The organism is Bradyrhizobium sp. USDA 4354, from assembly GCF_054060315.1.
The window spans coordinates 2,624,514-2,679,736 of sequence record NZ_JBSSDC010000001.1 but is presented as its reverse complement, the minus strand read 5'-3'; the positions used below and the strand labels follow the sequence as shown (position 1 = coordinate 2,679,736).

Here is a 55,223-nt window from a genome sequence, read left to right as displayed (position 1 = left end):
CCCTCGCAGTCGAGCGCCACGCCACGTCCAAGCTCGACGACGAGGACCTGCTGCAAATCCGCACCCTCGGCTTCCGCGGCGAGGCCCTGCCCTCGATCGGCTCGGTGGCGCGGCTCTCCATCACGACGCGACATGCCAGCGAGCCGCACGCCTGGGCGCTATCAGTCGAGGGCGGCGAGAAGTCCGAGATCATGCCGGCAGCGCTCGCGCATGGCACCCGCGTCGAGGTTGGCGATCTCTTCTATGCGACGCCGGCGCGGCTGAAATTTTTGAAGACCGACCGCACCGAGGCGGAAGCGATCCGCGAGGTGGTGCGGCGCCTCGCCATGGCACGGCCCGACATCGCCTTCACGCTCGCGGGCGAGGAGCGCGCACCGATGACCTGGGCGGCCGCCCTGCCCGGCGCCGCCGGACGGCTGACGCGGCTCGGCGATATTCTCGGCGCGGAATTCCGCAGCCACGCCATCGAGGTCCATGCCGAACGCGAGGGCGTCGTCGTCGCCGGCTATGCCGCGGCTCCCGCGCTGACCAAGGCCAACGCGCTCGGGCAGTATCTCTTCGTCAATGGCCGACCGGTGCGCGACAAGCTGATCTTGGGCGCCGTGCGCGCGGCCTATTCCGACTATCTGCCGCGCGACCGCCATCCGGTGCTGGCGCTGTTCGTCACGCTCGACCCGCGCGAGGTCGACGCCAACGTGCATCCGGCCAAGACCGAGGTACGCTTCCGCAATGCCGGGCTCGTGCGCGCGCTGATCGTGCACGGCTTGAAGGAGGCGCTGGCGCGCGAGGGCCGCCGCACCGCCGCCAACAGCGGCGAGAGCGCATTGTCCTCGTTCCGGCCTGTGTTCACGCCGCCGCGTCCGGCAAGCTGGGACTGGCGCGCCTCGCCATCCGCCCCGGTCACGCCGATGCCGTCCTTCGAACGCGCCGCCGCACCTGCTTTCGCCGAGCGTGCGCAGGCCGCCTTCGACGTCGGCGCGCCCAGCGCTGACGTGCGGATCGAGACGCAGCCGGTGGCGGACCTCGTCGACCGCCCGCTCGGCGCCGCGCGCACGCAGATCCACGAGACCTACATCGTCTCGCAGACCCGCGACGGCCTGATCATCGTCGACCAGCACGCCGCGCATGAGCGCATCGTCTATGAGCGGCTCAAGGCGTCTCTGGCTGCGAACGGCGTGCAACGGCAGATCCTCCTGATCCCCGAGATTGTCGAGATGGATGAGGCCACGGTGGAGCGCCTGCTCGAGCGGAGTGAGGAGCTTGCCTCCTTCGGCCTCGCGATCGAATCCTTCGGCCCCGGTGCGGTCGCGGTGCGCGAGACGCCGTCTCTGCTCGGCAAGACCAATGCCGGCGGCCTCTTGCGCGATCTTTCCGAGCACATGGCCGAGTGGGACGAGGCGCTTCCGCTCGAACGCCGCCTGATGCACGTCGCCGCCACCATGGCCTGCCACGGCTCGGTGCGCGCCGGCCGCCGCTTGCGGCCGGAAGAGATGAACGCCCTGCTCCGCGAGATGGAGGACACCCCGAACTCCGGCCAGTGCAATCACGGCCGGCCGACCTATGTCGAGCTGAAGCTATCCGATGTGGAGAAGCTGTTCGGGCGGCGGTGACGGTGCCGTAGGGTGGGCAAAGGCGCTCTTGCGCCGTGCCCACCATCTCTCCACGATTGCGATCGACATGGTGGGCACGGCGCGCGAAGAGCGCGCCTTTGCCCACCCTACGATTTCTTCAAAAACACGAACTCCGTATCGTCATACGCCCGCCGCTCCAATTCCTCGAAACCCTCTGGCGTCACGAACTGCGCGGCCTTCGCCTCTTCCACCACAAGCAGGGCCCTAGGCGTAAGCCATCCCCCATCGCGCAGACTCGCCAACGCTTTCTCCGCAAAGCCCTTGCCATAGGGCGGATCAAGGAACACCAGCGAGAACGGCTCGACGGGATGCGCCGGGCCGAGATCGGTGGCATCGCGGCGATAGACTTTTGTCACCCCGCCGAGGCCGAGCGACTCGACATTGTTGCGTAACAGCGCGCGCGCTTCCGCGCCGTTGTCGACGAACAGCGTGAACTTCGCGCCGCGTGACGAGGCTTCGATGCCGAGCGCGCCGGTGCCGGCGAAGAGATCGAGCACGCGCGCATCCGCAATCGGATCGTCATAGGCGTGCACGAGGATGTTGAACACGGACTCGCGCAACCGGTCCGCCGTGGGGCGGATGTCGCGCGAGGACGGTGAGGCCAGATTGCGCCCCTTCAACTTGCCGCCGACGACCCGCAAGCTCAGTCCTCCCGCGGCGTCAGGTCGCGCTTGCCGTGATAGCCCCGTTTGGGACGGCGTGGCGGGCCGTAGCCGTTCGCTTCCCTCTCGTTGCGCTCGCGCGCCTCCTCGCTGCCGGTGCGCTGCACCAGCACGCGACGGCCCTTGCGGTCGTTGATCACGGCGCGCTTGCTGGCGGGCTTGTTCTCGCGCGGCGCATCGTCATCGCCTGCAGAAGATTTCTGCGGCGCGTCGAACTGCGCGCCGGACTTCTCGATCACCTTGTCGCCGAGCTGCTCGCGCAGCACGCGCGAGCGGATCTCCTCGACCTGCCCTTCCGGAATCTCGCCGAGCTGGAACGGGCCGTAGGAGACGCGGATCAGCCGGTTCACCTCGAGGCCGAGATAGGCGCAGACATTGCGCACCTCGCGGTTCTTGCCTTCGCGGATCGCGAACACCAGCCAGACATTGGCGCCCTGGTCGCGCTCCAGCGTCGCCTCGATCGGACCGTATTTGACGCCCTCGACCTCGATACCGTTCTTGAGCTCGTCGAGCTGCGCCTGGGTGACGTCGCCATGGGCGCGGACGCGGTAGCGGCGCAGCCAGCCGGTGTCCGGCAGCTCGAGCGTGCGCGCGAGCCCGCCGTCATTGGTGAGCAGCAAGAGGCCCTCGGTGTTGAAGTCGAGCCGGCCGACGCTGATCAGCCGCGGCAGGCCTTCGGGCAGATTGTCGAACACGGTCGGACGGCCCTCGGGGTCGTCATGCGTCGTCATCAACCCACGCGGCTTGTGATAGAGGAACAGCCGCGTGCGCTCGCGCTCCGGCAACGGCTTGCCATCGACCAGGACGACATCGTTCTTGGTGATGTCGAGCGCGGGCGAGTTGATCACCCTTCCATTGACGGTGACGCGGCCCTGCGTGACCATCTCCTCGGCGTCGCGGCGCGAGGCGAGTCCGGCGCGGGCCAGCACCTTGGCGATGCGCTCGCCGGCCTTCTTCAGCTTCGGCGCGTCGTCGCGGCGCGGCCGGCCCTCGAAATCACGATCGCGCTCGCGATAGGCGCCGCGGCCGCCGAAGGCGGGACGCTTCTCGAAGATCCTGCTGTCGTCCTCGTTGTCGCGGCGCGGACGGTCGCGGAAGCGGCCCTCGCTGCGCGGATGCTCCTGCCAGTCCATGCGGCCTTCCGGCCGCTTCTCGCGCGAGCGATTGAAGCGCGGACGATCGTCACCGGGACGCTCCTCGCGCGGGCGCGAGAAACGCGGGCGATCATCACCTTCGTCCCGGCGCCGCGAGAACCGCGGACGGTCGTCGCCACGGCCACCGTCACGGCGATCGTCGCGCTGACGCCAAGGCTTCTCGTCGCTGCGATCGCGGCCGCCGAAATCCTTGGGCGGGCCTTTGCCAAAATCCTTGCGCGGCGGCCGATCGCCACGCGGACGGTCGTCGCGCTTCTGCCACGGCTTTGAATCGCCGCGCTCGCCTCGATCGCGCGGACGGTCCCTACGGTCGCCATCGCGCGAAAACTTCCGCTCGCCGTCGAACTTGCGCTCCGGACGTTCGCCACGCGGCGCATAGGGCCGCTTGTCGCCGAACTTCTTGTCGCCGAACCGGCCGGCGGGACGGGACTCGTCGCGATCTCTGCGCGGCGGACGATCATCACGGCCGTAGGACGGGCGATCACCGCGCGGCTTGAAGGGCCGCTTCTCGCCGTCACGCGAAGAGCGATCGGAGAACGGACGATCGCCGCGCGGCTTGAAGCTGCGTTCACCGCGCCCCTCACCGCTGCGGTCGTCGCGCTTGAAGCGGGGACGGTCACTGAAGTCGCGACGCGGGGCATCGCCCTCATCGCGACGACGGAACGGACGGCTGTCGCGATCGCCACGGGGCGGACGGCTGTCGCGGTCGCCCTTGCCTTCGAATCCGCGCTTGGCGAACTTCTTCTCGGGACCGCGCGGCTTGCCGCTGCGGCCCTTCGATGGCCCCTTGGCCGGGCCTCGCCGGCCGCGGGAATCGTTGTCTTTGTCGCTGTCGCGAGGCATGAATGATCTCACTTAAGGGGTAGCCAGAAAGCTGTGCGCGCTCGTTCCGAGCCGCATGCTCAGGCAAAATCGGTATCCACTCTTGCTGAAGGCGGAGCTAGTAGCAGGTTTCTGGCGATGATACGAGGCATCAAAGCCCCTTCTTTCATGGATTTGGCGCTTCTGGCGGCCGAAAATGCCGGAAAATCGGGCGAAGTTCCGATCGGATGCGTGGTGGTCCGCAATCACGAGGTCATCGCCACCGCCGGCAACCGGACCCTGACCGACCATGATCCGACCGCCCATGCCGAGATCATCGCGCTGCGCGAGGCGGCGAAGAAGATCGGCAGCGAGCGGCTCGTCGACTGCGACCTCTACGTGACGCTGGAGCCCTGCACCATGTGTGCGGGCGCGATCTCTTTTGCAAGGGTCCGCCGGCTCTATTACGGCGCCGCCGATCCCAAGGGCGGCGCGGTGGAATCAGGCGTGCGGTTCTTCGCCTCGCCGACCTGCCACCACGCGCCGGATGTCTATTCCGGCGTCGGCGAGAGCGAGGCGGCACGGCTGCTCAAGGCGTTCTTTCGCGAGCGGCGGTAGGTCCCTCCTCGTCATTGCGAGCGCAGCGAAGCAATCCAGAGTCTTTCCGCGAAGACAGATTGGATTGCTTCGCTGCGCTCGCAATGACGAGGTGGATCAAGCCGAGAAGAAGTCCAGCAATGCCTTCGCGGTCACATCAGGATTCTCCTCGGTGAGGAAGTGCCCCGAATCCACCGGCATGCCGTCGACGTTCGTCGCCCATTGCTTCCACGTGTCGAGCGGCGTGGCGGCGGCCTGGGCGACGCCGGCATTGCCCCACAGCGCCAGCATCGGGATCGTGATCTTCTTGCCGGCCTCGCAATCGGCCTTGTCGAGGTCGTAGTCGAAATAGGCGCCGGCGCGGTAATCCTCGCACATGGCGTGCACGCGAACGGGATCGCGGAACGGGGCGAGGTAGTGCTCGAGCGCGCGCGGATCGATCGCATCCAGCGTCTTCGATTTGGTCTGGCTCGCCATCTTGAAGCGCAGGAAGAACTCGCCATTGCCAGAGATCAGCGTCTCCGGCAGCGGATAGGGCTGCGCCAGGAAGGTCCAGTGATAGATCTTCAAGGCATAAGCGCGGTTCATCCGCTCCCAGTAATTATAGGTCGGCAGGATATCGAGCACGGCGAGCTTCGACAGCCGGCCGGGATGGTCGAGCGCGAGGCGATAGGAGACGCGGCCGCCGCGGTCGTGGCCGGCGAGCGCGAAATGCACATGGCCGAGGCGCTCCATCGCCTCGACCATGACTTTCGCCATCGCGCGCTTGCTGTAGGGGATGTGCAGCGCATCGCTCGCGGGCATGTCGGACCAGCCGTAGCCGGGCAGGTCGGCGATGATCAGCGTGAAGTGCTCGGCCAGCTCAGGTGCCACCTGGTGCCACATCACGTGCGTCTCGGAGAAGCCGTGCAGCAGCAGGAGCGGCGGGCCCTTGCCGCCGACGCGGGCGAAGATGCGGCCGAAGGAGGTGTCGATCCATTCGGCGGCAAAGCCCGGATAGAGGTCGGCGAGGTCGGACATCTTCTTGCATCCTTGTCTGGTCAGTCGTGGGGCCGGTCCGACACAACAAAAATGTCGAAAACAACCCCATGCACAGTAGCGGTATTATCGGCGGGGCGGCTAACCCCAACAGCCGATTGCACATTCTGAAGTGTCGATGTGGCGGCGCGGTGACACCAAACCTCGAGATTTTCGGACTGGTGGCTCTTGCGCGCCGTCCGGAAGCACGAACCTAAGTCTTGTCAGCTCCTGGCCTTCTCCGCCTCCACCGCCTGCCAGCCGATGTCGCGGCGGCAGAAGCCTTCGGGCCAGTCGATACGATCGACGGCCTGATAGGCGCGGCTCTGCGCTTCCGTTACGGTCGCGCCTAACGCGCAGACATTGAGCACGCGGCCGCCATTGGCGAGGATGGCGCCGTCCTTCGCCACCGTGCCGGCGTGGAAGATCTCGACGCTCTCGACCTTGGCGGCCTCCTCCAACCCCTGGATGCGCGTGCCCTTCTGGTAATCGCCGGGATAGCCCTTCGCGGCCATCACCACGGTGAGCGCGGACTCCGGATACCAGCGCAGATCAAAGTGCTTCAACTCCCCGTCGCAGGCGGCGATGAACGCCGGCACGATATCCGACATCATGCGCAGCATCAGCACCTGGCACTCGGGATCGCCGAAGCGGACGTTGAACTCGAACAGTTTCGGGCCCTGCGTCGTCAGCATGATCCCGGCATAGAGCACGCCGCGGAACGGCGTGCCGCGCTGCTTCATGCCGGCGACCGTCGGCAAAATGATCTTCGCCATGATCGCGTCGTGGATCCCTGGCGTGACCAGGGGCGTCGGCGAATAGGCGCCCATGCCGCCGGTGTTCGGGCCGACGTCGTGGTCGAACACACGCTTGTGGTCCTGGGCGGAGGCCAGCGGAATCGCGGTCTCGCCGTCGCACAGCGCAAAGAAGCTGATCTCGCGGCCGGGCAAAAATTCCTCGATCACGACCTCGGCGCCGGCTTCGCCGAAGGCGCCCTCGAACATCATGGCGATGGCATCCTCGGCCTCGCGCACGGTTTTCGCAACGACGACGCCCTTGCCGGCGGCAAGCCCATCGGCCTTGACCACGATCGGCGCGCCCTGGCTCTGCACATAGGCGCGCGCGTCCTTGGCGTTGGTGAAACGCTTGTAGGCGCCGGTCGGAATGCCGAACTCGGTGCACAGCGCTTTCGTAAAGCCCTTGGAGCTTTCGAGTTGGGCCGCCACCTTGCTCGGCCCGAACGCCTTGATGCCGGCGGCGGTGAGATCATCGACGATGCCGGCCGCCAGCGGCGTCTCCGGCCCGACCACCACCAGCTCGACCCGGTTCTTCCTGCAGAACTCGATCACCGCGGCATGGTCGGCGACATCGAGCGCCACGCATTCCGCCTCCCGCGCGATGCCGGCATTGCCGGGCGCGCACCAGAATTTGGTCACCAGGGGAGAGGCCGCGATCTTCCACGCCAGGGCATGTTCGCGGCCGCCGGAACCGAGCAGGAGAATGTGCATCGAAGGCTCAGAATGAGGGGTTTGCTGGGCGGGGAAGTCGCACGAATCGGGGTGGGTGTGAAGGGGGGTAGCGGCGAACTCCCCGGCGGCATTGTGGACTTCACACACCACGAGTTGCGCAGAGTCCGCAAATCAGTCTGACTAAGCGAGCCGTCGTCGGCACCTTTTCTGTGATTCGGCTAGACCAGCCGAAGGTCCAAATGCGCGCGCCCCGCTGGGAGGGGCGGACCTGCGGGCAGATTGCCCGCGCAACAGAAAGGAGATCGCCATGAGAAGAAATGGCACTAGTCGGAAGTTAGTTTTGTAAACGCGTATGACCGATTTCGCTTCGGTCGATGGGAAAGTGTCTGTTCCCATTACCCGTCGCACCCGGGTCAACTGTCTTTCGACTTTTGATGAGGGGAAACAACGGTTTCCTTAGCATCCGCCGATGACGGCAACTTGTTCTGGCCTTTAGCCAGATTCTTTGGCGTCGCGTTGAAAGTGGCTTCGGATTCGTCGGTCCCGCCTTCCCGGGCTCTCAATTTGGGACTTTTCCGCCATGGCTAAGATAGCGTTGGAAGGCCTCGACCCACTCCACATATTCATGCACGGACTCGGCTTCCATGTCGCTGAAAACACGCTCGGAAAGCATGTAGGCGGCCCGAACGTTCAATTGGCAACACAGATAGCAGAGCCAGTCATGGTTCTATCTGCTTTTACAGGCGCCTCTGCAACGGATGCTACGGCAGGCTCCTGTCGATTTACGAGGTTAAGGCCGGCACCGCGCCCGACGATGAACGCGCTGATGCCTTGGCGTCTGTGCTGTTGGGCCTTGTCAGCAAGGACGAGGTTGCCCAGGCCGAACGGTTGCTTAGGACAGCCGAGAAGCGGGCCGAATTGCTTTCGCCAGAAGCAATACGATTCATCTCGACTTCAGAGCATGTGTCGAGGCACTTGGCAGTTCAGCCTGAGCTGGAATGGTCGCCAGCCGTCATTGGCCTCTGCAAATCGGTAGAATTAGAGGCCGTCCGGCTCCTCCTACAACCACTGGCGGGGCAACTTGCCGGAGTCGATCTAGCGGTCGACCGAGCTGATAAGGACTACGGACGAGTCGCCGCATTCTGCGCCGAACCGACTCGACGCCCGCCAGAGCTGGGGGCGATCGTGCATTTTCTGAAGACGCTAGCGAACAGCAAGCAACGTCGGCAGCAGAGTGCCCTGCTGCAGGAATTTCTGAAAATGGTCTCGAACTGGTCCGGCTCACATTGGGTACTCGACGAGAACGGCCTCGCCAGCTTCCTTAACGTGCTGACGGTTGGCTACAGAAATCCCGCCGCACACACCACGGAGCTGGGGCAGCTCGACTACAACAAGTGTCGCGAACTTGTTATCGGTGCGGATGGCGGCCTATGGAAGCTGTTGGTGTCCACAGTCAGACATCGCAGCTGAAGGCGGATTTGTCGGCATCGCAGACGATCAAACCTGCTTCCCCGCAATGATCTCCTGCAACGTCGCCACATGCCGCGCGAACGCACCGCGCCCCGCAGCCGTCGCCGTCACCGTCGTCTGCGGCTTCTTGCCGACGAAGGCTTTATCGACCGAGACGTAGCCCGCCTTCGCCAACGTCTCGATATGGGCGCCGAGATTGCCGTCGGTGGCGCCGGTGAGCTTCTTCAGGCGGGCGAATTCGAGACCGGTGGCGGTCGGGAGTGCGTTCAGCGCCGCCATGATCTTCAGCCGCAGCGGCTGGTGGATGATGTCGTCGAGCTCGGCCATCAGATCGGTGTGCTTTAATGAACTCTATAGTACAGAGTACTCTTTCGATCAACCCGGGGATTGGCGCTTGCCTGCGAAAATCCTTAACGTCGGGCCTGACCCCAAAATGCCGAATCGTTTTTGAGATGCCGCCTGCGGAACAACTGCTCAACGCGCCCGAATTCACCGTCTCCGAACTGTCCCTGTCCCTGAAGCGGACGGTTGAGGACGCCTTTGGCCATGTCCGGGTTCGCGGCGAGATCTCCGGCTTTCGCGGGCCGCACTCCTCCGGCCATTGCTATTTCGCGCTCAAGGACGAGAGCGCCAAGATCGAGGCGGTGATCTGGAAGGGCGTGCACGGGCGCATGCGCTTCAAGCCCCAGGAGGGGCTCGAGGTCATCGCCACCGGCAAACTGACGACCTATCCGGGCTCCTCGAAATATCAGATCGTGATCGAGGCGCTGGAGCCGGCCGGCATCGGCGCGCTGATGGCGCTGATGGAGGAGCGCAAGAAGAAGCTCGCCGCGGAAGGGTTGTTCGACGAGGCACGCAAGCAATTGCTGCCGTGGCTGCCGGAGGTGATCGGCGTCGTAACCTCGCCGACCGGCGCCGTGATCCGCGACATCCTGCATCGGCTGGAGGACCGCTTTCCCCGCCGCGTGCTGGTGTGGCCGGTCAAGGTGCAGGGCGACGGCTCGGCCGAGCAGGTCGCGGCCGCGATCCGCGGCTTCAATGCGCTGCCGGAAGGCGGCCGGATTCCGCGGCCCGACGTCTTGATCGTCGCGCGCGGCGGCGGCTCGCTGGAGGATCTCTGGTCGTTCAATGAGGAGATCGTGGTGCGCGCCGCGGCCGAGAGCATGATCCCGCTGATCTCGGCGGTCGGGCACGAGACCGACATCACGCTGATCGATTTCGTCGCCGACAAGCGGGCGCCGACGCCGACGGCGGCAGCCGAGATGGCGGTGCCGGTGCGCAGCGAATTGTTCGTCGAGGTCGCCGATCTCGGGCGCCGCACCCGCGCCTATTGGCAGCGCGCCCAGGAAAGCCGCCGCAGCGAGCTGCGCGCCGCCGCGCGCGCGCTGCCGGCGGCCGGCGATCTGCTCGCGATCCCGCGGCAGCGGCTGGATTCGGCAGGTAGCGCCCTGCCCCGCTGCCTCAAGGCCAACACGCATGCGCATTTCCGCCGATTCACCGCCGCAAGCTCAAAGCTGACGCTGCGGGTACTGCACGGCCAGATATCGCAGGCCGATCACCGTCTCACCGTCTGCGGCGAGCGGCTTGGCCTCTCCGCGCGATCGCTGCTGCGGCAGCGACGCGACCGCTTTGCCGGGTTGGAGGTGCGCCTGCGTGCCTCGAAACTTTCGAATGCGCAGGCGCAGCGCAACGCGATTGCCCGCCAGCGCGAGCGCACGCATCGTCTGGCCGAGCGCGCGGGCCGCGCGCTCGTCACGCTGCTGCACCGGCTCGATGCGCGTGTCGAGAACAGCGGCAAGCTGCTCTCCGCGCTGTCCTATCGCAGCGTGCTCGCGCGCGGCTTTGCGCTGGTGCGCGATGAGGCCGGCCACCCCGTGCATGCGGCGGACGCGATCGGTCCCGGCGCACGCGTCGAGATCGAGTTCGCGGATGGCCGCGTCGGCGCAACGGCGGATGCGGATCGCCCGCCCCCTGCGGCAAAGCGCGCGGCGTCGCAAGCAAAGCCGGCCGCGCAGGACACAAAGCCGGCGCCGAAGCGCGTGGTCAAGCCGGTGGATCAGGGCAGCTTGTTCTGAGGCGTGAGCGCCACGCCTCACGCTCAGTGTCATTCCCCGCCTTGTGCGCAATTGCGCACTGGAGCGCGGAATCCAGTACGCCGCGGCTTCTCAGTGAACCACAGCCGTCTCGGCGTACTGGATCGCCCGGTCAAGCCGGGCGATGACATGAGTGTGTGGGGAGAGTGCAGCTCCCTCCCCGTCATTGCGAGGAGCTCTTGCGACGAAGCAATCCAGAATCCCTCAACGGAAAGATTCTGGATTGCTTCGCTGCGCTCGCAATGACGGAGCATGTGGAGACAGCACCACTCCTACCGGCAGGACAATCCCGCGTCGATGGTGGTCCAGAAGCCGCAATGTTCCGGCGCGAGCTGCGGGGCGCCGGCGCGGGCCTCGTATAGGAAGATCGCGACGGTGAAGACGATCAGGGCGGACGCGAAGAGCGTGAGGCGGTTGCGCATGTGAGATGCGTTTAATCGACATCGTGGTCGAATGATGGCGTGGGCACGCGCGGCGGCACCGCCATCACCGCGCCAGCCACTGCGCGACGTCCTTCTGCGAGGCCGCGCGCGCCTCGGCGTCCGTGCCCATATGATCGCGCTCGGGCGCGGCGGCGTCGCTGCTGCCGGTAGCTGCGCGCAGCGGAATATTGGCACGGTCGAAATCGTGATCGGCGCCGGGATAGACCACGATGCGCGCGAGCGCGCTGCGGCCGCGCGCGCCGTCCACCATCTGACGGCAGGCCGGCGGCGACGACACGTCGTCATCGGCGCCGATCAGCACAAGCGTCGGCACCCGCGTGCTCCACCCCAAACCCGCCGAGATCCGGCAATCCGGATAGAACGCGATCGCGGCGCGGAAATCCGGTCCCGCATCGCGCGCTGCGCTCTGCGGGCGCACGGCCCAGAGCAGCGCGCTCGCACCATTGGCCCAGCCGATCAGGCTGACGCGGTCGTGCGCCACCCAGGGCTGCTTCATCAGCCAGGCGCGTGAGGCCGCGATATCGGCGACGCGTTCGCGCCGCGCCTTGACATGCATGTCCCTGACGCGGCATTGCGGCCCAAGCTCGCGCGAGCCGTAGCTGTCGGGCAGCAGCACGGCATTACCAGCCTTGAGCAGGCGCTCGGCCCAATCGCGATAGCGCGGCAGCACCGGATCGGAATGGCCGCCGAGGCCGCCGCAGCCATGCAGCGCGATCACGGTCGGAAACGGGCCCGCGCCTTCGGGCTTGTAGAGCTGCGCATGGAGGACCCCGGACGCGAGCGGGATGTCGACCGGCTGCGGCGCCGGCGCGGCGTGCGCGGCCGACATCAGCAGCGTCAGGAACAGGGCGGTCAGTCGAAGGCGCATCGGACTCTGCCGCAGGAGGTGCCGGAACCAGCGATCCTTCACCTGAAGCACTATCACGCGGAAACGGCAGCAAAACATCACGAACCGGTGGGTTTAACGGGCGGACAAGCCACCCTATCTATGCTACATCCCGTCCAACAGATCGTGCCCTCCGAGGTTTTCCATGGAGAGGCCTGCCGCGGAGACTTTCGACCGTGCTGAACAAGTTCGGCCCCTCGGGCCATGGCGAAGCGCAAGTGCAGTATCTCGACGGCGATTTCCGCGTGATCTCGCCGGGGACCTTCGTGCGCTGCGCGATCACCGACACGCGAATCCCGCTTGACGAGCTGAAGTACTGGAGCGTGGACTTGCAGGAGGCCTACGCCACACCCGCCGCGGTGCTGCAGCGGCACTTTCCCGGAGCACTGAAGCCGCAGCCGTGAGGCCGCCCCCGCGCGCCTATTGTTGTTCTGCGCCATCTGCGCCATCCGTGCCCACGCAGGTCTTGATGAAGGCCTTCCTGGATTCGCCGACGACCTTCTGATCAATCGCCTGCTTCAGGCAATCCACCCGCGCCTGCGCCATGCAGAGCTGCAGCTGGTCGCGCTTGTCCTGTCCCTTCAGGTTTGCCGTCGTGGCAAGACACGTCACGCGCTTGGTCGCGGGAACCGGCACGGTGGCGGTCGGAGCGTCTGGCGGCGAGGGGGTCTGAGCAAGGGCGGGCAAAACCGGCAGACACAGGCTGGCGGCAATGATCGCGGACCGCAGTTTCATCGAACTCTCCTGGACGGAGATTGATCGATAAGAGCGTAGCCATGAATGCCGGCTGAATGTCAGCTGATATTTAAAATTGTCATGCTCCCGTTGGGGCGCATTTAAGTCGCCCTGCACCACATTGCGACCGGGAAAAAGTGGCACACCGGCAGGAAGCGCATGGACCCCCAACGATCTCGCACCCGTTCGTTCGCAGCACCATCGCGCCCAGACGGTCATGCTCGTCGGCGCGAACGAACGGTTGGCCTGCTTGAACGATTCGCCCGAGACCAGTCGGGCAGCTACGTCGTCATTTCGGCGCTGCTGATGCCGGTCCTGGTCGGCACCGCAGGCCTCGGAACCGAAGTGGGCTGGTGGTACTACAAGCATAAGAACATGCAGAGCGCGGCAGACTCTGGCGCGGTCAGCGCTGCGACCGCGGCGAGCGCAGGGACGGACCCCTCGTCCGAAGCCAAAGCGGTTACAGCAAACTACGGTTACCCCAATGGGGTGAACAACATCACGGTCGCCGTGAACCAGCCCCCGAAGAGCGGCAATCATGCATCGAATTCGCAGGCCATCGAAGTCATCGTGAGTCAGCCGCAGCAGCGGCTGCTGTCAGCCTTGTTCGGCTCGGATCCTGTACTCATCACCGCACGCTCAGTCGCCCTGCCCAATTCCGGCGCAGGCTGCGTCCTTGCGCTCAACTCGAGCGCCAGTCCGGCGGTCAACGTGAGCGGCGGCAACCAGCTCAACCTGATCAAGTGCAACCTCTATAGCAACTCAGGCGCAAGCCCATCGCTCAATGTTGCCGGCAGTGCGTCGGTCTCAGCAAATCAGGTCGGAGTCGTTGGCGACGTCTCCGGCACCAGCAGCATCACGGCGACCAATGGCGTTAAAACGCACATCATGCCGGTCGCCGATCCATACGCCAACGTCTCTCCCCCCGCGAAGCCGAGTTGCACCAACGCCAAGATAACGGTCAACGCCAATGGAAAGACAAACTCGATCGAGCCCGGCTGCTACATGGGCAGCATTACGGTCAATGCCGGCGCAATCCTGAACTTCAGTCCAGGCATCTACTACCTGGACGGGGCCAGCCTGAGCGTCGCGGGCAACGCCACGATCACGGGCAGCGGCGTGACTCTGGTATTTACCGGTTCGGGAAGCGACTGGGGCACCGCTTCGATCGGCAGCAACGCGACCGTCGATCTGACGGCCCCGACCAGCGGCGCCACGAAAGGCATCGTCATGTATGGCGACCGCAATATGCCGAGCGGGACTGCCTTCAATCTCACCGGTGGCAGCACCCAGAACTTCGGCGGTGCCATCTACCTGCCAAAGGCCAACCTCAGCTTCAGTGGCGGCAACGGCACGAGCACATCCTGCACCAAGATCGTCGCGGATACGCTGACGTTCAGCGGCACGTCGAACCTCCAGGTCAATTGTACCGCGCTCGGCACCGCGACGATAGGTTCGCAAACCGCGCAGCTCATCGAATGAGGTTTGGACCGATGCAAATCCTGAACTTCTCATCCAACCGCCGCCATCGATTGCTTTCTTCTCTAACGCGGCATGTGCGCGCTGCTGTCAGCGATCAACGGGGCGTCGCGGCCGCCGAATTCGGCATCTTGATCCCCCTGCTGTCTCTCATGGCCGTTTCTGTCACCGACATCGGGCTTGCACTCTATCGCAAGATGCAGGTCGAACACGCCGCACAAGCGGGAGCGCAATACGCAATTGCGCGCGGCTTTGACGCGAGCGGCATTTCGAACGCGGTCGCAAGCGCCACCAACGCCACGAACATCACCGCTTCACCTCCGCCGGTCCAGTTTTGCGGATGCCCAACGAGTACGGGAGTTAGCGCCGCCGCCTGCGGAACGGTCTGCACCGGCGGCGCGCAGGCCGGAACATATACGACAGTCTCGGCGCGAGCGACGTACTATACGCTGATCGATTATCAGATCGTGGCGGCCACATACAGTTATAGCGCGCAGTCGACCGCGAGGCTGCAGTGAAACTCAAGGGGTTATGGCAAGACAATCGGGGCGCGTCGGCGCTGGAATTTGCGCTGACCGCTCCCGCGTTCTTCCTGTTCATATTCGGCATCATCGAATGCGGACTGCTGTTTTGGACTCAGTTGGGAATCCAGCATGGGAGCGAAATGGCGGCGCGGTGCGCAACCGTCAACAACACGCTATGCCCGAACGGCAACGCTATAACGAGCTACGCTGCCCAGCAGGCCTACGGCCTTACGCTGCCTGCGGAGACGTTCACCTTTTCCACGGCGGCGTGTGGCAACCAGGTCAGTGCGAGTTATTCATTTGAGTTTCCGCAGATTCTCAATTTGTCCCCGCTGGCGCTGACCGCCCGGGCATGCTTCCCGAGTTGAGTGCGTGAACAAGCCGCGTAGCCGCTCCAACTGAAAAAAGCGATGTGCGCGCACGTAATTGCCGGTCTCGCAGCCGAAACGATCTCCGTGGCGCAGGTCCGCTTGCATTGAACATTCCTTGCACCCCTTGGTGAGTCACTTCGCGTTGTGGTTGGATTCTTTGTTGCGGTTCGGCGCCCTTAAGTTGTTTGACGAAGTCTTGGTGAAACAAAGGGCTGCTATAGTGCATGTTAGGTAATTGGCCCTGTTCTTTTTATCGCACAGACGATCAGGTCAACCAAACAGCCATCGAGCATTGGAATTGGCGCGGTCTGTGAACGGGCTCATATCGAAGAGCCATCTGACGGGCTACCGTCACCTTGAAAATTCGCGGTGGAATATCTGTAAATCGACAATCTAGCGATGGGGGTGATCATGCCCGCCATTTTCGACCTGCTCTATCGTGAATATTGCCGCGCCCGTCTCGCTGAAATGCGCAAGCAGCTTCTGATCGCAGCTGAGCGTTTCGAAACTCTCGAAGCGGATCATTATCCTGCGAAGCAGGGTGACGACGAGAGAACGGACGCACAGACCGGTCACGGCCTGCCGAATTGAAGCGGCGCCAAGACCGTACGAAGACCGAACGATCACTCCCGCGCAGCAGTGACCAAGCAATTGGCAACAGTTTGGGAGACAGCAATGAATACACCCGAATGCTACACCGTCGTCGTGGCCTGCATGTCGTGCCTCACCATCGTCGGATTGATGGCCGTCGGAGCGTGGTGAGCATGACCCGTCACCTCGTTGCAGACATGGTTCTGAATTTCTCATGAGCGCAGCCGCCGTAGGGTAGGCAAAGCGCAGGCGTTGCGCTTTGCCTACCCTACGAGATCATCGCGCGGAAAACCTTCGCTCGCGCGCCCTGTACAGATGATAGCTGATCAATTGCCGCAGCTTTGCCGGTTCATCGAATTCGAGCTGAACGGCGAACGGCACGATGCCATCAGGCACGCCTTCGCGGCCGCGCAGGCGTGCAAGGTCTTTCTCCGTCGTCACCAGCGTGAGCTGCTCGCGCTGTGCATCCGCGGCGAGCGCTGCGATCTCGTCTTGCGAAAACATGTGGTGGTCGGGGAAGGCGCGCGTGCGCGCGACCTCGATGCCGCTCGCACGCAGCGTGCGGAAGAAGCGGCCGGGGTCGCCGATGCCGGCGAAGGCGAACACCCGCTTGCCGAACAGCTGCGCGAGCGATGCAGCAACCGGCTTCAGGCGCGCGCGCAGCTCGGGCTTGTCGCGCTTGGCAAGCTCGGCCGCGACATCGTTGGCGGCACGGCCATCGCCGATCAGCACCAGCGCGTCGGTACGCGCGAGCTGCGCCTGCAGCGGCGCGCGCAGGGGGCCTGCGGGAAACACCTTGCCGTTGCCGAGGCCGCGCTCGCTGTCGATCACGATCAGCGAGGCGTCCTTGAACAGACCAGGATTCTGAAAGCCATCATCCATCAGGATGACGGTGGCGCCTTGCGACTTTGCCATCGCGACGCCGTCGAGGCGGTCGCGCGCGACCGCCACCGGGACGTCGCGCGCCATCATCAGGGGCTCGTCGCCGACGTCAGTTGCGGTGTGACGTGCACGGTCCACCATCACCGGGCCCTTCAGGCGCCCGCCATAGCCGCGGCTGAGCACCACCGGCGTCTCACCGAGCTCGCGCAACAGCCTGGTCAATGCCAGCACGGTCGGCGTCTTGCCGGCGCCGCCGACGTGGTAGTTGCCGACGCAGATCACGGGGATGCCGGCGTCCACGCCCGTGCCCAGCATGCGCCGTGCGGTGATGGCGCCGTAGAGCGCACCCAGAGGACAAAGGACATGCGAGAGCGGGGAACGTGGCCGGTACCAGAAGGCCGGCTCACGCATTGGCGGCCCCCATCTCGATCCGCAACTGCAACAGATACGGCTCGAGCGCGGTCATGGTGCGATCGAGCGCACCGCCAAGCTGCTCGACCACGCCTGACGCTGCACGTTGCATCTTGTCGCGCACCGTCGGCTCGGCCAGGAGCAGGCCGAGCTGCTTGACCAAGGCCTCCTGCGTGTCGGCCTGCCGCGCCCCGCCGCTCGCATCGAGCGCCGCATAGAGGTCGGTGAAATTGAACACGTGCGGACCATGGACGATCGCGGCGCCAAGCTTGATCGCTTCGATCGGATTCTGGCCGCCATGGTGGATCAGCGATCCGCCCATGAACACGATTCCCGAGAGCCGATAGAACAGGCCGAGCTCGCCCATGGTGTCGGCGACATAGACGTCGGTCGTCGCCGTCGGCAGCTCCTCGCGCGAGCGCAATGCCGGCTTCAGGCCCGAGGCCGTGACCAAGCCTGCGATCGAGGAGCCGCGATCCGGATGCCGCGGCACGATCACGGTGAGAAGCTGCGGGAAGAAGCCGACGAGGTTGCGATGCGCGGCGACCAGCATCTCGTCCTCGCCCGGATGGGTCGAGGCCGCGACGATAATGGGGCGCCCGCGCGTCATCGTCATCAGCCGTTCGAGCTTGGCGGGATCGGCCGGCGGCGCCGGCACGTCGAGCTTGAGATTGCCCGTGGTGACGACGTCGCGGCCGCCGAGCGCGGAGAAGCGCTCGGCATCAATCTTCGACTGCGCAAGGCAGATGTCGAACCGCGACAGCAGCGCCGAGATGGTGCGGTGCATGCGCCGCCAGCGCGGGAAGGAGCGCGGCGACATCCGCCCGTTGATCAGCACCATCGGCACCCGGCGCGCTGCGCCGGCGAGGATCAGGTTCGGCCACAGGTCGGATTCGATGAACAGCGCGAGCGATGGCTTCCAGTGATCGAGGAAGCGCGCGACATAGCGCGGCGAGTCATACGGCACGTATTGATGGATGACGTCGGGCGGAAAGCGCTTTGCCACCACAGCCGCCGAGGTGACGGTGCCCGAGGTGAGCAGGATGCGCAGGTTGAGATCGCGCAGGCGCTCGATCAGCGCCGCCGCGGCCAGCACCTCGCCGACGCTGGCGCCGTGGATCCAGACCAGCGGGCCGTGCGGCCGCACGTCGCGGGACAGGCCGCGCCGTTCGCCGACCCGCGCGGGATCCTCCTTGCCCTGCTTCAGCCGCCGCTTGATCAGCGCAGGCGCAAGCGGCACCAGGCCGGAGGCCAGGCGCCGATACATCCGCAACGTGATCGGCAGCGCAATGGGAAGCGATTTAGGCATCTTCCGGTCCCGGGCGGCCGAGTTGCGCATAGGCGCGCCGGGTCGCCTCGTTCAACGTGTCCTCCAGCTCCTGCCGCAACGCTTCCATCGTGGCGGCATCGGCATCCGGCGGAACGTGGATTTCCTTGATGCCGACCAACGCGCCCCGCCCGAACGGCAAATTGATGGTGGTGCGGTCCCAGTTCTTGAGCCGGACGAAGCGGCTGGTCGCCATCGCGAAAGGCATGATCGGCCGTCCCGATTCCCGTGCCAGCATGATGATGCCGAGCCCGGCCACGCGCGAGCGCTTGGGGACATCGGCGGTCAGCGCGACATTACAACCGTCCTGGAGCGTCCGCACCATTTCCTTGAAGGCGCCGACGCCACCTTTACGGTGAAACGCGCCGCCATGGTCGCCGGAACCTCTGATCGTGCCGATGCCGAGCCGCTCGGCGGCAATCGCATTGAACTCGCCGTCGCGATGCCGGGAGATCAGCACCCTGGCCTTGTACCAGTCCTTGTTCTTGATGAAGGGCGTGAGGAAATGCTGGCCGTGCCAGAAGGCGAAGATCGCGGGGATCTGCGGCTCGACGCGTTCATAGACGTCAGGCGGATCGAACGTGAAGGTGTTGGTCCGCCAGACCAGGCGCAGATATTCGGCCGCCAGGACCCCGACGGCACGCTGAACGAAGCTGCTTCGCAGCGTATTGCGAAGCAGTTTTTTCAACGCGCCGGTTCTTGATTCGGATCGAGCAGCCGATGCAGGTGGACGATGAAGTAGCGCATCTGCGCGTTGTCGACCGTGCTCTGCGCCTTGGCCCGCCACGCCGCGTGAGCGGTGGCATAGTTCGGATAGAGGCCGACGATGTCGACGTCGTCCAGATTCTTGAAGGTGTTGTGCTCGAGATCGACGAGCTCGCCGCCGATGACGAGGTGAAGCAGTTGTTGCGGGGCACTATCTGGCATGAGTTCTGTTCCTAACGGGCTGCCCGGCAAAGCAGTGTTCGAGAAGCACGACGAAAGCGCTTTAGGCTAAGGGACGGTTGCGGAAATGCGCGACAATGCCCGCATGACGATCGCGTCCCGCTGCCACCAGCACCCCGTGCGCCACTTCCCGGCGGTTATAGAGGATGGGATCTCCGGAGAGGTCGCTCATCCTACCATCCGCTTCCTGCACGATCAAATCGGCCGCCGCAAGGTCCCAATCATGGCTGTTGCCCCCCGCAAAAGCCGCATCCAGCGCGCCATGGGCCACGCGGCACAGCCGCAGCGCCAGCGAGCCGATTCGCCGATGCAGCTTGATCTCGCCGAGTGACGGCTTCAGCCGCTCGACCAGCGGCTTCGGGCCGGCGACGCGGGCGAAGTCGAGCTCGGATCCGGCCGTCGCCCGCACCGGCTTGTCGTTGAGCGTCGTGCCCAGGCCGCGCACCGCGAAGAAGAACTCCTCGCTCGCCGGCGCGAACACCGCGGCCAGCACCGGCGCAGCATCCTCGACCAGCGCAACGCTGACGCACCATTCGTCATGCCCGCCGAGATAATTGCGCGTGCCGTCGATGGGATCGACGATCCAAGTCAGCCGCCGCGACAGCCGCGCCGCATCGTCGGCGCTCTCCTCGGACAGCCAGCCATAGTCGGGCGTGGCGGCGCGCAGGCGCGTTTCGAGCAGGTCGTTGACGGCGATGTCGGCCTCCGACACCGGCGAGGACGCGCCCTTGGTCCACTTCCTCAGCTCGGTCCGGAACATCGACTGCGCCAGCGCACCCGCCTCCCGCACCGTGTCCTTCAGCAGCGCCGCGTCACGGGTCAGGGTGGTTTCGTCGAGAGAGTGCGCGTCAGCGTCCGCCAAGCGTCAAACCCTCGATGCGCACCGTCGGCGCATTGATGCCGTAGCGGAATTCGAGATTGTTCGCCGGCTGCATCGACTTGAATATCTCGAACAGGTGCCCGGCGATCGTGACTTCGCTGACGGGATAGGTGATCTCGCCGTTCTCGATCCAGAAGCCGGAGGCGCCGCGGCTGTAATCGCCGGTGACGCCGTTGACGCCGGAGCCGATCAGATCGGTGACGTAGAAGCCCTGTTTGATATCCGCGATCAGCTCGGCCGGCGTCGGCGTGCCGGGCTCGAGATGCAGATTGTACGGTCCCGGCGAGGGCGAGGAGGAAACACCGCGATGGGCATGGCCGGTCGTGGTGAGGCCGAGCTCGCGCGCGGTCGCGCAATCGAGCAGCCAGGTCGTCAGCACGCCCTCGTCGACCAGCGCGGTCCGCTTCACCGCGACGCCTTCGGCATCGAAGGTCTGCGAGCGCAGGCCGCGCTTGCGCAAGGGATCGTCGACGACGCGGATGTTCTTGGCAAACAGCTGCTGGCCGAGCTTGTCCTTGAGGAAGCTGGTCTTGCGCGCGATGGAAGCGCCGTTGATGGCGCCGACGAGGTGGCCGACCAGCGAGCCGGCGACGCGCGGATCGAACACGACCGGCACCTTGCAGGTCTCGACCTTGCGCGGATTGTAGCGTGCCACGGTGCGCTCGCCGGCGGAACGGCCGACGGCTTCCGGCGACAACAGATCGGCGCCATGCGGCGCCGAGGTGAAGTCGTAGTCGCGTTCCATGCCGGTGCCTTCGCCCGATATGGCGGTTGCGGAAATGCCCTGGCTGGAGCGGAGGTAAGAGCCGTGGAAGCCGGTCGAGGTGACGAGCACCATGCCGCCGATGCCGGCGGAAGCCGACGCGCCGCCGGACTTGCTCACGCCCTTCACGCCGAGCGCCGCAGCTTCGGCCGCGAGCGCGCGGCGCTCGAGCTCGGCGGTCGCGGGCACATTGGGATCGAGCAGGTCGAGATCGGGGAAGTCGCGCGCGAGCAGCGCGGGATCGGCGAGGCCGACAAATTTGTCGTCGGGCGCGACACGCGCCATCGCCACCGCGCGTTCGGCGAGCTTGGTGACGGCATCGCCGCTGACGTCGTTGGTCGAGACCACCGCCTGGCGCTGGCCGACCAGCACGCGCAGGCCGACATCGTCGCCCTCGGACCGCTCGGATTCCTCGACACGGCCGTCGCGGACCTCGACGCCCTGCGAGACGCCGCGCACCGCGACCGCATCGGCCGCATCCGCGCCGGCGCGTCTGGCCGCCTCGACCAGGCGCTGCGCGAGATCGGAGAGCGCGGACTGATCGAACAGGTCGCGATTGGCCTGCGACGAATTTTGGGTCGATAGCGTCGAGCTTGGTGAAGAGTTCACGAACGAAATCCTGTTGGGGCGGGGTTCGGGACCGGAACCCACAGATGTGCCCTGATTGCGCGGACTTCAAGCATTTTCAGCCCGCCAAAAGCTCAGATTCGCAGCGCTCGCGCAACGTCTCGTCAATCATGCGCGCCAAGGTCTTGTCAATCATGAGGAGCAGTGACGGTGGGTTAACCAGCCTTTTTAAGCGGTTTCGGACCGGCGCGCGCTAAGGTCTTCGCATCGACCGGGAACATAATCCCGGCGGGGAGAACTAAGCCGTGAGGCGTCAAACAGCAACATGCGGGGCCAACCCCGCCGGGTCGAGCCGCTCCTTGCGGCTCGACCCTCTTTCCCTTCCGGTCCGCTTCGATGCGCACGATCCGCGCGCCGACGGACATGTCAGGCAGATCGAGCTTCATCGCGAGCGCGTCGTGCTGCGTCGTGCCGTCCGCGGCATGCAGATGGCGATCAACGTGCGCGTTGCCGACTTCACCGGCGTCGCCTTGCGCGGAAACGACGAAGCGCAGACGCTCGTCCTCGTGCATCGCGATCCCTCGCTGTCCATTCCGCTGCTGGTCGGCGCCGATGCGGACGAGATCGCGCAAGCCTGGGCGATCTGGAGCGAGCTCTTCGCGCTGCCGCAGCTCGACGAGGGCGCCCGCAAGCCCGCAGCCCGCCGTCGCCGCGCCAACGCGATCCGCGCCCGCCGCCCGAAATTCCTGATGCGCCGGCGCACGGGCATCGCGCGCGAGCTGCCGGTTCATCGCGCCGAACGCGAGATCATCGCGAGGAATTAAAGGTGCCGTAGGGTGGGCAAAGCGAAAGCGTGCCCACCGCTTCTGTCTCAATCTTGGAAAAGATGGTGGGCACGGCGCATGGGCGCCTTTGCCCACCCTACGAGAGCTACGCCGCCCGCATCACGGCGTCCACCAGCAATCCCGCAAACAGCAGCAAGCCAGCATCGCGGTTCGACTTGAACAGGCGAAGGCACAGCTCGGGATCGTAGATCTTCAAGCGCACGATCTGCAAGGCGAGATGCGCGGCGAAGGCGATCAGCCCGAGCCAGGCCGGCCAGCGCGCATCGCCCGACGCCAGCGCGATGCCGATCAGCATCACCGCGAGCCCGTAGAACAGGATCAGCGCCTGGCGCGTATGCGCGCCGAACAGGCGCGCGGTCGACTTGATGCCGATCAGCGCGTCATCCTCGGTGTCCTGATGCGCGTAGATCGTGTCATAGCCGATCACCCAGGAAATCGCGCCGGCATAGAGCACGAGCGCAGTGACGTCGATGCGTCCGAAGGTGACGGCAAATCCCATCAAGGCGCCCCACGAGAAGGCAAGGCCGAGCACGATCTGCGGCCACCAGGTGATGCGCTTCATGAAGGGATAGATCGCGACGATCACGAGCGAGGCGATGCCGGTCGCAATCGCGAAGCGGTTGAATTGCAGGAGCACCACGAGACCGATCAGCGCCTGTGCGACCATGAAGACCAGCGCCTGCTTCGTGGTCACCTGCCCTGACGGCAGCGGCCGCGAACGCGTGCGCTCGACCTTGTCGTCGAGATCGCGGTCGGTGATGTCGTTCCAGGTGCAGCCGGCCCCGCGCATCACGAAGGCGCCGATGAAAAACAGCACGATGGTGAGCGGCAGGCCGCGGACGTCGTGCGCCATGCCGGCGGCCAGCGCCGCCGACCACCAACATGGCATCAAGAGAAGCCAGGAGCCGATCGGACGGTCGAAGCGAGACAGGCGGAGGTAAGGTCGCGCCCAGAGCGGCGCGAGCGTATCGACCCAGTTGCCAGTGGAATCGGCAACGCGGGCGGATGAGCTGGTGCCCAGTTTTCGAAGTTCGTATTCCATCGCGGCGTATTCCGGTACGAACTTCGAAAACTACAAGGGCACTAGCAAGAAAATCATAATTCACGTGCCGCTTATCGATTTGAAGTTCCTATGAGGATCTCGCGGCAAGCACCGTAGGAACTTCAAATCGGCGGCACGTGTATCATCGGGTCAGGACGTTGCCGTTGAGCGTATCGAAGGTGCTGCCACCCTTCTTGCCGGCATTGGCCTCAGGCGCCGAACCCGACCCCAGCACCTCGCTCAGCGACGGACCGGCCGGACGCGTCTGCTGTTGCTGCATCTGCTGCGCAACGTTGCAGACTTTCGTCGCCATGGCCTCGGTGTTCTTGTGGCCGTCCTTCATCTGAGCACTGACCTGCGGCGGGATTCCGCATTTGGCGGCGTTGCTCTCGATGTACTTGATCATCTTGGTCTCGGCCTGGCTGAAATTGCGGATCAGCTTGCAGGCCTCGTCCGGCGGTGCATGACGGTCGCTCGCGGCCTTGATCAGCTTGCCGCGCTTCTCGGCCTCCTCACGCAGCGGAATGAAGGCCTTCATGCAGTCCTCGCCGGGACCGGCTTGCGTCGGCGGAGCGGCGCTGAAAGCGCCGGCGCCGCCGAGCGGCGCGGCGCCGTTCACGGGAAAGGACGATTGCGGCGCCGTGCCGACGGAGGCGACGGGCGCCGAGCCGTTCACGGGCGGAAACGCGGAGCTGTTCGCGGCCTGGTTTGGCAGCGGTGCCGGGAAGGCGCTTTGCGCATAAGCGCCCGCGGCTCCCATGGCGACCATGGCGGCAGTGATCGGAACCATCAGATGACGGATCATGAAGGCAGTCTCTCCGGCAGGAGCTTACGGGGTTCGGCGTCTTCCCAATTGAAGCGCAACCAAGCGTGTTCGCGTTTTTACGATTCCCGCCGGCCCTTAACAACCCGTCGAATAGGGCAAGAGCGCGGCGCGGAGACGCACCAATTCGGCGATATTTACCCCCAAAAGTACTGGTTTCGGTTAAGAACGGCGGCAGATCGGACCCTTGAACGATGCCCTCCCACGATTTTCGCGCCCCTCGCCTGTTCGTTGACGCCCCCCTCGCCCAGGACGCCAGGGTGCCGCTCGACCGCGACCAGAGCAATTATCTGGGCAACGTGCTGCGGCTGGCCGCCGGGGCAGAAGTCCTGGCCTTCAACGGCCGCGACGGCGAATGGCAGGCCGCCATCGAAGGCCGCAAGCGGCCGGATGGCCTCGTCATCCTCCAGCAGACCCGGCCGCAGGACCGGCTTGCCGACCTGACTTACGTCTTCGCCCCTCTCAAGCATGCCCGGCTCGACTACATGGTCCAGAAGGCCATTGAGATGGGCGCCGCCAGCCTGCAACCGGTCCTGACCAGGTATACCCAGGCCTCCCGGGTCAACACCGAGCGGATGCGCGCCAATGTGGTCGAGGCGGCCGAGCAATGCGGCATCCTCAGCATCGCCACCGTGGCCGAGCCGGTGCCGCTGGAGCGCTTTTTGAGCCAGCGCGCCGCGGGCCGGTTGCTGATCTTCTGCGATGAGGCGGCAGAGGTCCAAGACGCCATTCAGAGCCTGGAAAGCGCCCGCGAGTCCAGTCAAGGTATCGACGTGCTGATCGGCCCCGAAGGCGGCTTCGCCGAGGAAGAGCGCGCGCTGCTGCTGCGGCAGCCCAGGATCCTGCGGCTGGCGCTCGGCCCGCGAATCATGCGGGCCGACACGGCCGCTGTGGCCGCGCTGGCGCTGGTGCAGGCGGTGCTTGGCGATTGGGGCGGGAGAACCGCCTGATCCTGCGCATTGCCCACCCGTTAAGCGATTGATCCTTTGGAGGTCGAAACCGCTTTCGGGCCATGCTAAGGGCTGCGGCAATTCGCTTGCCTCCCCTTGCCCTGCCCGGTTCCACCGGGACCATGGACCCTGTTATGACCGCGACTGCCAACTCAAATGCTGCCGGCTCCGCCGCCTGGGCGGATACGCTGCTCTTGTCGTTCGCGCAGGCCGGCTATGTCAGGGCCGAGCCCGCCATCCTGCAACCGGCCGAGCCGTTCCTGGACCTTTCCGGCGAGGACATCCGCAAGAGCCTGTACCTCACCACCGACCTCTCCGGCGAGGAGCTCTGCCTGCGCCCGGACCTGACCATTCCGGTGGCGCGCGACTACCTGGCCTCGGGGCGCGCCGGCCAGCCGGCCGGATTCAGCTATCTCGGCCCGGTGTTCCGCTACCGCAGCGGCCAGGGCAGCGAATTCCTGCAAGCCGGCATCGAATCATTCGCCCGTCAGGACCGCGCCGCGGCCGATGCCGAGATGCTGGCACTGGCGCTGGAGGCGACCGCCGCCTTCGGCGTCCGCGACGTCGAGATCCGCACCGGCGATGTCGCGCTGTTCAATGCCCTACTGGACGCACTCAACCTCTATCCGGTCTGGCGCCGTCGCCTGGTCAAGGATTTCAACCGCAAGATCAGCCTGGAGAAGGATCTGGAGCGACTGGCAGCCGCAGCCACCGCGACCCGCAGCGAATATGAGGGCGTGCTGGCTGCCCTTGCCGGCTCCGACCGCAAGGCGGCGCTCGCCTTCGTCACCGATCTGATGTCGATTGCCGGCACCACCCATGTCGGCGGCCGCACCACGGCCGAGATCGCCGACCGCTTTCTCGAGCAATCGACGCTGAAGGGCGGCGCGCTGCCGCGCGAGGCGGTCACCGTGCTCAAGCGCTTCCTGTCGATATCGGGCAATCCCGACGATGCCATTGCCGAGCTGCGCGCGCTCACGACCGACGCGAAGCTCGATCTCGCCTCGGCAGTCGACCAATTCGAGAGCCGGGTCGGCTTCATGGCCGCGCGCGGCATCGACGTGAAGCAGACGCGCTTCTCGACCGCATTCGGGCGCGGGCTCGATTATTACACCGGCTTCGAATTCGAGCTTCATCACAGGGGCAACGGCGCCGAGCCGCTGGTCGCCGGCGGCCGCTATGACGGGCTGATGACCCAGCTCGGCTCGACCGCGCCGATCCCCGCGGTCGGCTTCTCGGTCTGGGTGGACGCGCTGAACCGGATCGGCCGCAAGGTGGGAGCTTAAGTCATGAGCGCGCCATTCGTTCTGGCCGTTCCCTCCAAGGGCCGCCTGCAGGAGAATACCGAGGCTTTCTTCGCCCGCGCCGGGCTCAAGCTGTCGAAGGCCGGCGGCGCCCGCGACTATCGCGGCACCATCGCCGGCCTCGACAATGTCGAGGTCGCCTATCTCTCGGCGAGCGAGATCGCCTCGCAACTGTCCCGCGGCTTCGCGCATCTTGGCGTCACCGGCGAGGACCTGGTGCGCGAGACCATCGCGGATGCCGACAGGCGCGTGTCGCTGATCGAAGGGCTCGGCTTCGGCTATGCCGATGTCGTCGTCGCGGTGCCGCAGGCCTGGATCGACGTCCGCACCATGGCAGACCTCGACGACGTCACCACCGGCTTCCGCGAGCAACATCACATGCGGATGCGGGTCGCGACCAAGTTCGTCAACCTCACCCGCGGCTTCTTCCAGGCTCACGGCATCACGGATTACCGCATCGTCGAAAGCGCGGGGGCGACCGAGGGCGCGCCGGCGGCCGGCAGCGCCGAGCTGATCGTCGACATCACCACCACCGGCGCGACGCTCGCCGCCAACGGCCTGCGGGTGCTCGACGACGGCGTGATCCTGCGCAGCCAGGCCAATCTGGTGGCCTCCAAAGAGGCCGACTGGTCGCCGCATGCGCGCGAGACCGCGCGCGTCATCCTCGATCACATCGCAGCACGGGCGCGGGCCAACAAGTACCGCGAGGTCCGCACCCGCTTCCGGCAATGCGACGCCGCCCTGCTCGGCGAGGCCCACAGCCGATACGGAGTCGAGGCCCCGTTCGGCGGTCCGACTTCGTCAGGCATGCTGACGCTGCACTGCCCGCCCGGGCAGCTCTATGCGCTGGCAAGCTTCCTGCGCGAGCATGGCGCCGAGACCGTCTCGGTGGTCTCGCTCGACTACGTGTTCGACCGGGAGAACCCGCTATTCGCCAAGCTCGAGGCGTTTCTGGGGCGGTGAGCCCAACGTTTTTGAGCAGTTTCGTTCAGCGTAGCGACAGCAAACGGCAGCTACCATATGCTGTTGAGAAGACCTAAACGCCTCTGGAACCTTGATCGATGACGCTGGGCTCTGACGTATCCGGCATGACGACCACCGCAGCTAGCGCCGCAGCGAAGGGGCTGTCGATCGTCATTCCCGTCTACAACGAGGCGGCCGGCCTCGCCGCCCTGCATCAGCGCATCTGCGATCTCGCAAAGACCTTGCGGCAGCGCTATCGCCTCGGTTGCGAGGTCGTTTATGTCGACGACGGCAGCGCGGATGCGACGTTGTCGATCGCCCGGTCGCTGCCGGCCGACGCAATCGACGTCCAGGTGGTGTCCCTGTCGCGCAATTTCGGCAAGGAAGCCGCGCTGATGGCGGGCCTCGACCATGCCCGGCTCGGCGCCGTGATGTTCATGGACGGCGACGGCCAGCATCCGCCGGCGCTGATCGAACAGCTGGTGCGTCACTGGATCGATGATGGCTATGACGTCGTCTATACCGCCAAGGCGCATCGCGACAACGAGCCCTTCCTGCGCCGTGTCGCGGTGCATGGCTTCTACGCACTGATCAATTGGGGCGCCCGCCAGAAGATTCCGGAAGACGCCGGCGACTTCCGCCTGCTGTCGCCGCGCGCAGTCGCCGCGCTCAGGCAGCTGCCGGAACGCAACCGCTTCTTCAAGGGCCTCGCCAGCTGGATCGGCTTTCGCCAGATCCGCGTCGACTACGAGCCTGCGGCGCGCGCCCATGGCGTCACCACCTTCAACGCCGCAAGCCTGCTCGGTCTCTCGATCGAAGGCCTGACCTCGTTCTCGGTGGCGCCTTTGCGTTTCGCCAGCCTGCTCGGCGTTATCCTCGCCGGAGGTGCCTTCCTGTTCGGCCTGTCGATCCTTTGGGAGGTCTGGACCACAGGCAAGCAGGTCCCCGGCTATCCCTCGCTCGTGATCGGCCTGATGACCATCGGCGGCGTGCAGCTCATCATGATCGGCATCGTCGGCGAATATATCGGAAAGATCCTGTCCGAGTTGAAGGCGCGCCCGATCTACTTCGTCGCCGAGCACAGCGAGAAGCATTTCGAAGCCGGCAAGGCCCAGGACGCTTCAAGCCAGGACGCCGCGAGCAGGACGGCAGCCGAATGAGCACCGCCGCGCGCCCGCGGCGAATCTGGCTCTGCGCTGACGATTACGGCATCAGCCCGGGCGTCAACCGCGCCATCCGCGACCTGATCGAACGCGGCCGCCTCAACGCCACTTCGGTGATGATGGTGGGACCCGCGATCGCGCGCGGCGAAGTCGAGGCGCTTCAGGCTTCGGCAACGCAAAGCCCGCGCTGCGCGATCGGATTGCATGTGACGCTGTCGGCGCCGTTCCGGCCGCTCACCATGCACTTCCGTCCTCTGGACGGCGACATGTTCATGCCGTTTCCAAAACTGCTGCGCGCCGGATTGATGCGGCGGCTCGACCGTGAATTCTTCCGCAACGAGGTGAAGGCGCAGCTGGCCGCCTTCATGGAAGCGTTCGGACGCGCCCCTGATTTCGTCGACGGCCACCAACATGTGCAGCTCTATCCGCAGGTGCGCGACGGCTTTGTCGATGCGGTCGTCGAGGCTGCACCAAACGCCTGGGTGCGCCAGGGCGGCCGCGATCTGCCGCTGGCGCAGCGGCTTGCCTCACCCAAAGCCATGGTGCTCGATATCCTCAGCGCGCAATTCCGCCGCCGCGCCGCCAGCGCCGGCCTCAGCTTCAATCCCGCCTTCGCCGGCGCCTATGATTTTACGCGCGCCGCCGATTTCGGCGCGCTGATGCGGCAGTTCCTGGAAGGCCTTCCCGATGGCGGTCTCGTGATGTGCCACCCCGGCTTCGTCGATGACGTCCTCGCCGGCCTCGACCCGATGACCGATGTCCGCGAGCGCGAGCACGCCTATCTCTCGGGCGACGCCTTCGCGCGCCTGCTGGCGGACAGCAACGTGACACTGGGATGAAACCGGCGAAAAGCGCGCCGGGAGGCAGCTTGTCGCATACGGAAATTTAATCCGGCCGGCACTGTTGGGGCCACAATGGAACCCTACATCTCCTGCGCGCTTGGTTTTGCGCAGAGGAGACAGATCATGACGCCGCAGGAACGCCAGCTCGTCGACGACCTTTTCGACCGGCTTTCAAAGCTGGAAAATGCACCGCGCGATCCTGATGCGACCGCCGCGATTTCCGATGGCCTGCGTAAGGCGCCCGGCGCGGTCTACGCGCTGGTGCAGACCACGCTGTTGCAGGACGAAGCGCTGAAGCGCGCTCATAATCGCATCCAGGAGCTGGAAGCCGCCCAAGCGCCCGAGCCCGCCCAGCCCGGCGGCTTCCTCGACACCATGCGTGACACGCTGTTCGGCGGGAGCCCCTCGCGCGGCTCGGTTCCGAACGTGCCGCCGCGTGAGCAGCGACCGGTCTGGAACACCGGACAGGCGATGCAGCAGGGCCAGCCGGGTTACGGCGCGCCGCCTTACGGACAGGCTTACGGCCAAGGCCCGGGACAAGGTTATGGTGCCCCGCCGGTTGGTGGCGGTGGCGGCTCGTTCCTCGGCACGGCGGCGGCGGCCGCCGCCGGCGTTGTCGGCGGCTCGCTGCTGCTCTCCAGCATCCGCGGCATGATGGGTGGACCGCACCAACAGGCTTTTGGCGATACCAATGCCCTGGGCGACCGCAGCGCAGGTGGAAGCCCTTGGGGCGGCAGCGATCAGTCCGGCGGCTCGCTCGCGCGCGATGCGGGCCTGAACGACATCGGCTCGAACCGGGACAGCCGGCAGGGCTTCGTCGACCAGGCGTCGAATGACCGCGACAACAACGACCAGAATTACGACGACAATCGCGACGACAACTTCGACATGGCCGACGACAGCGATTTCGACGGCGGCGATGACGGCGGCAATGATTACGCGTAAGCAATTCGCCTGGCAGATGTGGAACGGCCGCCTTCGGGCGGCCGGTTTCTTTTGAGGCTGAGACTCAAGCGCATTCTGTGCCACTCCCGCAGAGAAGCCGCTCGATATAATATGACTAATGCACGCGGTGTTGGATGGCACCGAGCTGAACGTCACCAGACGCGCTTGGCTTCACCATAGAAGGCGAAATCGCCCTCTGACACGTAGACTCCCGGATTTCCAAATTTGGACATGGGTGTTCAACTGGAAGAACACGTTGCTTATGCCACACGCCGTGGCTGCCTCTCTTGGCTATAGTCGGGAGTTTTAAGAATGAGTCCACTTCAGCAGCGCATTGCAACCTTGAGCGACGTCACAACTCATCTCATCACCGAATTGTATGAGTTGGAGGGACTGCACGAGCGCGTCAGGAAGGCAGAGCTGTCGGTACGGCGGTTGAACCGCTCGGCTCGCGCACCGCATGAGGCTTCATCAACTCGTCGTCGCCGTTCCGCTAACTCTCGTCTCGGGTCGAGGCGGCGCCGTCAGCAGGCATAGACCATCCAGCCAGTCGTTCGGCGGCACGCACCCCTTCGATGCCGCGCATCCCGAGCCGGCGCGGCACGCGGAGTTGATCGCCCCATCGAGCGCACGACGCTTCACATCACCACGACCTTGGTGCCGACGTTGACGCGGCCGTAGAGATCGATGACGTCCTCGTTGCGCATGCGGATGCAACCGGAGGAGACGTTGGTGCCGATGGTCCAGGGCTCGTTGGAGCCGTGAATGCGATAGAGCGTCGAGCCGAGATACATCGCGCGGGCTCCGAGCGGATTTTCCGGACCACCTTCCATGTGCCGCGGCAAATCGGGCCGGCGCGCGAGCATCTCGGCCGGCGGCGTCCAGTCCGGCCATTCGCGCTTGGCCGTGATCGATTTCACGCCGGACCAGGTGAAGCCGGGACGGCCGACGCCGATGCCGTAGCGCATTGCCCGGCCGTTGCCCTCGACGAGATAGAGGAACTTGTTCGGCGTATCGACCACGATGGTGCCGGGACTTTCCTTGCCGTTATAGTCAACGAGCTGTTTCTCGAATTTCGGATCGAACGGACGCTGCCGCGGATCGACCGCTTCCTGCTGGAGAGCCGCGCCCTGCTGATATCCACCCTGCATCTGCGGCTCGCCCATCGGCGGCAGGCGCCGCTGGTCGTAGTAGGCCGGCTGCTGCTGATACACCGGCTGCTCCGGCGCGTAAGCCGGACCGCGGCCGGGACCATCGCCGAACAGGAACTCGATGAAGCCGCCGCCCATGTTGGAATTGGAAGCGACGCGTACCGGCGCCGGCGGCACGCGCGGCTGGTAGAGCACCGCGGGCGGATCGTTCGGCACGCTGTTGTCGAAAGCCGCGGCGCGATCCGCGCCGGCAATGAAGGTGCAAGCGCTGCCGAGCAGCGCGACAGACATTTTCTTGAACATCGACGTACTCTGTACTGTTTCGTCTAGATCACATGCGTCGTGGAGAGCCGGTGGCTGATCCGCGCCCTTCGACGTGGTCAATAAAAAGCAAAAGCCGTTTTGTTTGGTAAACGGAAAGCGCGTTTCGATTCACCACGTCGCGAGTGGCGGCGCAATTTCGCGATCAGCGTTTATTTTCCATGAACGCCCCCACATCCATGGTTAATCGCTTGTTTGCGCAGCGTCGCGCGCGGCCGATCAGCAGTTCCGCTGTGAACTTCGTGTTAAATCGCTTCTGCCTACAAAGACGCGTGAGTGAGGTGGGGGGAGTAACCTGATGGCTGTTCACCGCAAACGTTTTCGCGTCGAGGATATCGTCAGCGGCGAGATGCCGATTCTGGATGAGACTGAAGAGGCAATCCCGATGCATAGCGAGATCATGGCCGAGCTGCGCGCGATCCGCGCCCAGATGGCGAAGGGCGTCGTCGCGGCCCCGCTGTCCGGCAGCGCTGCCATGGCTGCGATCGACGCCTCGACGGCCCACGAGCTTGCCGAAGCCCGCACCATGCTCGAGACCTATCGGGCGCAGATCGAGCAATGCGAGAAGCTGAAGGTCGAGCTCGACCTCATCCACGATGCCATCGATCGCACCAAGCGCGAGATCGCGACGCTGCACGGCAAGAGCTTCGACGGCGGCGAAATGGCCAAGGTCAATGGCGAGCTCGGCGCGGTGGTCGGCGGCACCGAGCAGGCGACCCAGCAGATCCTCGAAGCCGCGGAATCGATCGACCAGGCCGCCAGCGCAATGTCCAAGGTGGACTCGGCCGATCAGCAGAAGCGCCTTGCCGACGACATCCAGGAACGCGTCATCTCGATCTTCGAAGCCTGCAACTTCCAGGACCTGACCGGCCAGCGCATCAGCAAGGTCATGACCACGATGAAGTTCATCGAGCAGCACATCAATGCGATGATGGAGATCTGGGGCGGCGTCGACGCGATCAAGGTCCATGTGCCGGCGCAGGTCGACAGCCGCAGCGAGGACGAGAAGCTCCTCAACGGCCCGAAGCTCGCCGGCGACGTCGGCCACGCCTCGCAGGACGACATCGACGCGCTGTTCGACTGAGCGGACGCGGACAAAGAGAAAAGCAAGACGCCGGCGCAAGCCGGCGTTTTTTGTTTGCCGTCATTGCGAGCGAAGCGAAGCAATCCAGACTGTCACCCTGGAAAGACTCTGGATTGCTTCGCTACGCTCGCAATGACGAGTGGTTAGGCCGGAACCCCAATCACGCCCTTGGCGCGCAGCGGACGTAGACCATGTTGCCGTAGCGGACGGCGGCGTCCTTGTCGATGAAGCGGGTGATCAGGACGCGGCCGTCGAAGGAGACGATCTCGCGATCCTGCTCGCCGGGGGTTGGACCGGCGGGCCCGATGTAGTTCTTGCCGCTCGGCGAGCCCTTCAGCCGCAGCTCCTGCGGCGTCGCCTGGTCGGCCAGATGCATGACCACGCCGCCGGAGGAGCCGGCGGTGATCACGTAGGGGTTCTTGCACTGCGCCCGGGCGGCAGCCTCGGTGCGGGCGCGGTCGGCCGGGTTCTGGAACGAGGCGAGACCCCAGCGGCCGACGATCTCGTCGGCGCGGATGGTGGCGGGCATTTCCGGAGCGACACCCGGTTCGGCCTCGGGCGGCGGCGGGGACGACGAGAAGGACGGCAGGCTCATGCCGCCGCCGCAGGCGCCCAGCAACAGCGCCAGACAACAGGCGGCCGCCAGATTGGCAACCGTGCGCGCGTGAGCCGAACTGATCATGGCATTCCCCCGAACAAGACCATGGCCGCACCCCTCCCGCAGCCAAGCGCAAAACCGCTGCCGGAGCAATGACGTCCTTTTGTGCGCCGTCGCCCCGAACGAGTTTCCAATGCCACCATCCTATATCCGCCTCAACAACCGCTTAACCACCTTTGCTTGACAGGATCGCGGCCAAGCCATATTTCCGGGCGCACTATTAGCACTCGGAAAGCCCGATTGCTAAGCGCGCCGTTCGATCCTCGAGGAGAGGGTGGACGGAAGCGCCGCCCCACCGACTTCCACTACTTCCGAAGCGAGCCTCCAAAGGGAAACGTCATGGCTAAATCCAAATTTCGTCCGCTGCATGACCGTGTCGTGGTCAAACGTATCGACGCCGAGGAAAAGACCAAGGGCGGCATCATCATTCCCGACACCGCCAAGGAAAAGCCGTCGCAGGGCGAGATCGTCGCCGTCGGCCCTGGCGGCCGCGACGAGACCGGCAAGCTGATCCCGATCGACCTCAAGGTCGGCGACCGCGTGCTGTTCGGCAAGTGGTCGGGCACCGAGGTCAAGATCGACAACGAAGAGCTCCTGATCATGAAGGAGTCGGACATCATGGGCGTGCTGGCCTAAGGCCATCCGCCTGAACGGCCGCTGAATGCTCCACTGTCATGCCCGGGCAGAAGCGCGAAGCGCGTCTTCGCGCTAGATGACCCGGGCATCCATCCTTCCTCACAAGATGATGGATTGCCGGGCCTACGCCACGCCGAAGCGGCTTCGGCCGCGCAGGCGGGTCAAGCCCGGCAATGACGACGAGAGCGCCAGCCGCACGGCACAAGACAAGACACATCACGAAACACGAGGGATTGCAGATCATGGCTGCCAAAGACGTCAAGTTTTCCGGAGACGCGCGCGATCGCATGCTGCGCGGCGTCGACGTTCTCGCCAACGCCGTCAAGGTGACGCTCGGCCCGAAGGGCCGCAACGTCGTCATCGAGAAGAGCTTCGGCGCTCCCCGCATCACCAAGGACGGCGTCACCGTCGCCAAGGAGATCGAGCTCGAGGACAAGTTCGAGAACATGGGCGCCCAGATGGTGCGTGAGGTCGCCTCCAAGACCAACGACCTCGCCGGCGACGGCACCACCACCGCGACCGTGCTGGCCCAGGCCATCGTGCGCGAAGGCGCCAAGGCGGTTGCCGCCGGCATGAACCCGATGGACCTCAAGCGCGGCATCGACACCGCGGTTGCCGCGGTCGTCAAGGACATCGAGAAGCGCGCCAAGCCGGTCGCCGCCTCCTCCGAGGTCGCCCAGGTCGGCACCATCTCGGCCAACGGCGATGCCGCCATCGGCAAGATGATCGCCCAGGCGATGCAGAAGGTCGGCAACGAGGGTGTCATCACCGTCGAGGAGAACAAGTCGCTCGACACCGAGGTCGACATCGTCGAAGGCATGAAGTTCGACCGCGGCTATCTGTCACCCTACTTCGTCACCAATGCCGAGAAGATGACCGCCGAGCTCGAGGACGCCTACATCCTCCTGCACGAGAAGAAGCTCTCGGGCCTGCAGGCCATGCTGCCGGTGCTGGAAGCCGTGGTGCAATCGGGCAAGCCGCTCGTCATCATCGCCGAGGACGTCGAGGGCGAGGCGCTGGCCACCCTGGTCGTCAACCGGCTCCGTGGCGGCCTGAAGGTGGCCGCGGTGAAGGCGCCGGGCTTCGGTGACCGCCGCAAGGCCATGCTGGAGGACATCGCGATCCTCACCGGCGGCCAGCTCATCTCCGAGGAGCTCGGCATCAAGCTCGAGAACGTCACGGTGAAGATGCTGGGACGCGCGGGCAAGGTGGTGATCGACAAGGAGAACACCACGATCGTCAAGGGCGCCGGCAAGAAGCCCGAGATCGAGGCCCGCGTCGGCCAGATCAAGGCCCAGATCGAGGAGACCACCTCGGACTACGACCGTGAGAAGCTCCAGGAGCGCCTCGCCAAGCTCGCGGGCGGCGTTGCGGTGATCCGGGTCGGCGGCGCCACCGAGATCGAGGTCAAGGAGAAGAAGGACCGCGTCGAGGACGCGCTCAACGCCACCCGCGCCGCGGTGCAGGAAGGCATCGTCCCCGGCGGCGGCGTCGCGCTGCTCCGCGCCAAGAAGGCGGTCGGCCGTCTCACCAACGCCAATGATGACGTCCAGGCCGGCATCAACATCGTGCTGAAAGCCCTGGAAGCCCCGATCCGCCAGATCTCCGAGAACGCGGGCGTGGAAGGCTCGATCGTGGTCGGCAAGATCCTGGAGAACAAGTCCGAGACCTTCGGCTTCGACGCCCAGAACGAGGACTATGTCGACATGGTCGAGAAGGGCATCATCGATCCCGCCAAGGTGGTGCGCACCGCGCTGCAGGACGCCTCCTCCGTGGCCGGCCTCTTGGTGACCACCGAGGCCATGGTCGCCGAGCTGCCGAAGAAGGAAGCTCCGCCCGCCATGCCGGCCGGCGGCGGCATGGGCGGCTTCTAAGCCTCCGCCCCATGACAGTGTTGCGAAGGCCGCCTCCGGGCGGCCTTCTTTTTTGCCGACCCTGCCTCTTTCGCTTTCCGATTCAACCGGCAGCCAAAACCCACTACGGTGGCGCGCCGATTCGAGTTGTTTGGGCATGATCCTCTCGGAAAACCGCTTCACACTTTTCCGGATCATGCCCGTTGCGCGAGGATTTCATCAATGCGTGCGCTTCTGGTCTGTTCGACAGCCGTCTTGGCGGCCCTGCTCACCGTTTCGCCGCACTCGGCCTCCGCCCAGATGAAGCTGTCGCCGAAAGCGACAGTGCCGGGCGGAACCGAGACGCGCTATTTCACTTCGATCGACGGGCTGATGGACGGCAATGCCGACGTGATCCTGAAGGAGACGCGCCAGGGCAAGACGGTCACTGCGGCGGTGCTCGACGTCTGTTATCCGATCGCGAAAAATTCCGACCGCAAGGACCGCTTCGTCGTCAATCTCCAGGTCGCCGGCCAGACGTTGACGGGAACGACGCAGAGCCTTGGCGAGAAGTCGCCGGTCAGCGTCAAGCTGACGCGCAAACAGGCCGGCGACACGTTCGAATTCCGCGGCCAGATCGCGATCGGCCAGGCGGTGACCGAGGTCACCTCGCCCGACAATTCCGATCTCAGCGAAAGGGAATTCCTGGACAACCAGACCTCCGATGACGGCATCATGCCGCAGCCGAAGGATTTCACCGACGTCTCGCCGGAAGCGATTGCAGTCAAGGTCAAGCTCGACGCTGCGACCGAGTTCCTGAAGAGCCTGAGGGGTCAGGAGGTCGAGGTGACGCTGGCGAGCCTCACGGTCGGCTGCGACGCGCTGCGCGCGGGCGAGCAGACCATCAACATGTCGGTCGATCCCGAGCGCGCCGGCGCACTGCTGTCGAAATTCAAGGCAATGCCCGGCGTCACGGCCGCAGGCTGGACCGCGGGCATGACCGAGATGGACCGCACCATCCGCTTCCCCGCGGCGGACTGGCGCGAGGGCGACAAGATCAACAAGGGCAAGCTTGCGACTGCAGTGGCGAGCGTGCTGAGCAGGACGCTCGCGGCAAAGCCGGTCTCGCAGAACTTCAACCCGGCCACCGGCAAGCTCAAGCTGGTGTTCAAGCGACCGAACCAGGATTTTCCGGCGCTCGATCTCACCGACACGATCGAGGTCGCAGGCCTCGTCTCGCCGGACAAGCCGGGCACCACCGACAAGCTCATGCTCTGGATCGGCAGCCCCGCGACCACGACCGCCGACGAGAGCAGCGGCGCCAGGCTCAATCTCTCCGACGACGCGAGCCCGGACGAAGAAGGCGATCTGCCCGACGACAACGGATCGATCGAGGCTCTGGTGAAGGAGCTGAAAGGCCAGCGCTGGGACGCCGACAAGTCGGTGTGGAAGTAGGCTTCTCGTGCCCCGGACGCAGCGCAGCACGTCAGTGATGCGCTGCAGAGCCGGGGCCCAGAAGCCACAAGCGACGTCGCGGACGAGAAACTGGGTCCCGGCTCTGCGGCGCATCGCTTGCGCGACGCGCCTTGTCCGGGACACGAGAGCAACGTTCGAGAGGCCTAGTTCCCCGTCGTCCTGAAGCGCAGCGGCTTGGGGCCGATCAGCGTCAGCACGTCGCCCTGGCGCTTCCAGGTCTCGACGCTGCCGAGCGCGGCGACGAGCTCGTCGTCGGCCTGCGCCCTTGCCGGCGGACAGGAGCGGTCCTGGATCTGGCCGGGAACGAAGATCACGGTATTGCCGGCAACCGAGAACTGACCCTTGCCGCCCTTGCACCAGAGCTCCAGCACGACCTCGCCATTGTCGCCGATCTCGATGTTCGGAATCCGCTTCGATCCTGCCTGCGGCGACGCTTCCAGCGTCATCTCGGTGCCGAATGGGAACCCCTCCTCGGCACGCGCGAGCGTGGACATCGCGAGCATTGCAACCGCCGCACACACCAATCGCAGAAGCGAAACCATGAGACCTCTCGTCCGACCTGATTTGCGGCACCTTCTATAAGACGGCAGCGCCATTGAGAAGGTTCGCGGCAGACGCAAAATCCCTGCGGGGCGGACCTCGCGGGGATTTGTCGAAGCGCGGCGTCGACGGCTACTTCAGCACCAGCGCCGTGAACGGCCAGACATAGGCCTGCAACGTCACGAGCACACCGACGAGGCACGCCAGCACGATCGAATGCCAGAACACGAAGCGCAGGATCGTGCCTTCATGGCCGTACCAATTGGTGGCGGTGGAGGCGACCACGATCGACTGCGCGTCGATCATCTTGCCCATCACGCCGCCGGAGGAGTTCGCCGCGCCCATCAGGATCGGCGACAGGCCGAGCTGCTCGGAGGTGATCTTCTGCAGGTTTCCGAACAGCACGTTGGAGGCGGTGTCCGATCCCGTCAGCGCCACGCCCAGCCAGCCGAGCAGCGTGCCGAAGAAGGGATAGAGCACGCCGGTGGCGGCGAAGGCGAGGCCGAGCGTCGCGTCGACGCCGGACAGGCGTGTCAGGGTGCCGATCGCGAGCATCGCCGAGATGGTGATCAGCGAGATCGCGCACAGCCGGATAGTACGGCCATATTCAACGAGCAGCTTGCCGGGACCGACGCCCATGAGGAAGCCGGAGATGATCGCCGCGATCAGCATGCCCGTGCCAGTGAAGGACAGGTAGGTGAAGGCGAACACTGCGCCTTCCGGCGTCGGTTTCGCCGCCACCGGCGGCATCTTGTTGATCATCTTGTCGAGCTCGGGAACCGCGTAGTTGAAGGTGAAGATCGAGTTCGCCCAGGTCTTGAACCAGCCGCTTCCCCACAGCAGCATGACGACGCAGACGATGACCCACGGCAAGAGCGCGCTCCAGAGCTGGGCTTGCGTGAGCGGAGTTTTGTCGAGCGGCTTCGCCGGCGCCATGGTCGCATGCGACGCGTCGTGTCCGCGCAGTTCCGGCGACAGCCACAGCTGCCTCGGGTGCCAGACCTTCAGAAACAGGATGAGAGCCCCCATCGAGATCAGCGATGCCCCGATGTCGACGATCCAGGGATTGATGTGGTTCGAGATCACATATTGCGGGATCGCGAACGACACGCCGGTGACGAGGATCGCCGGCCAGACGTCCTTCATGCCCCTCCACCCCGCGAACGCCCACACCACCCAGAACGGCACGATCAGCGAGAAGAACGGCAATTGCCGGCCGACCATCGCACCCAGGATGTAGGGATCGAGCCCTGTGACCGAGGCAAGGCCCTGGATCGGCGTGCCCAGCGCGCCATAGGCGACCGGCGCGGTGTTTGCGATCAGCGACAGGCCGGAGGCGGCGAGCGGCGAGAAGCCGAGCCCGATCAGCACCGCGCCCGTGATCGCGACCGGCGTGCCGAAGCCCGAGGCACCCTCGAAGAACGCGCCGAACGAGAACGCGATCAGCAGCAGTTGCAGCCGCCGGTCCTCGGTGACGCCGCCGACCGCGCGTTTCAGGAGCTCGAAACGCCCGGTGGTCACCGTCACCTGGTAGAGAAAGATGACGTTGAGAACGATCCAGCCGATGGGGAAGAACCCGGTGACGATGCCCAGCACCGAGGCGCGGATCGACATGTTCGCCGGCATGGTGAAGACGAAGATCGTGATCAGATTGGTCACGATCACGGCGATGACGGCCGCGATATGCGCCTGGACGCGGCCGCTCGCGATCAGGACCAGCAGCGTGACGACGGGCACTGCCGCCGCAATCGTCGACAGCACCGGGCTGTGCAACGGATCATAGATCTGATTCCACATCGTCTTCCTCCCCACGCATGTTTGCGGCAGGCGGCCCGCGTGGAGAGCCGGTCCTGCTTGATGCTGGAAGCGATAACCCCCGAGTTGAACGCGAATTCCTCGCGAATGCGGTGGTTCCCCTCCGCTCACAAGCTCGCGAAATCCCTGAGCACCCCGCCCCGCGCCGTCGAGCCCCATGCTAGGGTTGCAAGCTGCGACAAGCCAACGCAAATTTGCAGACCTTGCGACTTTAGTCTAGGCGCGCCCATTTCCGCTATTGCCTCAAGTCTTTTGGCTCCAGGCATTTGTGCACATCCCCCGAGGAGACCCTGCTCTGTGAAGAACATCAGCGCCACGCTCGCGATCGTCTGGCGAATAGCCGCCCCCTATTTCCGGTCCGAGGACAAATGGGCCGGCCGCGGCCTGCTTGCCGCTGTGATCGTGATCGAACTGCTGCTGGTCGCCATCGACGTGCTCGTGAACCAGTGGTACAGCCGCTTCTACAACTATCTCCAGGACCGCGACTGGAACGGCTTTGTCTGGGAACTGGGCGTCTTCACACTGCTCGCGAGCGCCAGCGTAGCGTTGTCGGTCTATCAACTCTATCTCAATCAGTGGCTCCAGATTCGCTGGCGACAATGGCTTACGCGTCACTATCTGGGCGAATGGCTGAGTAGCGCGACCCACTATCAGATGCAGCTCAAAGGCGATGCGGCCGACAACCCGGACCAACGCATCACCGACGACGTAAAGACGTTCGTCGAGCAGACTCTCAATATCGGCATCGGGCTGCTCTCCTCGATTGTAACGCTGTTCTCGTTCGTGGTCATTCTGTGGGGGCTGTCGAATGCGGCACCGCTGCATTTCTCCGGCATCGACTTTCCCATTCCTGGCTACTTGGTGTGGGCGGCGCTCGTCTACGCGATCTTCGGGACCCTGCTCACGCACTGGATCGGTTCGCCTCTGGTCAATCTCAATTTCGAGCAACAGCGCTACGAGGCCGACTTCCGCTTCAACCTCGTCCGCGTGCGCGAGAACTCCGAACAGATCGCGCTGTTGAAGGGCGAAGGCGCCGAGCGCGAACGACTCCTGCTCCGCTACGGTTTTGTCGTCGGCAATTGGTACGCGATCATGAGCCGGACCAAGCGCCTGACTGCCTTCACGGCGAGCTATTCCCAAGCCGCCGTGATTTTCCCCTTCATACTCACTGCGCCTGCCTACTTTGCGGGTAAAATTCAACTCGGAGGGATGGTACAGACCGGGTCCGCCTTCGGCAGCGTGCAGAAGGCCTTGTCCTTCTTCGTGACCGCCTACCGTTCCCTGGCCGAATGGCGCGCCGTGGTTGCCCGTCTCGATGGCTTCGAGATGGCGGTCGCCTCGGCGGTCAATTTGCCGGCACATGAGCCTGCCATCGCGCTGGAGGTCGCAGGCCGCCATATCGACCTCGAGCAGCTTTGCGTGAACCTGCCCAACGGCACGCCGCTGGTGGCCGCCAAGGCCTTCACCATTCAGGCCTCGGAGCGCGTGCTGGTGACCGGACCGTCCGGCTCCGGCAAGTCCACGCTGTTCCGGGCCATCGCCGGCATCTGGCCGTTCGGCACCGGCACGGTCGTCGTCCCGGAGAATGCAAAGCTGATGATGCTGCCGCAGCGGCCCTATTTCCCGGTCGGCGTGTTGCGCGATGCCGTGGTCTATCCGGCAGCGTCCGCTGCGTTCGACGCCGCGCAAGTCCGCGACGCACTGATCGCGGTGGGGCTGCCCGACCTCGCCGGGCGGCTGGACGAGGACGGCCACTGGAATCGGACGCTCTCGCTCGGCGAGCAGCAGCGTCTTGGACTTGCCCGCGCGCTATTGCATGCGCCGGACTATCTGTTCCTGGACGAGGCGACTGCCTCGCTGGACGAGCCGTCGGAGGCCCGGCTTTACCGGCTCCTGGCGGAGAAGCTGCCGCAGGTCACCATCGTCTCGATCGGCCACCGCTCGACCCTCGACGCCTTCCACACGCGGAAGGTGGCCTTGGTGAAGGATGGCGCGATCCACGTTGTCGGCCGGGGCCGTGAACCGGTCGAGGCGGAGCCGACCGCCGCGCCCTGATGCGCAAAGGGCGCGGCGCCCGCCGGGGCCCGTGCCTCCGAAGAAGGACCAGCTGCCTCCCCCTCTCGTGTCCCGGACAAGCCGCAACGCCCTTCAGCGTTGAGGCGCAGAGCCGGGACCCAGGCGTCGTACTCCAGAAGGATGGGCCCCGGCTCTGCAGCGCAGCGCTGAAGGAGCGCTGCGCTACGTCCGGGGCACGACAACGAGACGCGGGTCACATCCACAAATCGACACTGCAACGCAATCACGGAGTGTGAGGCGGCAGCGCCGGTCTTCAGCCCCACACTTCGCACTCTCCCCCTCGCGGCCGAACATCATCCTTCTCACCAACGCCAAAAGCAAAAGGGCGGCAGATTGCTCTGCCGCCCTCGTCAAGTCGCTTCGGGAAGAAGCTTACTTCAGATTGCTCATCGCCGTCAGGTCGAACGAGAGCTTGGCGACGCCGGCCGCGCTGCACCAGTTGGAGCCGAAGCCGCCCGGGTTGATGGCGGTGAAGCTGCCGTCGAACTTCGCGGTGTAGTCGCTGGTGAAGGCGTTGCAGTCGCCCTTATTCAGGTCGGTGTCGTAGTAGCGCAGATCGAGCGTGAACACCTTGTAGGTGAAGCCGACGCCGACGTTCCAGGTGTTGTAGCTCGGCTCCTTGATGCCGTTCGCGTACACCGGATCGCCCGCGATGCCGTAGAAGATGTCGGAGGTGCCGAGCCACTGGCGGCCGAACTCACCCGACACATACATGCCGACCCCGCTGGCGCCGAAGATCGTGCTCGGCGCGGTCCACTTGGCGGTGATCGAGGCGTAGTTGCCCCAAGCGCCGAGGTTCAGGAAGTTCGGCGAATAGTACTCGTTGAAGCCGACCGTCCACTGATCGTTGATGGCGATGTTCAGCTTGGCATAGGCCTCGAAGAAGCTCGCGTCCTTCTTGGCGAAGTTGCCGTTGATGGGAAGGCCGATAGGGCCCTGGGAGTAATCGATGTCGGTGCCGCAATTGCCCTGGGCGAGGGTGCCCTGCGAGCCAAAGCAGCTTCCGCCCGGATAGAGGTAGCCCCAGACACCGAAGTCGAAGGCGAACATGCCGAAGGTCGGGCGGATACCGCCGTAGATGTCGACTTCCGCCGCGGCGCGGTTCGGGAACGAGATGCTCGCGGCGGCCGCACCGATGTAGAGCTGGAGGTCTTTGTTGACGTTGTAGCGCGGCTCGAAATAGGCCGTGACCGACGGATTATGGTTGGACTGGGTGATGCCGCGGAAGATGTAATCGCTCATGATGCCGGCGCCGAAGGCGACATCCCACGGATCGAAAGCCGGCGGCGGCGGGGCTTTCAGAGCCTTCACGCGCAAGTCCGCCGCGAAAGCCGAACCCGTCACCATTGCCAGCGCCGTTGCCAACAAAACCACTTTCTTCATTTCGATCCCCATCGCCAGTTCTTAGACCCCAGTCGGATCCCGGAAGCCCCCCGGGGCACTCGACCTGATTGCAAATTGTATCGCTGCGGCAATTTGGATTGGGGGATATGAACCGTGAAGCAAAAAGCGCGGGCATCTGCCGACTTTTTAGGCGTTTTGACGATTCCAAGAAAGGTTGTCAGCCTGTGTGGCTTCTGGATCACATTATTTGCATTCCAAAGTGTACGGAAGGCCCGTGTGAGCCCGGGGACCGTCGGGCAGCGTGATACCCAGGTCACGAATCAGACTGCCGCCGGCAACGGTACGACCAAACCGGTGCGCAATGATGCAAAAAGGCCGCAGCACCTGGCGCCGCGGCCCTTCTGTTTGCAGGTCCTTCCGAGGGGGAACGAGAGTCCGGATCCCTAGCTCTGTCCCTCGGCCGGCGCCGATTCCGTAGAAGACGAAGGCATCGCCCAGCTTGTCTCGGCGGCAGGCTCGGGAGCCGGAGCCTCCATCGGTGCTGACGGCTTCGGAGCAGGCGCTGCCTTCGCCTTCTTCGGTGCCGCTTTCTTCGCGGCCTTCTTGGGGGCGGCCTTGGCCGACTTTGCCGCAGCCTTCTTGGCGGCTTTCTTCGGGGCTGCCCTCTTGGCAGATTTCTTTGCAGCTCTCTTGGCAGTTTTCTTTGCAGCTTTCTTGGCAGACTTTCTCGCCGACTTCTTGGCTGCCTTCTTCGCGGTCTTCTTCGCCGCTACAGCCTTTTTGGCCTTTTTGGCCTTCTTGCTTTTCTTCTTCTTCGCTTTCGCCATCGTGGTCCTCCTGTTGCCGCCGAACAATGGTCGATCGGGCGTCTTCACCTCCGGACGAAAGCTCAGCCTTGAAAGCTCAAGCTTGCGCGTTCAATGCCGGCCGCGATCCGCCCGTAGCCCAATCGAGAAGCTCAATCGTGTGTACGACCGGAACTGACGTGCCACTGGCAATCTGCACCATGCAGCCGATATTGCCCGCGGCAATCATGTCCGGCTTGACGCTCGCGATGTTGGCGACCTTGCGATCGCGCAACCGACCCGCAAGCTCGGGCTGGAGAATGTTGTAGGTCCCCGCCGAGCCGCAACACAAATGGCTCTCGGGCACATCTTTCACCACGAATCCATTCTTGGAAAGCAATTCTTTCGGAAGGCCTGTGATTTTCTGCCCGTGCTGCAACGAACACGCGGAGTGATAGGCGACGACGATGTTGTCCTGTCTCGCAGTTGTCGCGAGTCCGAGACCGGCGACGTATTCGGTGATGTCCTTGGCGAGCGCCGACACCTTCGCCGCATCGGCCGCGAACGCGGTGTCCTCGCGCAGGAGATAGCCATAGTCCTTGATGACCGTACCGCAGCCGGAGGTCGTCACCAGGATGGCGTCGAGCCCCTCGCCGTCCGCTTCCTTGCGCCACGCCGCGACGTTGGCGCGAGCTCGCGCCAGCGCATCCTGGTCGTTGCCGAGGTGATGGGTCAGCGCGCCGCAGCACTGCTCGTCCCGGACCAGGACGACCTCGATGCCGTGGCGGGTGAGAAGACTGATGGCGGCCTGGTTGATACGCGGCGCCAGCACCTGCTGGGCGCAGCCCTGGAGCAGCGCCACACGTCCGCGCTTCTTGCCGAGCGCCGCGAACACGCTCCCTGCGGCAGGCCCTGCCGGCGGCAGCCGGTCCGGGGCCAGCGCCAGCATCGCCTTGATGCGCTGGATCAATCCGGGCGTCGCCGAAGGCCGGGGCGTCGGCAGCAAGACGCTCAGCGGACGGGCCAGCCGCGCCAGCCACATGCTGATGCGGAAGCGCTGCGGGTCCGGCAGGACGAAGGCCAGCACCTGGCGCAGCAGCCGCTCGGCCAGCGGCCGCTGATAGCGCTGCTCGATCCGGACCCGGGCCTGGTCGACGAGATGCATGTAGTTCACGCCCGAGGGGCAGGTTGTCATGCAGGCAAGGCACGACAGGCAGCGGTCGATATGCTTGACCACCTCGGCCGTCGGCGCCTGGTCCTTCTCCAGCATCTCCTTGATCAGGTAGATGCGGCCGCGCGGACTATCGAGCTCGTCGCCGAGCAGCACATAGGTCGGACAGGTTGCGGTGCAGAAGCCGCAATGGACGCAGGCGCGCAGGATCTTGTCGGCTTCCGCGATGTCGGGCTCGGCCAGCTGCGCGAGTGAGAATTCGGTCTTCATTCAGCCAGCGCTCCGCGTGAGCCGCCCCCGGTTGAGAATGGTCTTCGGATCGAAGCAGGCGCGCACCCGCTCGCTCAGCGCGGCAATGCCCGGCGCCTGTGGATGGAACACATCGACATCGCGCCTGACCTCCTCGGCCGCCCGGATCAGCGTGGCATGTCCCCCAACCGCATTCGCGCGCGCACGCACGGCCGGGGCGTGCGCGTCCGGCTTTGGTGGCAGTGCCGCCCAGATCAGCCCGCCGCCCCAATCGTAGATCAAATCGCCCCCCGTCTCGCGCGCCAATTGGGTGCCGAGTGCCGCGCCTGAGGCCGGCGGACAGACGATCCGCCACACCGGCCAGGCGCCGAGCGCGCCGCCGGCCGCGAACGGCAGCACATCGCGGATCGCGGCCCACAGCGCCGCAGATGCCACATCCTCGATCAGCGTCGCGGTTCCAAACGGCGCCAGCAATTCGCGCAGCGAGCCGGCGCGATGCGCGGCAGATGCGGTGATGCCCTCGAGCCGCAGCACGGTCAGCGCCTCGCCCTGGCCCACGATGTCGCCCAGCCCGTCGGTCTTGGCCCGGAATGCCGATTTCGGCAAATGCGCGGCACCCGAGACGTCGAAGGGTGATCCCAGCGCCGCGGTCATGGCCTTGTTGGCGGCGGCATCCTCTAACCCGCGCAGCAACAGCGTTCGCTCGGCCTCCGGCTTCGGCATCACCTTGAGCGTGACCTCCGTCATCACCGACAACGTGCCCCAGGAGCCCGCCAGCAGCTTGCAGAGGTCATAGCCGGTGACGTTCTTCACCACCTTGCCGCCGGTCTTGAAGCTGTCGCCGAAACCGGAGACGGCGTGCGCCCCGAGCAGGTGATCACGCGCCCCGCCCGCCCTGATCCGCCGCGGACCGGCAAGGCCGGCCGCGATCATGCCGCCGATGGTGCCTGATACCGGCGTGCCGAGCAGCGGGGCAGTGTTCATCGGCTCGAAGGCAAATTGCTGGTTCTTGGCATCGATCAGCGACAGCACGTCGTTAAGCGGCGCCCCGGCCTGGAGCGTCACGATCAGCTCATTGGGCTCGTAGGACGTGACGGCATTGAGCGCAGAGACATCCAGCACGGCATTGGTCGCCATGGCATGGCCGATGCTGCGCTTACTGCCATCGCCGATGATCTCGAGCGGCTGCTCGCTCGCAATCGCCGCGCGCACCACCTCTTCGACGTCTTTGGCGTCTCTGACCTTGAGCGTATCCACGGGAAAAGCCGGTAGCGAAATTTGCGCAGGAAATCAAATCTGTCTGACTCTGCGATCGCCCGGGCCGGCATCTCTGGTGCAACGCGAAACAGCGGTGGCCGGGGCTTGGTGGGCAGACATCAGCGCACGCAATGCGAGCTGGCATCAGGGCGATTGCGGACAATCAAGAGTGTCTGCTCTCTGAGTGAGGGCCTTAGTAGGAACGGACGCAAGCTCTCGCGTTTGTCATGCATTCGGCGCGCCAGTGCGAAGCGGGCGAAAATGGGCAGGGCGATCTGCTGCTCTCGTAGGACGCGTCACAATCACCACGAAGAGGAGGTTTGCCATGAACGTGGAGCGATTTCGTATCTCCCGGCGGCAATCCGTTGCTGGTTTATCTGTCCTGGGCCTGAGCGGGCTGTTGATCCCCACTGCCGATGCGCAGCACAAAGCACAACAGAAGCGCCAGGAAACCACTGGCGTGGGAATACATGCCGCTGAAGTGAAGGATGAGGACATCTTTCAGTTCGCGCTGAACCTGGAATACATGGAGGCTGAGTTTTATCTGCGTGCCACGACCGGCAAGGGGATCGACGATTCTGACGCTGGACCCGACGCCGCGAGGGTCGCTGGCGGACACGAAGCCAAGTTCGACAGGAAGGAAGTCCGCGAATTTGTCGAGGAGCTGGCCGAAAACGAGCTTGCCCACGTGCGCTTCTATCGCAAGACGCTGGGCAGGATGGCAGTATCGCGCCCAGCCATCGATTTCGATGCGGGTTTCAAGGCAGCCGCCCAGGCAGCCGGTCTCCCCGCCGATTTCGATCCGTTTGCCGATGACATGAGTGTCCTGCTGGGCGGCATGCTGTTTGAGGACGTCGGCGTGACGGCCTATGCCGGGGCAGCGCCGCTGATCAAGAGCAAGGAGTTCGTCGAGGCTGCGGCGGGCATTCTGGCCGTCGAGGCGTACCACATGGGGATGGCGCGCTCGCAGCTCTATTGGATGGGTGAAAAGGCCTGGAATGCGGCCAACGCCATCTCCGACGCCCGGGACCAGCTCGACGGTCGTCAGGACAAGGATCAGGGCATCCGGATGAACGGCAAAGCCAATGTCGTTCCGTCAACACCCGATGCCATTGCGTTCCGCCGCACGCCGCAGGAGGTGCTGCATATCGTCTATTTGACCGAGAAGCAGGGTGTCAGCAAAGGCGGATTCTACCCGAACGGAATGAACGGCGTGCTCAAGTCCACCTGAGTTCTCGGCCGGACGCCGTTCATGGAACTGCCCCCTTTTCCAAAGCGTGCTTCTTTCAGAGGAGGAATGAACATGAAGAGGATGATTGTTGCAATTTCTGCTATCGCCCTCATCGGCGCTGCGCCGGCCGCATTTGCACAAGGCGCCTCGACCCAGACGCCGGGCCAGGAGATGCAAGTCAAGGGATCGAAGAAAGGCCAGCCGGGGGCATCCGGTTACACTCCGGGACATAAGAAGCAAGCCACTGGCTCTAAGAAAGGTCATCCCGGCGCTTCTGGCTACGCTCCTGGTCAAACCACTGGAACGAGCAAGAGCGGCTACTGACGATCGTCTCGCAATTGCGAATAGCAGGAGCCGCCGCGGTGTCGATCCAACGGCTCTTGTATGAGCGATAAGAGCGCGGATGAAGGTTGTGATGGGGCGGCCCGCCCGTTCACTGCGGGATCACGATCGCCGATGGACTCGCTCAGAACCGCGGGATGTCCGGAAACGCCAGCTTGCCGGCATGGACATGCATGCGGCCGAGCTCGGCGCAGCGGTGCAGGGTCGGAAATACTTTTCCGGGATTGAGCAGGCCCTGCGCGTCGAAGGCACATTTCAGCCGCTGCTGCTGGTTGAGGTCGATCTCGCTGAACATGTCGGGCATGAGGTCGCGCTTCTCGATGCCGACGCCGTGCTCGCCGGTCAGGACGCCGCCGAACTCGACGCAGGCGCGCAGGATGTCGGCACCGAAGGCTTCGGCGCGCTCGATCTCGCCGGGCTTGTTGGCATCGTAGAGGATCAGCGGGTGCAGATTGCCGTCGCCGGCGTGGAACACGTTGGCGCAGCCGAGCTGGTATTTTTCCGAGAGTTCGCGGATGCGCGCCAGCGCCTTCGGCAGCGCGCCGCGGGGGATCGTGCCGTCCATGCAGAGATAGTCGGGCGAGATGCGGCCCACGGCCGGAAACGCGGCCTTGCGGCCGGCCCAGAACAAATTGCGCTCGGCCTCTGAGCTCGAGATCTGGCAGGTGGTCGAGCCGCAGGCATTGGCGATGGCCTCGACGCGCGTGATCAGCTCGTCGACCTCGATCTTGGGACCGTCGAGCTCAATGATGAGGAGCGCTTCGACATCGAGCGGGTAGCCGGCATGGACGAAGGCCTCGGCGGCGTGGATTGCGGGCTTGTCCATCATCTCCATGCCGCCGGGGATGATGCCGGCACCGATGATGCGCGCCACGCACTCGCCCGCCGCCTCGACCTCGGCAAAGCCGACCATCAGCGCGCGTGCCGTCTCCGGCTTTTGCAGGATGCGCACCGTGATCTCGGTGATGACGCCGAGCAGGCCTTCGGAACCGGTGATGACGCCCATGAGGTCATAGCCTGCATTCTCGGCGGACTTGCCGCCGATGCGCAGGATCTCGCCGCTCATCAGCACGATCTCGCAGCCGAGCACGTTGTTGGTGGTCATGCCGTATTTCAGGCAATGCACGCCGCCGGAATTCTCGGCGACATTGCCGCCGATCGAGCAGGCGATCTGGGAGGACGGATCGGGCGCGTAGTAGAAGCCGGCATGCGCGACCGCCTGGCTGATGGCGAGATTGGTGACGCCGGGCTCGGTGACGACGACACGGTTGTCGAAATCGATCTCGCGGATGCGCTTGAACTTGCCAAGCCCCAGCAGCACGCCGTCCTCGAGCGGCAGCGCGCCGCCGGACAGCGAGGTGCCGGAGCCGCGCGGCACCACCTTGATGCCCTGCGCGGCACAATATTTCAGGACCAGCGAGACCTGCTCGGTCGTATCCGGCAGCACCACGACCATCGGCGGCTGCCGATAGGCGGTCAGCCCGTCGGATTCGTAGGCCCGCATCTCGGCAAGCGTATCGATCACGCCCTCGCCCGGCACGATTGCGCGCAAGGCGGCGACGATTTCGCTGCGACGCGCCAGCACGGCCTGGTCGCTTGCTGGCATCATGATGGCCATTTTGAGAAGCCTTCGTCCGACAGATGGAATTGTCTCGGCAAATCAATCATGTCTTGCCGTCTTTGGGTAGGTACTCCGAAGGTCTCATTGCTTTGTTGCAGCGCAAGTTCTCTCTGGGGCAAGTCTGCTATCAGGAAACCTGTCAAAGTTTCGCGGCTTGTCCCCTTGCATCGGACCTGCCAAAACCACGATCCTCCATCTGACCCGGGAAGAGACGAAGAGCACACTTATGACAAAACTGACTTTCGGCGCGCTGACGATCCTCACCGTCATTGCCACCGCACCCGCCGCGATGGCGCAGGATGTCGCGGCCGGCAAGACATCGTTCAACAAGTGCCTGGCCTGCCACGCGATCGGCGAAGGCGCCAAGAACAAGGTCGGCCCCGAGCTCAACGGCCTCAACGGCCGCAAGTCGGGCACCGCCGAAGGCTACAATTATTCGGATGCGAACAAGAATTCCGGCATCACCTGGGACGAGGCCACGTTCAAGGAATACATCAAGGACCCCAAGGCCAAGATCCCCGGCACCAAGATGGCGTTCGCCGGCATCAAGAACGAGACCGAGATCAACAATCTCTGGGCCTTCATTGCCCAATACGACAAGGACGGGAAGACCAAGTAGTAGACGCGCAAAAGGTGGCCATTAGAGCTTCGGTTCTGATTGAATCAGAACCGAAGCTTCTTCACGCGAACCGGTATCCACGTCGCTCGAAAACGCCTTAATCGGCGGCCGCCTGCACCGGGACAATCCTCCCGATCATCGCCTCGATCTCCGCCTTCACCAGATCCGGCACCGCGTTCTGCACCATGTGGCCGAGATCGGGCAGCACGATCAGCTTTGCATTCGGTACCGCCGCGGCGAACGGGCGCGCGTGGATGCTGGTTCTCACCGTCTTGTCGGGCTCGCCGGCGACGATCGTGACTGGCGCCTTTATCTCGCCATAGCGCGAAACTTGCGCGGCGACGGATTCCTTCAGCGTCACCAGATCATAGGCATTGGCGATGAACTCCCGGGGACGCAGCAGCAGCGGCGTCGCGGAGTCCTTGACGAAGCCGTCCGGCATGACTTGCGGCAGGAAGACGTTGCGCGCGCCGGATTCAGCGAGGACATAGCCGAGCGGCAGCGTGATCGTGTAGGCGAGCAGCGGACCGATGACGGGCGTTGCGATGATCTCGTTGTAGCGGCCGACACCGCCGCGCCAGGGATGAGTGACGGGCGCGAGCATCACGAGACCGGCAACGCGGTGCGGGTGATCGAGCGCGATCCGCGCGCCGAGGGCGCCGCTCCAGGAATGCACCACGAAGACCGCGCGATCGATCCCGAGCTTATGAAGCGCCTCATCGATCATTCTCGCCTGAATCTGCGGCGTCGAATCCTGGCGGCTCGCGCGCGTGCTCCAGCCATGGCCGGGGCGGTCGATCAGAATCACGCGACGATCCCCAGCGAGGATGTCGCCGAGCGGCCGGCGCATCGCTTCGAGATTGGAGCTCGCCCCGTGCAGCATCACGATCGGAGGAGCCGAATCGCGTGGGCCGATATCGACGACATGAAGGCTCGCGCCATCGACCTCGATCATCCGGCCCTGCGGTGGAAAGGCGCGTTGCACGGCGACGATTCCCATCTGCGTAACCAGCGCCAGCAGAATCAGCGCGGTCACGATTGACATCACGATCATGGAGAGAATCCGGGTGATCCTGGGCACTGGGCAGTTACGGGTCTGATGGGCGGCAGTTTCGCCGCCGGCTTTCCGCGCTTCCACCGAAAATGCCGGGGCTGTGGATATGTGCATAATGTCAGAACAAAAAAGCTCAATAGAATCAACAACGATCCGAGAGGGCACGCAAGCCCCGGCACAGCTTCATGCAGGCGTCATCGCGGCTTCCATATAATCGCCATGGTCGGTTCCGCCATCTAGGCGCGGGTGGGCGCCGATCCTCCTCGCAACTTCGGGCGATGCGGGAAAGACCGGCAGGATTTGTCCTGGTTTGAACCGGAGAATTTTCAATGAGCTTCAGATCGAACGACACTGCAATCGACGAAATCGTCGCGAGCTGCAACGGCGACCTGCGCGGTGCTGTGCGGGCGCTGCTCCTGATCAACGAGCATCTCGAGACCGAGCTTGCAAAAGCTTATGCCGCAGCCGCCGACCGCGGTGTCGCCGAGCGCGGCAGCAGCGTCCTGCACTAAAGTGCGATCGATCGCACTTTAGGCTCTCCTGAGCATGATCTTGTCGGAAAACCGCTGCACACTTTTCCGGATCATGCTGGGCGCGCAGGCTAGTTCGTCCCGTCCTCTTCCTTTTCTTCCTCGGGCGTGACTGCAGGGCAGGCGCGGATCGTCGAACGGGCAAGCTTGGCATCGGCCCTGGACTTGTAGGGACCATCACCGAACCAGATGTCGCCGATGATGACCGGATTGCTGGTCACGATGGTGCATTTGCCGGTGGCGCGGTTGCCGACCACCCAAAACAGTCCGTCGGCAAAGCTCGCCGTCCCCGACGCGAGCAGCAATACAGCTGCGACCACCAAACGCTTCATGGCTTTCGCTCCTGCCATGCAGGTAGGCCTGTAACGAGCCGCGCAATAGTCCTCGCGGTGCAGCGCCTGCGATCGTGGTTAATCCGCGCCGGCTGCGATCGCTCAAGAAATGATCGAGTTATAGCTAGATGTCGCGGCCTTCGACCTTCTCGGTCAGCGCCTTGACCTGATCGGGAATCTTCTCGAGGTGCGGATTGACGGCGAGCGCCTTGCGATAGGCGTCAAGCGCCCGCTTCTCGTCGCCGACCTCCTGCATGATCATGCCGAGGCCGGCGAGCGCGCCGAAATGGCGCGGCTCCCGGATCAGCACTTGCTGGATATCCGCAAGCGAGCGGCCATAGTCGTTCTGCATGTAATAGAGCGTCGCACGCCGGTTCCAGGCTTCGATGTAATCGGGCCTGAGCTTGATGACCGAATCCAGGAGCTTGATCGCGACGTCGATCTTCTTCGCGTCGACCGCGGTCTTGGCGCGTGACATCAGAAGCGCTGCGGTGTCGCTCGGGGTCTGGAGCCAGATCGCCCAGATCCGCGCCTCGACATGCTTGGCGCTGGCCTCGTCGGGGGCCGCCTTCAGCGCGCCGAACAGGAAATCGAGATTCTTGCTGCGATCGATCTTGGGCAGCTTGGCCGGCGCTTCAGGCAGCTTCTTCTGCTTGCCGGGCGGCTCAACCTGCTGCGCCAAGGCCGGGGCCAGGCCGGCGGTGCCCAGCACAAGGGCCAGACACAGGGTACGCGCGAATGGGAATCTGACAGCCATGGTGAAAGTCTAAACGCGCAAAGCCGCCCTTGCAAAGCAAAGGCGGCGTCAAACTCGTGTGAGACCAGTCTTGCGGGGCGCGCGGAGGGCGTCCGGCAGGGCAGCTCAGCCGCCCAAATCAGCCCTGGCGCGCCTTGAAGCGGCGCTGCACCTTGTTGATCACATAGACCCGGCCCTTGCGGCGGACCAGGCGGTTGGCGCGATGGCGACCGCGCAGCGATTTCAGCGAGTTACGGACCTTCATGGCAGAATCCTGAACGTTCGAAAGGCCGTGTTCGGCACTACCGTTTCGGCACGCGCGAATGTGGCAAAATGAGATTTTTCCCGCCGGCGGACCAACCGCCCGGGACGCGGCGGTTCTTAAGGCATGGGAGGACCGGATGTCAATGTTAACTGCCCCGCCCCGGCGCAGCAAATTCTTGAAAACAACCCCATGCACAGTAGAAGCGCCCGGATCGGCCCAATTTTGTCGCCACGATCTCAAGGACTATTCGACGACGCCTTGCCAAGTTCGTTATATCATATAATCAATTTGGCAACCCGTCGGGAGGATACCCATGCCGAAGCTGAAGCTGCCCAATATCGACGATGTCGTCGCCATCGACATCCACACCCATGCCGAGGAGCCCTGCGGTTGCCATCCCGACGACGGCTATGACGACTTCCAGGCGCAGATGGCGGAATACTTCAAGTCGCCGAACAAGCACCCGCCGACCGTGCCGGAGACCGCGGCCTATTATCGCTCCAAGAACATTGCCGCGGTGATCTTTCCCGTCGATGCCGAACGCGAGACCGGCTTCCGCCGCTACAACAATTACGAGATGCTGGAGGTCGCCTCCGACCATCTCGACGTCCTCATTCCCTTCGTCTCGATCGACCCGCACAAGGGTAAGCTCGGCGCGCGCGAGGCGCGCAAGCTGATCGAGGAATACGGCGTGCGCGGCTTCAAATTCCACCCGACCATGCAGGGCTTCTACGCCAACGACCGCATGGCCTATCCGCTCTATGAAGAGATCAACAATGGCGGCGCGATCGCGCTGTTTCACACCGGCCAGACCGGCGTCGGCTCCGGCATGCCCGGCGGCATGGGCATGCGGCTGAAATATTCCAACCCCATGTACATGGACGATGTCGCGGCCGATTTCCCCGACCTCAAGATCATCCTCGCCCACCCCTCCTTCCCCTGGCAGGAAGAGGCGCTGTCGGTCGCGACCCACAAGCCGAATGTCTATATCGACCTCTCCGGCTGGTCGCCGAAGTATTTCCCGCCGATCCTGGTGCGCTACATCAACTCGATTCTGCAGGACAAGATGCTGTTCGGCTCGGACTGGCCGGTGATCACGCCGGACCGCTGGCTGTCGGACTTCGCCAAGATCGACATCCGCGACGAGATCCGGCCGAAGGTGCTCAAGGCCAACGCACGCAAGCTGCTGGGGATCTAGACGATCCGCTTCCATGCAACCGGCATGCAACTAGGTTTGGCCACGGGGTACATATCTCCGCTGGCATAGCCTCGCCTATCCTTCCACATCTGGTCCGGATTCGGACGGCGCGCAGGGCATCTCGAACACGACGCGCGCCGCTTGCTCCGGATCCACTGGGTGCGTCAGAGCGACCGACATCGTGCCCGCAGTTCTTCAGGCTGGCGGCCGGGCCGCGGTTCGCATCGACCTCACGACGTTGTGTGATTCCACCCGTATTCAAGCTTGGGCGGCTCACCAGCGGCGTCGAAGTGGGTGGATGGACGCGTGATACTCCGGTGATCCA

General features: G+C 64.6%; 55 protein-coding genes (1 of these 55 only partly in view). 26 read left to right on the top strand and 29 right to left on the bottom strand.

Going from position 1 to position 55,223, the window contains the following annotated elements:
• Positions 1 to 1,610: the 3' portion of a DNA mismatch repair endonuclease MutL gene (mutL, locus tag ACVIIV_RS12520; RefSeq protein ID WP_456744462.1), read on the top strand. 205 nt of this gene lie to the left of the window's left edge; only the last 1,610 of its 1,815 coding nucleotides appear in the window; its start codon lies beyond the left edge, outside the window; the stop codon is at positions 1,608 to 1,610.
• Between the two features lie 107 nt (positions 1,611 to 1,717).
• Here the strand turns inward: mutL and rsmD are convergent, their stop codons facing one another.
• Both rsmD and ACVIIV_RS12510 read right to left on the bottom strand, forming a co-directional pair.
• Positions 1,718 to 2,272: a 16S rRNA (guanine(966)-N(2))-methyltransferase RsmD gene (gene rsmD, locus ACVIIV_RS12515; RefSeq protein WP_456744461.1), complete on the bottom strand. Its 555-nt coding sequence runs from the start codon at positions 2,270 to 2,272 to the stop codon at positions 1,718 to 1,720.
• 2 nt (positions 2,273 to 2,274) lie between these two features.
• On the bottom strand, positions 2,275 to 4,290 hold the full coding sequence (locus ACVIIV_RS12510; protein ID WP_456744460.1) for a pseudouridine synthase: 2,016 nt from the start codon (positions 4,288 to 4,290) through the stop codon (positions 2,275 to 2,277).
• 117 nt (positions 4,291 to 4,407) lie between these two features.
• Between ACVIIV_RS12510 and ACVIIV_RS12505 the strand changes: the two genes are divergently transcribed.
• Complete coding sequence (locus ACVIIV_RS12505; protein ID WP_456744459.1) at positions 4,408 to 4,866, top strand: nucleoside deaminase; 459 nt, start codon at positions 4,408 to 4,410, stop codon at positions 4,864 to 4,866.
• Between the two features lie 96 nt (positions 4,867 to 4,962).
• Here the strand turns inward: ACVIIV_RS12505 and ACVIIV_RS12500 are convergent, their stop codons facing one another.
• Both ACVIIV_RS12500 and purD read right to left on the bottom strand, forming a co-directional pair.
• Complete coding sequence (locus tag ACVIIV_RS12500; protein WP_456744458.1) at positions 4,963 to 5,865, bottom strand: alpha/beta fold hydrolase; 903 nt, start codon at positions 5,863 to 5,865, stop codon at positions 4,963 to 4,965.
• A 221-nt stretch (positions 5,866 to 6,086) separates the two neighbouring features.
• Entirely contained in the window at positions 6,087 to 7,370 is a 1,284-nt protein-coding gene (purD, locus tag ACVIIV_RS12495; RefSeq protein WP_456744457.1) for a phosphoribosylamine--glycine ligase, read from the bottom strand.
• 807 nt (positions 7,371 to 8,177) lie between these two features.
• On the opposite strand from purD, the gene ACVIIV_RS12490 reads away from it, so the two are divergent.
• The gene (locus ACVIIV_RS12490) at positions 8,178 to 8,801 is read left to right on the top strand and encodes a hypothetical protein (RefSeq protein ID WP_456744456.1); all 624 of its coding nucleotides are present in this window, start codon (positions 8,178 to 8,180) and stop codon (positions 8,799 to 8,801) included.
• Between the two features lie 27 nt (positions 8,802 to 8,828).
• On the opposite strand, the gene ACVIIV_RS12485 is transcribed toward ACVIIV_RS12490, so the two are convergent.
• The gene (locus ACVIIV_RS12485) at positions 8,829 to 9,128 is read right to left on the bottom strand and encodes a winged helix-turn-helix domain-containing protein (RefSeq protein WP_456744455.1); all 300 of its coding nucleotides are present in this window, start codon (positions 9,126 to 9,128) and stop codon (positions 8,829 to 8,831) included.
• A 125-nt stretch (positions 9,129 to 9,253) separates the two neighbouring features.
• On the opposite strand from ACVIIV_RS12485, the gene xseA reads away from it, so the two are divergent.
• Positions 9,254 to 10,876: an exodeoxyribonuclease VII large subunit gene (gene xseA / locus ACVIIV_RS12480; RefSeq protein WP_456744454.1), complete on the top strand. Its 1,623-nt coding sequence runs from the start codon at positions 9,254 to 9,256 to the stop codon at positions 10,874 to 10,876.
• 290 nt (positions 10,877 to 11,166) lie between these two features.
• On the opposite strand, the gene ACVIIV_RS12475 is transcribed toward xseA, so the two are convergent.
• Together ACVIIV_RS12475 and ACVIIV_RS12470 are read right to left on the bottom strand one after the other, a co-directional pair.
• Positions 11,167 to 11,316 (bottom strand): hypothetical protein, encoded by a 150-nt coding sequence (locus ACVIIV_RS12475; RefSeq protein WP_456744453.1) that lies wholly within the window; start codon positions 11,314 to 11,316, stop codon positions 11,167 to 11,169.
• Positions 11,317 to 11,380: 64 nt separating this feature from the next.
• Positions 11,381 to 12,205, bottom strand: a complete 825-nt coding sequence (locus ACVIIV_RS12470) for a dienelactone hydrolase family protein (RefSeq protein ID WP_456744452.1) — start codon at positions 12,203 to 12,205, stop codon at positions 11,381 to 11,383.
• Positions 12,206 to 12,399: 194 nt separating this feature from the next.
• On the opposite strand from ACVIIV_RS12470, the gene ACVIIV_RS12465 reads away from it, so the two are divergent.
• Positions 12,400 to 12,627, top strand: a complete 228-nt coding sequence (locus ACVIIV_RS12465) for a DUF2093 domain-containing protein (protein WP_014491939.1) — start codon at positions 12,400 to 12,402, stop codon at positions 12,625 to 12,627.
• A 16-nt stretch (positions 12,628 to 12,643) separates the two neighbouring features.
• Here the strand turns inward: ACVIIV_RS12465 and ACVIIV_RS12460 are convergent, their stop codons facing one another.
• Positions 12,644 to 12,958, bottom strand: a complete 315-nt coding sequence (locus ACVIIV_RS12460; RefSeq protein ID WP_456744451.1) for a hypothetical protein — start codon at positions 12,956 to 12,958, stop codon at positions 12,644 to 12,646.
• 159 nt (positions 12,959 to 13,117) lie between these two features.
• Here ACVIIV_RS12460 and ACVIIV_RS12455 point away from each other — a divergent pair, with 159 nt between their 5' ends.
• The 4 genes from ACVIIV_RS12455 (at position 13,118) to ACVIIV_RS12440 (ending at position 15,923) form a co-directional block, all read left to right on the top strand.
• Positions 13,118 to 14,440 (top strand): TadE/TadG family type IV pilus assembly protein, encoded by a 1,323-nt coding sequence (locus tag ACVIIV_RS12455; protein ID WP_456744450.1) that lies wholly within the window; start codon positions 13,118 to 13,120, stop codon positions 14,438 to 14,440.
• An 11-nt stretch (positions 14,441 to 14,451) separates the two neighbouring features.
• Positions 14,452 to 14,955 carry a TadE/TadG family type IV pilus assembly protein gene (locus ACVIIV_RS12450; RefSeq protein WP_456744449.1) on the top strand — a complete coding sequence of 168 codons (504 nt, stop codon included), beginning with the start codon at positions 14,452 to 14,454 and terminating at the stop codon, positions 14,953 to 14,955.
• Positions 14,952 to 15,329 (top strand): TadE/TadG family type IV pilus assembly protein, encoded by a 378-nt coding sequence (locus ACVIIV_RS12445; protein WP_456744448.1) that lies wholly within the window; start codon positions 14,952 to 14,954, stop codon positions 15,327 to 15,329. Before ACVIIV_RS12450 ends, ACVIIV_RS12445 begins: the two co-directional genes overlap by 4 nt.
• Before the next feature lie 402 nt (positions 15,330 to 15,731).
• The gene (locus tag ACVIIV_RS12440) at positions 15,732 to 15,923 is read left to right on the top strand and encodes a hypothetical protein (protein WP_456744447.1); all 192 of its coding nucleotides are present in this window, start codon (positions 15,732 to 15,734) and stop codon (positions 15,921 to 15,923) included.
• Between the two features lie 276 nt (positions 15,924 to 16,199).
• On the opposite strand, the gene lpxK is transcribed toward ACVIIV_RS12440, so the two are convergent.
• The 6 genes from lpxK to ACVIIV_RS12410 all read right to left on the bottom strand — a co-directional run bounded on the left by lpxK (position 16,200) and on the right by ACVIIV_RS12410 (position 21,740).
• Entirely contained in the window at positions 16,200 to 17,216 is a 1,017-nt protein-coding gene (lpxK, locus tag ACVIIV_RS12435) for a tetraacyldisaccharide 4'-kinase (RefSeq protein WP_456744446.1), read from the bottom strand.
• Positions 17,209 to 18,555 carry a 3-deoxy-D-manno-octulosonic acid transferase gene (locus ACVIIV_RS12430; protein ID WP_456744445.1) on the bottom strand — a complete coding sequence of 449 codons (1,347 nt, stop codon included), beginning with the start codon at positions 18,553 to 18,555 and terminating at the stop codon, positions 17,209 to 17,211. The genes lpxK and ACVIIV_RS12430 overlap by 8 nt, the downstream gene beginning before the upstream one ends.
• Positions 18,518 to 19,231, bottom strand: a complete 714-nt coding sequence (locus ACVIIV_RS12425) for a lysophospholipid acyltransferase family protein (protein ID WP_456744444.1) — start codon at positions 19,229 to 19,231, stop codon at positions 18,518 to 18,520. The genes ACVIIV_RS12430 and ACVIIV_RS12425 overlap by 38 nt, the downstream gene beginning before the upstream one ends.
• Positions 19,228 to 19,470: a DUF4170 domain-containing protein gene (locus tag ACVIIV_RS12420; RefSeq protein WP_027575891.1), complete on the bottom strand. Its 243-nt coding sequence runs from the start codon at positions 19,468 to 19,470 to the stop codon at positions 19,228 to 19,230. The genes ACVIIV_RS12425 and ACVIIV_RS12420 overlap by 4 nt, the downstream gene beginning before the upstream one ends.
• A gap of 61 nt (positions 19,471 to 19,531) precedes the next feature.
• Positions 19,532 to 20,350 (bottom strand): 3'(2'),5'-bisphosphate nucleotidase CysQ, encoded by an 819-nt coding sequence (locus ACVIIV_RS12415; RefSeq protein WP_456744443.1) that lies wholly within the window; start codon positions 20,348 to 20,350, stop codon positions 19,532 to 19,534.
• Positions 20,337 to 21,740, bottom strand: a complete 1,404-nt coding sequence (locus ACVIIV_RS12410) for a TldD/PmbA family protein (protein ID WP_456744442.1) — start codon at positions 21,738 to 21,740, stop codon at positions 20,337 to 20,339. Before ACVIIV_RS12410 ends, ACVIIV_RS12415 begins: the two co-directional genes overlap by 14 nt.
• A gap of 263 nt (positions 21,741 to 22,003) precedes the next feature.
• Here ACVIIV_RS12410 and ACVIIV_RS12405 point away from each other — a divergent pair, with 263 nt between their 5' ends.
• Positions 22,004 to 22,522 (top strand): DUF6101 family protein, encoded by a 519-nt coding sequence (locus ACVIIV_RS12405; RefSeq protein ID WP_456744441.1) that lies wholly within the window; start codon positions 22,004 to 22,006, stop codon positions 22,520 to 22,522.
• 106 nt (positions 22,523 to 22,628) lie between these two features.
• Here ACVIIV_RS12405 and ubiA read toward each other — a convergent pair whose 3' ends face one another.
• A complete protein-coding gene (gene ubiA, locus ACVIIV_RS12400; RefSeq protein ID WP_456744440.1) occupies positions 22,629 to 23,585 on the bottom strand; it encodes a 4-hydroxybenzoate octaprenyltransferase in 957 nt (318 codons plus the stop codon).
• 142 nt (positions 23,586 to 23,727) lie between these two features.
• On the bottom strand, positions 23,728 to 24,390 hold the full coding sequence (locus ACVIIV_RS12395; RefSeq protein WP_456744439.1) for a hypothetical protein: 663 nt from the start codon (positions 24,388 to 24,390) through the stop codon (positions 23,728 to 23,730).
• A gap of 212 nt (positions 24,391 to 24,602) precedes the next feature.
• On the opposite strand from ACVIIV_RS12395, the gene ACVIIV_RS12390 reads away from it, so the two are divergent.
• From ACVIIV_RS12390 to ACVIIV_RS12365, 6 genes are all read left to right on the top strand, one after another.
• Positions 24,603 to 25,358, top strand: coding sequence for a 16S rRNA (uracil(1498)-N(3))-methyltransferase (locus ACVIIV_RS12390; RefSeq protein ID WP_456744438.1), 756 nt, complete (start codon positions 24,603 to 24,605; stop codon positions 25,356 to 25,358).
• A 134-nt stretch (positions 25,359 to 25,492) separates the two neighbouring features.
• Positions 25,493 to 26,644 carry an ATP phosphoribosyltransferase regulatory subunit gene (locus tag ACVIIV_RS12385; protein ID WP_456744437.1) on the top strand — a complete coding sequence of 384 codons (1,152 nt, stop codon included), beginning with the start codon at positions 25,493 to 25,495 and terminating at the stop codon, positions 26,642 to 26,644.
• 3 nt (positions 26,645 to 26,647) lie between these two features.
• Positions 26,648 to 27,625 (top strand): ATP phosphoribosyltransferase, encoded by a 978-nt coding sequence (gene hisG, locus ACVIIV_RS12380; RefSeq protein ID WP_456744436.1) that lies wholly within the window; start codon positions 26,648 to 26,650, stop codon positions 27,623 to 27,625.
• Positions 27,626 to 27,723: 98 nt separating this feature from the next.
• Entirely contained in the window at positions 27,724 to 28,785 is a 1,062-nt protein-coding gene (locus ACVIIV_RS12375) for a glycosyltransferase family 2 protein (RefSeq protein WP_456744435.1), read from the top strand.
• Complete coding sequence (locus ACVIIV_RS12370) at positions 28,782 to 29,627, top strand: ChbG/HpnK family deacetylase (protein ID WP_456744434.1); 846 nt, start codon at positions 28,782 to 28,784, stop codon at positions 29,625 to 29,627. The genes ACVIIV_RS12375 and ACVIIV_RS12370 overlap by 4 nt, the downstream gene beginning before the upstream one ends.
• 126 nt (positions 29,628 to 29,753) lie before the next feature.
• Positions 29,754 to 30,575: a DUF2076 domain-containing protein gene (locus ACVIIV_RS12365; RefSeq protein WP_456744433.1), complete on the top strand. Its 822-nt coding sequence runs from the start codon at positions 29,754 to 29,756 to the stop codon at positions 30,573 to 30,575.
• Between the two features lie 638 nt (positions 30,576 to 31,213).
• On the opposite strand, the gene ACVIIV_RS12360 is transcribed toward ACVIIV_RS12365, so the two are convergent.
• Positions 31,214 to 32,029 (bottom strand): L,D-transpeptidase family protein, encoded by an 816-nt coding sequence (locus ACVIIV_RS12360; RefSeq protein WP_456744432.1) that lies wholly within the window; start codon positions 32,027 to 32,029, stop codon positions 31,214 to 31,216.
• 316 nt (positions 32,030 to 32,345) lie between these two features.
• Here ACVIIV_RS12360 and ACVIIV_RS12355 point away from each other — a divergent pair, with 316 nt between their 5' ends.
• The gene (locus tag ACVIIV_RS12355; RefSeq protein WP_456744431.1) at positions 32,346 to 33,131 is read left to right on the top strand and encodes a protein phosphatase CheZ; all 786 of its coding nucleotides are present in this window, start codon (positions 32,346 to 32,348) and stop codon (positions 33,129 to 33,131) included.
• Positions 33,132 to 33,291: 160 nt separating this feature from the next.
• Here ACVIIV_RS12355 and ACVIIV_RS12350 read toward each other — a convergent pair whose 3' ends face one another.
• Positions 33,292 to 33,813, bottom strand: coding sequence for a hypothetical protein (locus ACVIIV_RS12350; RefSeq protein ID WP_456744430.1), 522 nt, complete (start codon positions 33,811 to 33,813; stop codon positions 33,292 to 33,294).
• Positions 33,814 to 34,128: 315 nt separating this feature from the next.
• On the opposite strand from ACVIIV_RS12350, the gene ACVIIV_RS12345 reads away from it, so the two are divergent.
• The 3 genes from ACVIIV_RS12345 (at position 34,129) to ACVIIV_RS12335 (ending at position 37,712) form a co-directional block, all read left to right on the top strand.
• On the top strand, positions 34,129 to 34,425 hold the full coding sequence (locus ACVIIV_RS12345; protein WP_008544107.1) for a co-chaperone GroES: 297 nt from the start codon (positions 34,129 to 34,131) through the stop codon (positions 34,423 to 34,425).
• 242 nt (positions 34,426 to 34,667) lie between these two features.
• Entirely contained in the window at positions 34,668 to 36,299 is a 1,632-nt protein-coding gene (gene groL / locus ACVIIV_RS12340; RefSeq protein ID WP_456744429.1) for a chaperonin GroEL, read from the top strand.
• 201 nt (positions 36,300 to 36,500) lie between these two features.
• Complete coding sequence (locus ACVIIV_RS12335) at positions 36,501 to 37,712, top strand: hypothetical protein (protein ID WP_456744428.1); 1,212 nt, start codon at positions 36,501 to 36,503, stop codon at positions 37,710 to 37,712.
• 164 nt (positions 37,713 to 37,876) lie between these two features.
• Here ACVIIV_RS12335 and ACVIIV_RS12330 read toward each other — a convergent pair whose 3' ends face one another.
• Together ACVIIV_RS12330 and ACVIIV_RS12325 are read right to left on the bottom strand one after the other, a co-directional pair.
• Positions 37,877 to 38,275 (bottom strand): META domain-containing protein, encoded by a 399-nt coding sequence (locus ACVIIV_RS12330; protein ID WP_456744427.1) that lies wholly within the window; start codon positions 38,273 to 38,275, stop codon positions 37,877 to 37,879.
• A 130-nt stretch (positions 38,276 to 38,405) separates the two neighbouring features.
• Positions 38,406 to 40,070 carry an L-lactate permease gene (locus ACVIIV_RS12325; protein WP_456744426.1) on the bottom strand — a complete coding sequence of 555 codons (1,665 nt, stop codon included), beginning with the start codon at positions 40,068 to 40,070 and terminating at the stop codon, positions 38,406 to 38,408.
• 315 nt (positions 40,071 to 40,385) lie between these two features.
• Here ACVIIV_RS12325 and ACVIIV_RS12320 point away from each other — a divergent pair, with 315 nt between their 5' ends.
• Positions 40,386 to 42,143, top strand: coding sequence for an ABC transporter ATP-binding protein/permease (locus tag ACVIIV_RS12320; RefSeq protein ID WP_456744425.1), 1,758 nt, complete (start codon positions 40,386 to 40,388; stop codon positions 42,141 to 42,143).
• 393 nt (positions 42,144 to 42,536) lie between these two features.
• On the opposite strand, the gene ACVIIV_RS12315 is transcribed toward ACVIIV_RS12320, so the two are convergent.
• The 4 genes from ACVIIV_RS12315 to ACVIIV_RS12300 all read right to left on the bottom strand — a co-directional run bounded on the left by ACVIIV_RS12315 (position 42,537) and on the right by ACVIIV_RS12300 (position 46,970).
• Positions 42,537 to 43,547, bottom strand: a complete 1,011-nt coding sequence (locus tag ACVIIV_RS12315; protein WP_456744424.1) for a TorF family putative porin — start codon at positions 43,545 to 43,547, stop codon at positions 42,537 to 42,539.
• A 404-nt stretch (positions 43,548 to 43,951) separates the two neighbouring features.
• Positions 43,952 to 44,335, bottom strand: a complete 384-nt coding sequence (locus ACVIIV_RS12310) for a histone (RefSeq protein ID WP_456744423.1) — start codon at positions 44,333 to 44,335, stop codon at positions 43,952 to 43,954.
• Between the two features lie 76 nt (positions 44,336 to 44,411).
• The gene (gene glcF / locus ACVIIV_RS12305; protein WP_456744422.1) at positions 44,412 to 45,734 is read right to left on the bottom strand and encodes a glycolate oxidase subunit GlcF; all 1,323 of its coding nucleotides are present in this window, start codon (positions 45,732 to 45,734) and stop codon (positions 44,412 to 44,414) included.
• Positions 45,735 to 46,970, bottom strand: coding sequence for an FAD-binding protein (locus tag ACVIIV_RS12300; RefSeq protein ID WP_456744421.1), 1,236 nt, complete (start codon positions 46,968 to 46,970; stop codon positions 45,735 to 45,737).
• A 325-nt stretch (positions 46,971 to 47,295) separates the two neighbouring features.
• On the opposite strand from ACVIIV_RS12300, the gene ACVIIV_RS12295 reads away from it, so the two are divergent.
• Both ACVIIV_RS12295 and ACVIIV_RS12290 read left to right on the top strand, forming a co-directional pair.
• A complete protein-coding gene (locus ACVIIV_RS12295; RefSeq protein WP_456744420.1) occupies positions 47,296 to 48,201 on the top strand; it encodes a ferritin-like domain-containing protein in 906 nt (301 codons plus the stop codon).
• 72 nt (positions 48,202 to 48,273) lie between these two features.
• Complete coding sequence (locus ACVIIV_RS12290; protein WP_456744419.1) at positions 48,274 to 48,525, top strand: hypothetical protein; 252 nt, start codon at positions 48,274 to 48,276, stop codon at positions 48,523 to 48,525.
• Between the two features lie 142 nt (positions 48,526 to 48,667).
• On the opposite strand, the gene ACVIIV_RS12285 is transcribed toward ACVIIV_RS12290, so the two are convergent.
• Complete coding sequence (locus ACVIIV_RS12285; RefSeq protein WP_456744418.1) at positions 48,668 to 50,161, bottom strand: FAD-linked oxidase C-terminal domain-containing protein; 1,494 nt, start codon at positions 50,159 to 50,161, stop codon at positions 48,668 to 48,670.
• Positions 50,162 to 50,390: 229 nt separating this feature from the next.
• Here ACVIIV_RS12285 and cycA point away from each other — a divergent pair, with 229 nt between their 5' ends.
• On the top strand, positions 50,391 to 50,783 hold the full coding sequence (gene cycA / locus ACVIIV_RS12280; RefSeq protein WP_456744417.1) for a cytochrome c-550 CycA: 393 nt from the start codon (positions 50,391 to 50,393) through the stop codon (positions 50,781 to 50,783).
• A 97-nt stretch (positions 50,784 to 50,880) separates the two neighbouring features.
• Here cycA and ACVIIV_RS12275 read toward each other — a convergent pair whose 3' ends face one another.
• A complete protein-coding gene (locus tag ACVIIV_RS12275; protein WP_456744416.1) occupies positions 50,881 to 51,837 on the bottom strand; it encodes an alpha/beta fold hydrolase in 957 nt (318 codons plus the stop codon).
• Between the two features lie 329 nt (positions 51,838 to 52,166).
• Here ACVIIV_RS12275 and ACVIIV_RS12270 point away from each other — a divergent pair, with 329 nt between their 5' ends.
• The gene (locus tag ACVIIV_RS12270) at positions 52,167 to 52,349 is read left to right on the top strand and encodes a hypothetical protein (protein WP_456744415.1); all 183 of its coding nucleotides are present in this window, start codon (positions 52,167 to 52,169) and stop codon (positions 52,347 to 52,349) included.
• An 89-nt stretch (positions 52,350 to 52,438) separates the two neighbouring features.
• Here ACVIIV_RS12270 and ACVIIV_RS12265 read toward each other — a convergent pair whose 3' ends face one another.
• The 3 genes from ACVIIV_RS12265 to ykgO all read right to left on the bottom strand — a co-directional run bounded on the left by ACVIIV_RS12265 (position 52,439) and on the right by ykgO (position 53,700).
• Positions 52,439 to 52,699 carry a hypothetical protein gene (locus ACVIIV_RS12265; RefSeq protein ID WP_456744414.1) on the bottom strand — a complete coding sequence of 87 codons (261 nt, stop codon included), beginning with the start codon at positions 52,697 to 52,699 and terminating at the stop codon, positions 52,439 to 52,441.
• 124 nt (positions 52,700 to 52,823) lie between these two features.
• Positions 52,824 to 53,456, bottom strand: a complete 633-nt coding sequence (locus tag ACVIIV_RS12260) for a tetratricopeptide repeat protein (RefSeq protein WP_456744413.1) — start codon at positions 53,454 to 53,456, stop codon at positions 52,824 to 52,826.
• Positions 53,457 to 53,574: 118 nt separating this feature from the next.
• Positions 53,575 to 53,700, bottom strand: coding sequence for a type B 50S ribosomal protein L36 (gene ykgO / locus ACVIIV_RS12255; RefSeq protein WP_006611362.1), 126 nt, complete (start codon positions 53,698 to 53,700; stop codon positions 53,575 to 53,577).
• A 313-nt stretch (positions 53,701 to 54,013) separates the two neighbouring features.
• Here ykgO and ACVIIV_RS12250 point away from each other — a divergent pair, with 313 nt between their 5' ends.
• The gene (locus ACVIIV_RS12250; protein ID WP_027551976.1) at positions 54,014 to 54,898 is read left to right on the top strand and encodes an amidohydrolase family protein; all 885 of its coding nucleotides are present in this window, start codon (positions 54,014 to 54,016) and stop codon (positions 54,896 to 54,898) included.
• The last annotated feature ends 325 nt before the right edge of the window (positions 54,899 to 55,223 follow it).

Coding starts and splice junctions, on each gene's coding strand:
- ubiA (WP_456744440.1), bottom strand. CDS start 23,585: ATGGAATACGAACTTCGAAAACTGGGCACCAGCTCATCCGCCCGCGTT.
- ACVIIV_RS12460 (WP_456744451.1), bottom strand. CDS start 12,958: ATGAAACTGCGGTCCGCGATCATTGCCGCCAGCCTGTGTCTGCCGGTT.
- ACVIIV_RS12295 (WP_456744420.1), top strand. CDS start 47,296: ATGAACGTGGAGCGATTTCGTATCTCCCGGCGGCAATCCGTTGCTGGT.
- ACVIIV_RS12360 (WP_456744432.1), bottom strand. CDS start 32,029: ATGTTCAAGAAAATGTCTGTCGCGCTGCTCGGCAGCGCTTGCACCTTC.
- ACVIIV_RS12265 (WP_456744414.1), bottom strand. CDS start 52,699: ATGAAGCGTTTGGTGGTCGCAGCTGTATTGCTGCTCGCGTCGGGGACG.
- ACVIIV_RS12335 (WP_456744428.1), top strand. CDS start 36,501: ATGCGTGCGCTTCTGGTCTGTTCGACAGCCGTCTTGGCGGCCCTGCTC.
- ACVIIV_RS12370 (WP_456744434.1), top strand. CDS start 28,782: ATGAGCACCGCCGCGCGCCCGCGGCGAATCTGGCTCTGCGCTGACGAT.
- ACVIIV_RS12470 (WP_456744452.1), bottom strand. CDS start 12,205: ATGCGCCTTCGACTGACCGCCCTGTTCCTGACGCTGCTGATGTCGGCC.
- ACVIIV_RS12510 (WP_456744460.1), bottom strand. CDS start 4,290: ATGCCTCGCGACAGCGACAAAGACAACGATTCCCGCGGCCGGCGAGGC.
- ACVIIV_RS12390 (WP_456744438.1), top strand. CDS start 24,603: ATGCCCTCCCACGATTTTCGCGCCCCTCGCCTGTTCGTTGACGCCCCC.
- ACVIIV_RS12325 (WP_456744426.1), bottom strand. CDS start 40,070: ATGTGGAATCAGATCTATGATCCGTTGCACAGCCCGGTGCTGTCGACG.
- ACVIIV_RS12365 (WP_456744433.1), top strand. CDS start 29,754: ATGACGCCGCAGGAACGCCAGCTCGTCGACGACCTTTTCGACCGGCTT.
- ACVIIV_RS12455 (WP_456744450.1), top strand. CDS start 13,118: ATGGACCCCCAACGATCTCGCACCCGTTCGTTCGCAGCACCATCGCGC.
- ACVIIV_RS12350 (WP_456744430.1), bottom strand. CDS start 33,813: ATGATCAGTTCGGCTCACGCGCGCACGGTTGCCAATCTGGCGGCCGCC.
- ACVIIV_RS12275 (WP_456744416.1), bottom strand. CDS start 51,837: ATGATCGTGATGTCAATCGTGACCGCGCTGATTCTGCTGGCGCTGGTT.
- lpxK (WP_456744446.1), bottom strand. CDS start 17,216: ATGCGTGAGCCGGCCTTCTGGTACCGGCCACGTTCCCCGCTCTCGCAT.
- ACVIIV_RS12270 (WP_456744415.1), top strand. CDS start 52,167: ATGAGCTTCAGATCGAACGACACTGCAATCGACGAAATCGTCGCGAGC.
- ACVIIV_RS12315 (WP_456744424.1), bottom strand. CDS start 43,547: ATGAAGAAAGTGGTTTTGTTGGCAACGGCGCTGGCAATGGTGACGGGT.
- cycA (WP_456744417.1), top strand. CDS start 50,391: ATGACAAAACTGACTTTCGGCGCGCTGACGATCCTCACCGTCATTGCC.
- ACVIIV_RS12395 (WP_456744439.1), bottom strand. CDS start 24,390: ATGATCCGTCATCTGATGGTTCCGATCACTGCCGCCATGGTCGCCATG.
- ACVIIV_RS12485 (WP_456744455.1), bottom strand. CDS start 9,128: ATGGCCGAGCTCGACGACATCATCCACCAGCCGCTGCGGCTGAAGATC.
- ACVIIV_RS12250 (WP_027551976.1), top strand. CDS start 54,014: ATGCCGAAGCTGAAGCTGCCCAATATCGACGATGTCGTCGCCATCGAC.
- ACVIIV_RS12310 (WP_456744423.1), bottom strand. CDS start 44,335: ATGGCGAAAGCGAAGAAGAAGAAAAGCAAGAAGGCCAAAAAGGCCAAA.
- ACVIIV_RS12505 (WP_456744459.1), top strand. CDS start 4,408: ATGATACGAGGCATCAAAGCCCCTTCTTTCATGGATTTGGCGCTTCTG.
- ACVIIV_RS12385 (WP_456744437.1), top strand. CDS start 25,493: ATGACCGCGACTGCCAACTCAAATGCTGCCGGCTCCGCCGCCTGGGCG.
- ACVIIV_RS12500 (WP_456744458.1), bottom strand. CDS start 5,865: ATGTCCGACCTCGCCGACCTCTATCCGGGCTTTGCCGCCGAATGGATC.
- ACVIIV_RS12355 (WP_456744431.1), top strand. CDS start 32,346: ATGGCTGTTCACCGCAAACGTTTTCGCGTCGAGGATATCGTCAGCGGC.
- purD (WP_456744457.1), bottom strand. CDS start 7,370: ATGCACATTCTCCTGCTCGGTTCCGGCGGCCGCGAACATGCCCTGGCG.
- ACVIIV_RS12285 (WP_456744418.1), bottom strand. CDS start 50,161: ATGGCCATCATGATGCCAGCAAGCGACCAGGCCGTGCTGGCGCGTCGC.
- ACVIIV_RS12375 (WP_456744435.1), top strand. CDS start 27,724: ATGACGCTGGGCTCTGACGTATCCGGCATGACGACCACCGCAGCTAGC.
- ykgO (WP_006611362.1), bottom strand. CDS start 53,700: ATGAAGGTCCGTAACTCGCTGAAATCGCTGCGCGGTCGCCATCGCGCC.
- groL (WP_456744429.1), top strand. CDS start 34,668: ATGGCTGCCAAAGACGTCAAGTTTTCCGGAGACGCGCGCGATCGCATG.
- ACVIIV_RS12450 (WP_456744449.1), top strand. CDS start 14,452: ATGCAAATCCTGAACTTCTCATCCAACCGCCGCCATCGATTGCTTTCT.
- ACVIIV_RS12440 (WP_456744447.1), top strand. CDS start 15,732: ATGGGGGTGATCATGCCCGCCATTTTCGACCTGCTCTATCGTGAATAT.
- ACVIIV_RS12430 (WP_456744445.1), bottom strand. CDS start 18,555: ATGCGCAACTCGGCCGCCCGGGACCGGAAGATGCCTAAATCGCTTCCC.
- glcF (WP_456744422.1), bottom strand. CDS start 45,734: ATGAAGACCGAATTCTCACTCGCGCAGCTGGCCGAGCCCGACATCGCG.
- hisG (WP_456744436.1), top strand. CDS start 26,648: ATGAGCGCGCCATTCGTTCTGGCCGTTCCCTCCAAGGGCCGCCTGCAG.
- ACVIIV_RS12345 (WP_008544107.1), top strand. CDS start 34,129: ATGGCTAAATCCAAATTTCGTCCGCTGCATGACCGTGTCGTGGTCAAA.
- ACVIIV_RS12260 (WP_456744413.1), bottom strand. CDS start 53,456: ATGGCTGTCAGATTCCCATTCGCGCGTACCCTGTGTCTGGCCCTTGTG.
- ACVIIV_RS12330 (WP_456744427.1), bottom strand. CDS start 38,275: ATGGTTTCGCTTCTGCGATTGGTGTGTGCGGCGGTTGCAATGCTCGCG.
- ACVIIV_RS12475 (WP_456744453.1), bottom strand. CDS start 11,316: ATGCGCAACCGCCTCACGCTCTTCGCGTCCGCCCTGATCGTCTTCACC.
- xseA (WP_456744454.1), top strand. CDS start 9,254: ATGCCGCCTGCGGAACAACTGCTCAACGCGCCCGAATTCACCGTCTCC.
- ACVIIV_RS12420 (WP_027575891.1), bottom strand. CDS start 19,470: ATGCCAGATAGTGCCCCGCAACAACTGCTTCACCTCGTCATCGGCGGC.
- ACVIIV_RS12290 (WP_456744419.1), top strand. CDS start 48,274: ATGAAGAGGATGATTGTTGCAATTTCTGCTATCGCCCTCATCGGCGCT.